The organism is Pseudoxanthomonas wuyuanensis (assembly GCF_900215535.1).
Taxonomy (GTDB): domain Bacteria; phylum Pseudomonadota; class Gammaproteobacteria; order Xanthomonadales; family Xanthomonadaceae; genus Pseudoxanthomonas_A; species Pseudoxanthomonas_A wuyuanensis.
On the sequence record NZ_OCND01000006.1, the window covers coordinates 112159 to 169829 of the forward strand.

Here is a 57671-nt window from a genome sequence, read left to right on the forward strand (position 1 = left end):
GGCAGCCGCGGCCGGTACACCGCCAGCACCACCGCCGGCGCCAGTTGCGCCAGCGCGGAAAACGACAGGATGCCGAAATCGCCCAGCGCCTTCACTCCGGACATCGCCTGGCTGTACAGCCAGGCCAGCACGAACACCAGGCCGATGCCGATGCGGCGATTGGCCAGCACCCATGGCCGCAGGTCGGAACCGGAACTGGCGCGCGCGGCATCGCGGACGAAATGCGGGCTGATCCAGTGGTTGGCCAGCATGATCGACAACGTCAGCGCCGACAGGATCGCCATGCCGGTGGCTGCGCTCATGCCGCCGAGGAACGTCAGCAGTGCCAGCCCTTTCTGCCCGGCCGCCAACGGCAGCGCCAGCACGTACAGGTCCGGCGAAACCCGGTCGCCGATATCGAGCTGGCCGGCCCATGCAATCGGCAGCACCGGCAATGCGATGGCCAGCAGGTACAGCGGAAACAGCCAGCGCGCCACGCGCAGATCGCCGCTGTTGCGCAGTTCGACAATGCCGACATGGAACTGGTGCGGCAGCGTGAACATGGCAATCGCACCGAGCCCCATCAGCGCATAGAAGCTGCCGTCATAGACGCCGGCCGGCAGCGACTGCGCCCGCTGCGCCAGGTCCGCATAGCCGGCATGGCTGCCCCATACCACGAACGCGCCCACCGCCAGCAACGCGGCCAGCTTGAGCAGCGACTCGAATCCCAGCGCCAGCACGATGCCGCGGTTGTGTTCGGTCGCCGATGCGCGGCGGGTGCCGAACAACATGGTGAAGGCCGCCATCACCAGCGCGATCCATAGCGACGCGTCCAGATAGGCCGGCTGCACATTCGGATCGCCGCCAATCAGCAGGGTGAAACTCAGCGCCACCGCTTTCAGCTGCAGGGCGATGTACGGCACCATGCCCAGCAGCGCCACCGCGGTGATCGCAATGCCCAGGCGGCGGTCCTTGCCGAAGCGCGAGGTCACCAGGTCGGCCAACGAAGCGCTGTTGTGCTCGTGGGTCAGCCGGCCCAGGCGCTGCAGAAAGCCGATGCCGAACACCAGCAGCAACACGATGCCCAGGTAGGTCGGCGGCGACGGAAACTGCCAGCGCACCGCCTGCGCGACCGCGCCGTAGTAGGTCCAGGCCGTGCAATGCACCGCCAACGACAACGTATACACCAGCGGCCAGATGCGCCCCAGCCGCGAGGTGTTGCGCTCGCCCCACAAGGCCACGCCAAAAAGCACCGCGGCCCAGGCCAGACTGGCGATGATGACGGTCAGCGGGCTGAGCATGGGCGGAGTCTAAACGCTGGCGTTCACCACTGTCTTGCGGCGCTCAGGCCAGCATCAGCAGGGTCAACTGCTCGGCCATCAGCGCAGGCCCCGCCTGCCCCTGCACCTCGATGGTCTTGATCTGCCGCAACAACCACTGGCCGGGACGTTTTTCGGTCAACGAGTCCAGCCGCGAGTGGACGCGGATACGCGCGCCGCTGGCAACCGGCGCCAGGAACCTGACCTTGTCCAGCCCATAGTTGAGTACGTGCACGATACCCGGCAGCCGGGTGATTTCCGCCACATCATCGCCGACGGTCAGCGACAGCAACAGGAAGCCATGGGCGATGGTGCCGCCGAACGGGCCTTCGCCAGCGGCGCGCTGCGGATCGGTATGCAGCCAGTAGCGGTCGCCGGTCGCCTCGGCGAAGGCGTCGATGCGCGATTGCTCGATCGTCAGCCAGTTTTCGCTGCAACGCGGCTGCTCGCACCAGTGGCGCAGCGCCTGCAACGCGTCATCTCCGAAGGCTGCGGTTCGGGTATCCATCGCCTATTCCACCCCATCAAGAAAATCGGCGATGGCCGCGCGCGCTTCCGGCTCGGACAGGCTGGGCGCATGCCCGACTTCCGGCACCTCGACCAGGCGGGTTCCCGGCGCCGCTGCGACCATCCGCTGCGCCAGATCCCGTCCCAGGATGTCCGAGGTTTCGCCGCGCACCAGCAGCGTCGGGCAGCCGCGCGCCAGCTTGCGATAGCTGCGCCACAGCAGCGGCCGCAACAGCCGCAGCACCCACGGATTGATGGTGCGTACGATGGCCGGATCGTAATCCAGCACCCAGCGGCCATCGGGCAGCATCCGGAACGTGCGTTCGACCATCGCCTCCCAGTCGGCCAGGCCATAGCGTGGATAGACCGCCTGTGCGATGCGCTGGATGTAGGCGGCCGCCTCGGCGCGGCTCATCGGCGCCAGTGGTTTGCCGGCGTAGGCGGCTATCCGTGCCAGCGCCTGGTCGGACACTTCCGGTCCGGCGTCGTTGAGCACCGCGGCCGCGACCGCATCGCGCCGCTTCGACGCCACGGTCATCGTCACCAGCACGCCCAGCGAGGTGCCGATGAACACGGCGCGCGGTATCGCCTGTTGCCGCATCAACGCCAGCACGTCGTCGGCGTAGACCGGCGGCCGGTAGCGGGAACGCTTGCCGTACTCGGATCCGGCGCGCCCGCGCAGATCCAGCGCCAGCACGCGACGTCCCTGCGCCGAGATCCGCTCCGCCAGTTCGCCGAAATCGGCCGAATTGCGGGTCAGTCCCGGGACGCATAGCACCGGTAGCTTGGCCGCACCCACGCCTGCGGCAGCATAGTCGCGTGCATGCAGGCGCAGGCCTTCGCTGCTGCGCCAGTACAGATCCTGATAGGCCATCGGACAGATCGATCCTTCGGGCGAGAAAAGGCTCGCCCCACGGGCACCGTAGCGGCGATGGCCGCCACTGGCACCTGTACCTTCGGACAATCCCCGGTCCGCGGGCAATGGCGAGAATGGTGGCGGCACCGCGTTCGCGGCGGCCGCCCTTCCTTTCGCATTCGCCGGAGACTGCGCATGGCGACCACCGGTTCGCTGCTGGGACATTGGGCGCGCTACCGCCCGCATAAGACCGCGCTGATCTGCGGCGGCCGCCGCATCAGCCATCCCGAGCACCATCAGCGCGTGCAGCGCTGCGCATCGGCGCTGGCCGGCATCGGATTGGGTCGTGGCGATGCGGTGGCGATCTTCATGGCCAACCGGGTGGAACTGCTGGAGCTCTACCGTGCCTGCGCGCTGTTGGGCATCGTCGCGGTACCTGTCAGTCCGTTGTTGCAGGCCGCCGGCCTGGCCGTGGTGCTGCGCGATTCGGGTGCTGCCGCGGTCTTCACCCAGGCCTCGCTGCAACCGGTGGCCGATGCGTTGCGGGCCAGTTGTCCGGATTTGCCGGTGCGCCAGTGGGTGACGGTCGATACCGCCAGCCACGCCTATGCCGGCTACGAAACATTGCTGGCGGCAGCTTCTGATCTGGCACCGGATGTCGAAGCCGATGAGGTCGATCCGGAAACCCCGTTCAACATCATGTACAGCAGCGGCACCACCGGTGCGCCCAAGGGCATCGTGCTGACCCACCGCATCCGCATGGCCTATGCGCTGCAACTCGCCGCGGCATTCGGAATAGGCCCGGAAAGCGTGGTCATGCATGCCGGTTCGCTGGTGTTCAACGGTGCGTTCACCACGCTGATGCCGGCGTGGCAGCAGGGTTGCGTCTACCTGCTGGAATCCGGCTTCGATGCGACAGGTTTCATCGACACGGTGCGCCGCGAGTCGGTGACCCATGTGATGATGGTTCCCTCGCAGATAGCCGCGGTTCTGGCCGCGCCGGGCTGCTGCGCCGAGGCGTTGGCATCGCTGAAGATGCTCTGTTCGGTCGGCGCGCCGCTGCCGCAGCAGCACCGCCAGCGCCTGCAGGAACTGCTGCCCGGCGCGGTATACGAGTTGTACGGGCTGACCGAAGGTTTCGCGACGGTACTGGACGGCGCCGACAGCGCCGCCCATCCGGGCAGTGTCGGCATTCCGCTGCCCTACCACGGCCTGCGAATCCTGCACGAAGACGGCAGCGAAGCCGATACCGGCGAAGTCGGCGAGATCGTCGGCCGCGGCCCGTTGCTGATGCCGGGCTACCATCGCCAGCCGCAACTCACCGCGGCGGCGATCGTCGATGGCTGGCTGCATACCGGCGATCTGGGTTTTGTCGATGGCGATGGATTCCTGCACCTGGTCGACCGCCGCAAGGACCTGATCATCTCCGGCGGCGTCAATGTCTATCCGCGCGATATCGAGGAGGTCGCCGCACGGCACCCGGCGGTACGCGAGGTCGCAGTGTTCGGCGTGCCCGATCCGCGCTGGGGCGAGTGCCCGGTGGCCGCGGTGGTGCTGAAGGCAGACGTTGTAGTCGACTCCGCAGAACTGCAGGACTGGATAAACGCCAACGTGTCGGCGCGTTTCCAGCGCCTCCGCGACGTGCAGATACTGCATGACTTGCCGCGCAACGTCGCCGGCAAGACCCTCAAGCGCGAACTGCGCGAGGCCTATCTGGCGGCGTTGGACTGATCAGACGCAGCGACGGGCTGAGCCCTAAGGAAAAGGTTCTTCTCCCAAGTGCGGGGAACGTCTAAGTGGAATCCGGTGGCCAGGGCAGTGCGGGACACGCCGTAAATGCGTCCATGCAGGCTCTTCCGCGGCATCCATGCCGCGGACGGTCCCGCACTGCCCTGGCCACCGGATTCTGGACCGCTGGTCGGCGCCCGAAAGGACCTGTCCGAAGTCGCGATCTGTCAACTGTCCAAAGGCGACGGCCGGCGGGCTGGGGGTGCGGAGAGCAGGCCATGGGTGAGCCAAGGCGGTTGGCGCGGCACTGCCGCGCGCCTTGGCGAACGCCCGGCGCGCTGCGCCGGGCCGGTTCGGGCCGCGAAGCGGAACGAGACTGCAGCCCGACGTAAAGACACGACGTCGTCAGGAGGGCGGAGCACCCCCAGCCTGACGGGCGGCGGCTCCTACCGAAGTCGAGCCCACCGAAGCCGACATCCCCGGAAACGGAAGAAGAACCTAAAAAAAAGCGGGACCGAAGTCCCGCCTCTTGCATTGCTTCCGATCGCAACCGGCCTCAGAAATCGAAACGCGCCGACAAGGTGTACTGACGCGGCGGGCCATAGAAGCCCAGCAGCGAACCCACCGCAGGAATGTTGTAGCCGGTGGTGCGGTATTCCTTGTCGGTCAGGTTGCTGCCCTGCAGCGAGAAGCTCCAGGCATCGCTGGCGCGCCAGATCACGCCGGCATTGAGCAGGCCGTAACCGTCCTGCATGATGGCCGGGCTCAGATCGGTGGTCGGCCACACTTCGCTCTGGTAGCTGTAGCCCACCCGCGCCGATAGATTGCCGCCGTTGGCCAGGTCCATGCGGTATTCGACATTCAGCGCTCCGGAGAATTCCGGCGCATTGGTGAACTCCTTGCTGTCGGCCACGTTGACGCCGGCATCGATGTATTCGTCGTACTTGGCATCCAGCCAGGCCAGGTTGCCGGAAATCAGCCAGTTGGCGGTCGGCAGCCACTGGTATTCGACTTCCAGGCCGTTGACCGTGCCCTTGCCTGCATTGGTGAAGTCGCCGAAGAACGAGTCCTCGGTGCCGTCGCCATTGCTGTCGAAACTGGTGAACACCGACAGCTGGATGTCCTTGTAGCGGTTGTGGAAGGCCGACAGATTCAGGAACAGGCGCTGATCCAGAAATGCCATCTTGGTGCCGATTTCGTAGCTGTCGACGGTCTCGTCATCGAACGGTTCGGCCGAACGCGGCACCGCCACCGCATTGGCGCGGATGTTGTAGCCACCGGACTTGAAGCCGCGCGTGGCCAGCCCGTACACCATGATGTCCGGGGTGATGGCGTAATCCAGCGACACCTTGGGCGAGACGTTCTTGAAGTTGGTGGTCTTGTCGAAGTCGGCCACCACTGCGGTCGGCGTGGTGAAGGTGGCGTCCGAATACGAACGGTTGAACACCACCGCGCGCTTGTCCTCGTCGGTGTAGCGCGCGCCGACATCCAGCTTGAGGCGGTCGGTCAGGTCGAAGGTCCAGTCGGCGTACAGCGCGATGCTCTCGGTGTACACGGTGCCGCGGGTATCGCCGAACAACAGATTGAAGAAGTTGTTGCGGATCTGGCCGCCGGCCTCGCCATCGAACTGGTACAGGCCGACCACGCCGCGCACGCGGCCACCGCCGTCGTAGTTGACCTGCAGCTCGTTGCTGACCTGCTCATCAAAGTAGATGCCCACCACGTCGGCAATCTTGGCCGGGGTGGTGTCGAAATCGATATTGCCTTCGGTGTCGGATTCGCGCTTGGCGATCACGTACTTGAACGTCCAGTCGTCGTTCGGGCGCCAGTTCACCGTTGCCGAGGCGCCCTTGGTTTCCACGTTGTTGTGGTTGGGCATGCCCGAACGCACGTCGTAGCGGTCGTCCATCGGCGGATAGGCGGGCGTGAACGGATTGGGCGCCAGCATCCTGGACCCGCGCATGCCGGACTTGTCGTCGATCCAGTCCAGCGCGAACTGGATATCCAGATCGTCGCCGGCATAGGCGCCCAGGTTGAAGCGCGCCGCGTTGATTTCCTTGTCGCTGATGGGCTCACCGGTGATGACGTTCTCACCGAAACCGTCGCGGTTGAGGCTGGCCACCGCCACGCGCGCGCGCAGGCCGCTGTCGACGCCGCCGATGGGGCCGCCGATGGCGGCCTTGGCATCGAGCTGGTTGTAGTTGCCCACGGTGATCTGGCCAAAGCCCTCGGTTTCCTTGGGCAAGCCGCGCGAAATGTACTTGATGGCGCCACCGATGGTGTTCTTGCCGTACAGCGTGCCCTGCGGCCCGCGCAGCACCTCGATGCGGCCGACGTCGAACACGTCCAGCAACGCGCCCTGCGGACGTGCGATATAGACATCGTCCAGATAGATGCCCACGCCCGGGTCGGCGCCCCAGGTGGGATCGGACTGGCCGACGCCGCGGATATAGGCGGTGACCGTGCTGCTGGCGCCGCGCGCGGCGTAGATGGTCAGGTTGGGCACCTGCGCATCCAGATCGCCGATGTCCTCGATGTTCAGTTTGTCCAGCGTTTCCGGCGTGAACGCGGTGACCGCCACCGGTACGTCCTGCAGGGTTTCCTCGCGCTTGCGCGCGGTGACGGTCACCGCATCCAGCGTGGTGGCCCTGCTGGCCGGCGCATCGCCGGCCTCGCCTGCGGTGTCCTGCGCCCACGCTGCTGGTGCCAGCAACACACAACCGATCGCCAAGCTAAGGTGCTTGCGCTTCATAAGGTCTCCCCTCCTCCCGGGTACGACATGACGGCGGCCAAGCTGGCCGATTCGCAGCCAAGGCTAGAGACTGCAGCCGTTGCGGGCACTTGTACCTTCGTACAGTGGGCCGGCACCGCCTGCGCTGCCGATACTCGCCGCAACTTGAGTCGGCGCGAGCCGGGGATCCGTTGATGTCCTTCCTGATTGTGCTGGCCGCGCTCAGCTTCCTGATGTTCGTGGCCTACCGCGGCTACAGCGTCATCCTGTTCGCGCCGATCGCCGCGCTGGGCGCGGTGCTGCTGACCGATCCGTCGCTGGTCGCGCCGATGTTCACCGGCCTGTTCATGGAAAAGATGGTCGGCTTTCTGAAGCTGTACTTCCCGGTATTCCTGCTGGGCGCGGTGTTCGGCAAGCTGATCGAGATCTCCGGCTTCTCCAAGTCCATCGTCGCCGCCGTCATCCGCCTGTTCGGCGCGCAGCGGGCGATGCTGTCGATAGCGGTGGTGTCGGGCCTGCTCACCTACGGCGGCGTGTCGCTGTTCGTGGTGGTGTTTGCGGTGTATCCGTTCGCAGCGGAATTGTTCCGCCAGAGCGACATCCCCAAGCGCCTGATCCCGGCCACGCTGGCGCTGGGCGGCTTCACCTTCACGATGGATGCGCTGCCCGGCACGCCGCAGATCCAGAACATCATTCCCACCGCGTTCTTCGGTACCGATACCTGGGCCGCACCGGTGCTGGGCACGCTGGGCGGCGTATTCATCCTGGTGGTCGGCATGAGCTACCTGGAGTGGCGCCGGCGCAAGGCGCTGGCCGCAGGCGAAGGCTATGGCGACCCCGCCGCGCTGATCAACGAACCCGCCCCCTTCGCCGGCAGCAAGCTGGCCAGCGCCTGGATCGCGATCCTGCCGCTGCTGCTGGTGACCGTGTGCAACAAGCTGTTCACCGTGCTGATCCCGCGCTACTACGGCGACAGCCATGAATTCGTCCCGGCGGTGATGGGCAGCGCCGCGCCGGTGGTGCAGGAAGTGTCGAAGGTGGCCGCGATCTGGGCGGTGCAAGGCGCGCTGCTGGTCGGCATTGTCAGCGTGCTGGTGCTGGCGTGGAAGCCGGTTTCGCGCAGCTTCGCCGAAGGCACCAAGTCGGCCATCGGCGGCTCGCTGCTGGCGGCCATGAATACCGCCTCCGAGTACGGTTTTGGCGCGGTCATCGCCGCGCTGCCGGGCTTCCTGGTGGTGGCCAATGCGCTCAGCAGCATCCCCGACCCGCTGGTCAACCAGGCCATCACCGTCACCTCGCTGGCCGGCATCACCGGTTCGGCCTCCGGCGGCATGAGCATCGCGCTGGCGGCGATGTCGGAAACCTTCATCGCCAACGGCCAGGCCGCCGGCATTCCGATGGAAGTGCTGCACCGGGTCGCGGCGATGGCTTCCGGCGGCATGGACAGCCTGCCGCACAACGGCGCGGTGATCACGCTGCTGGCGGTGACCGGCCTGACCCACCGCCAGTCCTACAAGGACATCTTCGCCATCACCGTCATCAAGACGCTGGCGGTGTTCGTGATCATCGGCATCTTCTACGCCACCGGCTGGGTGTAAGCCGGCCATTCTTCCCATTCCCCACGTCTGGAGCATCACCCCAACCAATCCTCAAGCGAGGGAATACGCATGAACACGTTCGCATGTCGTTTCTGCTGGGTACTGATCGCCACTCTGCTTTCCATGCCGGCCTTCGGCCAATCCAGCGCCGCTGCCAGCGGACATTGGGAATTCGGCCTGTACGGCAATCTCTACGGCGCCCGCGAATACCAGGTCTGGCTGCCCGCCGGCTATGCCGACGGCAACGATCAATTGCCGTTGCTGCTGGTGCTGCACGGTTGCGTGACCGGCCCCAACCTGATGGCCGAAGCCAGCCGCTTCAACGAGATCGCCGATGCCGAGCGCTTCGTGATCGTCTATCCGCGCCAGAACGTCAGCGCCAATCCCAGCCGCTGCTGGAACTGGCCGCTGGCCATCAACCAGTCGCGCGGCGCCGGCGAGCCCTCGATCCTGGCCGGCATCGTCGCGCAAGTGAAATCCCACTACCGCATCGACGAACGCCGGGTCCACGTCACCGGCATTTCCGCCGGCGGCGCGATGACCTCGATCATGCTGGCCTGCTATTCGGACGTGTTCGCCGCCGGCGCGGTGCACGCCGGCGGCATGTACAAAGCGGCCACCACGCTTTCCGGCGGCGCCTACGCCTTGCTCAACGGCAGCATCTATTCGCCGGATGAACGCGGCCGCCGCGCCTGGGAATGCGCCGGCTCGCCATCGCCGCGGCAGCTGCCGATGCTGGTCTTCCACGGCAGCGCCGATGCCACCGTCAATCCTGTCAACGGACGCCAGACCGTGCGCCAGTTCCTGCAGACCAGCGACCTGGGCGACGACCGCCAGGACAACGATTCGGTCGGCAGTGCCGCCACCAGCGTGGCGACCCATCAGATTCCCGGCGGCAGGAGCTACACCGTCGAGACCTACAGCTACGGCGGCAAGGTGCTGGCGCAGCACTACCTGGTTCACGGCATGGGCCACGCCTGGAGCGGCGGCGACGGCAATTATCCGTTCACCGATCCGGGCGGTCCCGACGCCAGCCTGATCACCTGGCTGTTCTTCAAGGACAGGATGCGCTGAGGCGTCTAGCCGCAGGGTGGATATCGCCCGGGAAAACCGGGACTCGAACGTCATGCGCCTGGCGCGGGGGTTGATAGGCCTGTGCGCCAGGTCGCATTCCGCGGCGGCGACATCCCTGATACTTTTGCCTATTGGGGAATCTTGAGCAAAGACCATGGCGCGACGTCCGTTGCACTTCCGGTTGTCCGGAATCCGTGAACGCAATCTGCTGGCCGGCGAAGGCTTCGATGAAACGCTGGGTACGCTGCAACCCATCGAAGGCAGTTCGTACTGGACCCGGCGCATCCAGGCCCGGGCCGCGCAGACGCCGGCTTCGCCTTCATCCCTCTGGCCAGCGCCTGCAAACGCGCCCGCCCGCCAGTCCGGATCCCCCGCGGTGTCGCCGCTGGCGCTGGAACGGCAAATCCGGCAGCGCCACCGCAACCTGTATGGCGGCCGCGCCAGCCAGCCCGCGCCGGCGCCCAAGCAGGAAACCACCGAAAGCCTAGCCGGGCCTGCAGCGGCCGGGCCAGTCGTTACCACCGCTGGCGCAGACACCAGCGGCCGTTCGATGGCCGGCCTGTCGGCGCCGCGGCTTCTGACCCTGCCCAGCCCGCCGTTCGCGGTGCGCATGCTCAACCGCCTGAGCTATGGCGCCACCCCGACCACGATCAGCGAGTTCAATGCGCTGGGCAGTACCGACAAGCAGCGGCTGGCCAACTACGTGGACTGGCAACTGGACTGGAACAGCATCAGCGATGCCGCGGTGGAAACCCGGCTGAGCCAGGCCGGCTACACCACGCTGGGCAAATCGCTGACTCAGCTGTGGAGCGATCACATACTGGCCGAACCCGAAAATGCCGTGCGCGTCCGCCCCGCCACCGAAGTGCAGCGCGCCGCCTACGTGCGCGCCGCCTACTCGCGCCGGCAGCTGCGCGAAGTGCTGGTCAATTTCTGGCACGACCATTTCAATGTGCAGGGCACCGAATTCAGCATCGCGCCGGTGTTCGTTCACTACGACCGCGACGTGATCCGCGCCAATGCAAAAGGCAATTTCCGCACCATGCTGGAACTGGTGGCCCAGAGCACGGCGATGCTCTACTACCTGGACAATGTCAGCAACTCGCGTTCCGGCCCCAACGAAAACTGGGCACGCGAACTGCTGGAGCTGCACACCCTGGGCGCCGAGAACTACCTGGGCTTCATGGATCCGTTCCAGGTGCCGCCGTGTCCGGAAGACCCGGCCTACCCCATCGGCTATACCGACATCGACGTCTACGAGACCTCGGCCGCATTCACCGGCTGGTCGGTCAAGAACGGCCACTGGCAGTTCCCCAGCGAGAACGATGGCACGTTCGTCTACCGCCAGTCCTGGCACGATGCCGGGCCGAAATTCCTGCTGGGCACGCTGATCTATCCCGAGCAGCCGGCGCTGAAGGACGGCCGCGACGTGATGGACCGGCTGGCCAGCCATCCGCGCGTGGCCAAGTTCATCTGCAAGAAGCTGATCCGCCGCTTCGTCAGCGATACCCCAAGCCAGAAACTGATCGACAGCGCCGCGGCGATCTTCCGCGCCAACTGGCAACACCCCAACCAGATCGAAATCACCCTGCGCCACATCCTCAATTCCGAAGACATGATCAACAGCTGGGGCATGAAGAACCGGCGTCCGTTCGAAGCCACGGTGGCGGCGATGCGTGCGCTCGGCCACGACTGGACCCCGCGGCCGGACCACGGCAAGAGCGATGAGTTCATGTGGCGGGTCGGCTTCACCGGCCACACGCCGTACAACTGGGCCGCGCCCAACGGCTACCCGGACACCGGCCTGGCGTGGTCGGGTTCCAACTCGTTCGCGATGACCTGGAAACTGCTGAACTGGCTGACCGAAACCAACGACGGCGAGGTGCCGTTGAGCCCCGTCCTGGCTGCCACCCGCAGCGGCGTGGCGTCGTGGACGGCCAACAACCTGGTGACGTTCTGGTGCAACCGCATCCTGGGCTACCAGCCGGAAGCCGCGCGCAAGCAGACGCTGGTGAATTTCATGGCCCAGAACGGCGACCCGGCCAGCTACGTCATTCCCGACAACGACGTCTGGGCGCAGAGCGATCTGAAACGCCATTACAACCATCAGCGCCTGCGCAGCCTGGTCTCGCTGATCCTGATGTCCCCCGAATTCATGAGCCGCTAGGGCCTGTTAACGCTATTGGGATAAGCCACGCCGCGATCCAGTGCGTACGGGGCAAGGAAGAATGAGGAAATGTATGTCGATACACGCCCGAATGATGACGCGGCCCCGTGCGCACTGGGTCGTGGCCCGCTGGGTTGCTTCCCCGCCTCGCCAGGAACTCGCGCGCGGCTTGAACAGGCGGCCAGCCTGCCGCTACGCCGCGCACAAGCCCCTGGCGAGGCGAGGAAGCAACGTGACTCATCCCAATAACGTTAACAGGCCCTAGGTCGACCCAATGAGCGATTTCAAACTGACCCGCCGGGAATTCTTCAAGGGCTGCTGCAGCGCCGCCGTGGTCGGCGCCGCCGGCACGTCGATGATGTTCGCCGACCGCGCCTTCGCCGCCGCCAACAGCTACGACACCGTCGTGCACCTGTTCCTGCGCGGCGGCATGGACGGCCTGAACCTGGTCGTGCCGATCAGCGGCCAGGACCGGGCCTTCTACGAGGAGGCGCGCCCCAGCCTGCAGATCGCCGCCAGCGGTGCCTATGGCGCGCTGCCGCTGACGCTGGCCAACGGCTCCGCCACCGGATTCGGCCTGCACCCGTCGGCCAGCGGCCTGCGCGATCTGTGGAACGACAGCAAGCTGGCCATCGTGCACGCCTGCGGCATGAGCACCGCGGTGACCCGCAGCCATTTCGATGCGCAGCTGTATATCGACCTGGGCACGCCCGGAAAATACGGTTCGCCGACCGGCTGGATGACCCGCGCCTGGGAAACCCGCGCCTCCGGTACGCCGGCCGCGACGCTGCCGGCGCTGGGCATCAGCGGCACCCAGCCGGCCGGACTGATGGGTGCGGTCGACGCGCTGACGATGAGCAGCCCGGCCGATTTCTCATTGAATTCGGGCGCCTGGCAGTGGCAGATGGCGCGTTCCGGCTCGCCGGCAGGCTTCCGCGGCGTCAACGAAACACTCGGCGACTTGTGGGGCGGCCAGACCGGCCTGCAGATCAACGGCCGCCGCGCCGATGGCGCGCTGAAGCTGATCGGTCAGCAGGGCTACGCCAGCCTGCCGGCCAGCTGGCCCACCGGCAACTTCGCCCAGCAACTGTGGACCATCGCCCAGAGCATCCGCTTCAACCTGGGCCTGCGCTACGCCACGCTGGATCTGGGCGGCTGGGACACCCACGAAGGCCAGGGCACCGCCGGCAGCGGCTACCACTACTACCAGAACAAGATCAACGAACTGTCGGCAGCGCTGTACGCCTTCTTCAACGAACTCAACAGCACCGGCCAGATGGCGCGCACCACCGTCATCGTGCAGTCCGAATTCGGCCGCCGCGTGCGCGCCAACGCCAACAACGGCACCGACCACGGCTACGGCAACCCGCTGCTGGTGCTCGGCGGCCCGGTCAACGGCCGCCGCTTCTTCGGCACCTGGCCCGGCCTGAACCCGGAAACGCTGTCGCCCACCTTCGGCGACGTACCGGTCACCACCGACTACCGCCGCGTGTTCTCCGAAATCATGATCCGGCGCATGGCCAACCCCAACCTCGGCCAGATCTTCCCCGGCTACAGCGGCTATGCGCCGCTGGGGATCGTGCAAGGGACCGATATTGCGGTGCAGGCATGACCCACCCCCGATAGAGCTGGCCCCACTCGTTTGAACAGCACAGCCGTGTTCGATAAGTGGATCGCCTGCGGGTTCAAGCTGCCTTCGGCCAAGGCAGCGGCTGGTTGAAGTAGACCTGATCGGGGGTGAGCCGATCAAGTGCGCTGTGCGGTCGGCGACGGTTGTAAAAGTCGAAGTAGCGGGCGAGTGCTGTTTTGGCGTTGCTGACGCTGTCGTAGGCGTGCCGGTAGACCTCCTCGTACTTGACCGATTTCCACAGCCGTTCGATGAACACGTTGTCGCGCCAGCAGCCCTTGCCGTCCATGCTGATGGCGATGCCGTGCTCCTTCAGCAGGCCGGTGAAGGCCTGGCTGGTGAACTGGCTGCCCTGGTCGGTGTTGAAGATCTCCGGCGTGCCGTGCCGGGCGATGGCGTCCTCGACCGCCTCGATGCAGAAGTCCGTGTCCATCGTGATCGAAACCCGCCAGGCCAGCACCCGGCGGCTGTACCAGTCGATCACCGCCGCCAGGTAGACGAAGCCGCGGGCCATCGGGATGTAGGTGATGTCCATGGCCCAGACCTGGTTCGTACGCTCGATCTTCAGCCCTCGCAACAGGTACGGGTAGACCTTGTGCCCGGGATGCTTCCGGCTGGTGTTGGGCTTGCGATACAGCGCCTCGATGCCCATGCGTCGCATCAGCGTGGCCACATGCTTGCGGCCCACGGCAATGCCTTCGGCGTTCAGCAGGTCGCGCAGCATCCGGCTGCCGGCGAACGGCAGCTCCAGGTGCAGTTCGTCGATCCGGCGCATCAGCGCCAGATCCTGCGCCGACACCGGACGCGGCAGGTAGTACACGCTGCCCCGGCTGATGGCCACCGCCTCGGCCTGCCTGCTCAAGGGCAGTGGATGGTCGCGGTCGATCATCGCCTTGCGCTCAGCAAACCCGCTTTGGTGAGCGCGCCTTCTAAAAAATCGTTCTCCAATGTCAGTTCGCCGATCTTGGCATGCAGGGCCTTCAGGTCCACCGGAGGCGGGCCTGAATCGGCCGCGGCGCCGAACACGCCGGCGGCATTCTCCAGCAGTTGGCTGCGCCACTGCGTGATCTGGTTGGGGTGGAGGTCGAACTGCTGGGCCAGCTCGGCCAGCGTCTTGTCGCCGCGTACGGCGGCCAGCGCCACCTTGGCCTTGAAGGCCGGCGAGTGGTTGCGGCGGGGTCGTCTTGCCATGGGTCTGCTCCTCGTATGGCGATCATCATCGCCTCAGTGAGCAGGAAATCCACCTATCGCGCTGTTCAAATTCTCGGGGCCGGCTCTCAGTTTTCTGGGGGTGGGTCAGATAAATCTCTTAGTCTCCTCCACTCAACACCTCAAAGCGTGGAGGAGCATCTCGCAAGAAAGAGAGCCTTATAACGTTATTATCAAATGCCTCAAAGCGTAGCTGCACAGTCCCAGCCGAAATCGTGATGATATGACCTTCGGAAATTGAAGCTATTTCGACCTTGCCGTTCTTAGGCACTTCAAATGGGACCTCGATAGCCCTTATACAGTCTTTATTTGAAAACTCATGGAACGGCTCATCAAAAATTTCTAGCGAACAAGTACCAGACTCAATCAAGACTTTAAACGAAACGCTCCCCGGTCGCCACGAAAAGCCCTGGCGCACCTGCTCATCCGTCCAAGAATTAAATGGGCTCTGCAGATCATGTCTAAAGACTGCGATCTGCGAATAGGATACAAATAGTTCAAAAATCGACTGCATCCGCGTTAATCCTCTACCACTATCCGTACCTTCGCTCCGTCTGGCAGGCCCCTGCACGCGTTTCCGATGCATGCCCCAGCACTCATATTGTCAGAGGGATTTATCGCTCGAACACTAGCACCTGAACCACCTTCTCTAAACATTGCCGGCGGATATTCATCAAGCTGCTTTCCTGGCACTTTAGGGATTCCACCAGTGGATGCCGCACGATTGGCGTCAGCACCGTCCCGTGCGATTGTCAGTACACTTGGTTTTCCAGCAGCAATTGCGTCCTTTGCATGTAGCGCGGCTTCGCCTTGAGCCTTTACGGATAGTCGAATTGTCTTCGCACCCGCATCTCCAACCAGCGGCACAAAACCGACTACAGCCGCTGAAATACTGGCAACGCTCGGATCTTGATACGCCTCAACAATTCCCTTCGCGTCCCCAACAATCGGCGTGAAGTCCAAAGCCAATTCCGCCGCCGGCCTAAGTTCACTCAATGAGGGCATTGTAACCGCGCCACCATTGCACGCCGAGCTCGCATTCGGGTTATCGCAAATGCGTCCGTCCGGATCGATATTGGTGTATGGATTGTTGTTGGCGTACCAGTAGCGGTTGAAGTTGTTTCCCGTTGCTCCATCGGCCGTTATCGGATCGACGCTCAAGAACCTTCCGAACTGCGGATCGTAATAGCGCTGCTGCATATACGTCAGCCCGGTCGCCGCATCCTGTACGTGACCGGTGAAGCCCACCCCACCATAGCTGGGCTTGCCGATGATGGCCCCGTACGGCTCGTAATCATTGCGTTCGATGACCTGCCCTGCCGCATTGGTCACCGCCACCACACTGCCCAATGCGTCGGTATGGATGTACTCCACCGTGGTCTGCGCCTGGGCGGTGGCGGCCAAAAAAACGGTGCCCAACCACAACAAACACTTCCCTAATCCGTTCATTCTCCTGCTCCTTCTGTCCGCATGATGATCACCGGATCACACGGTGCTGGACAGGGATCTTGAACCACCACTATTTGGACCGACGAGTACGGGCTACAGCCCGAACCATTGCAGGCGCGGACTCTATACCAATAGGAGCCAGAGCCACGGCCAGGCATATTCGCGCTTGTGCCGGTTCCGTTATATACCTGGTACCAGTGACTTCCACCGACAAAGGTTTCTTCCAACTGATAGTTACCAGCGCCGGCGACCGCTGTCCAACTCAGGTCATACGACCAATTCACGTCCACCAATCCCGGTGCATATAGCGTTGGAGCTGTACCAGGTGCCGGTGCCGGTGGAACCACGACCGTTGCGAGCGATGAGTAAGGACCGCAGCCGGCTACATTGCAGGCACGTACGCGGTAGTCGTAGCTGCCCACCGCGCGCCCCGTCAGTGCGACAGATGTTCCCGCTGCATCGTGAATCACGCCCCAAGCGCCGGTGTTGAAGCGTTGCTCCAATTGGTAGCTGGTCGCCGTGGCAATGGCATTCCAACTGACCGCGTAGCTTCCGGTGCTGCTGCTTGCCGGCGCGCTGAGCGTCGGTGCCGTCGCGGGTGCCCGGGTGACCTGGACTGTCGCCATCGACGAGTAAGGTCCGCACCCGGCCAGATTGCAGCCGCGTGCACGGTAGCGATAGGTCCCGGTTGCCCGCCCTGACATGGCCAGACTGGTCGCTGCCGCGTTATGAATCGTGCTCCAGTTGCCTCCATTGAACTGTTCATCCAGTTCGTGACGAACCGCAGCGCCTACCTGCCCCCAGCTCACCGTGTAACTGCCGGTCAGGTTCGTTGCTGGCGCGGAGAGTGTTGGTGCGCCCGTCGGTGACAACACCACCAGCACGCTCAGCGCGGACGAATACGCGCTACAGCCGGCCGCATTGCAGGCCCGCAAGCGGTATTCATACGTTCCGGCCGTCCGTCCTGTAAGCGTCTTGCTGGTCAAGGGACCGTTGTGGACGGTTACCCAGGCGCCGCCGGCCGGGCGCTCATCCAGTTCGTACCTGTCCGACGTAGCCACCGCACTCCACGTCACCGCGATGCTACCCGTCGTGTTGGGCGTGGATGCCACAGGCGTTGGGGATGTGGCTGGCGAATAGAATGCCTGCGTACTGGCCGCTGCCGAGGTCGGCCCGCAGCCAGCCGGGTTGCAGGCCTTGACCCGGTAGCTGTAGCTGCCGGCGGCCTTGCCGCTGTAGGCCCTGCTCTGGCTGGCGGTGTTCTGCACGCTGGCCCAGCTGCCACCATTGGCGCTCTCTTCCAGCGTATAGGTGGTCGCGCCCCCGACGGCCGTCCAGCTGACCGTGTAGGTGCCGTTGGGGGCGCTGGCCGGCACGCTCAGGCTCGGGGCGCTGGCCGGCGGCAGTTCCACCGTGGTGGTACCGGTGGCGCTCCAACCACTGCAACTGCTGGCCTGACAGGCGCGCACCCGGTAGCCGTAACTGCCGCTGCCTTTGCCGGTGTAGGCCTGGCTGGTAGCCGTCCCGCTGTAGGCCGCCGCCCAGCTGCCGCCATTGACCGCTTCCTGCAGTTCATAGCTGGTGGCTGTCGGTGTTGCCGTCCAGCTGACGGTGTAGCTGCCGTTGCCGCTGTAGCCGGGCGTGGTCAGGCTGGGCGTACCCGGCGCCACCACCGTGGTGACTTTGGCCACCAGGCTGCCGGCCAGGGTGACGTACTCGTAGTGCTTGCCGGTGCGGTGGTCTTCCTGCCGCCGCAGTGTGCCGTCCTGGCCGTACATCGACAGGATGGGCACCTGCGCAGGATTGTTGGCCTGCACCCGCCGGCCGTGGCCGTCGTAGCGGTAGGTTTCCTGGTTGGCCGCTTCGCGCAGCCGGTTGCCGTAGTCGAACGCATACTGCTGGCCGTTCTTGTTGGACAGATTGCCCTGCTCGTCGTACCACAGTCCCACAATCGCGGCATTGGCGCTGTTCTGGATGCTCAGCAATCGGTTGGTGTTGGGTTCGTAGTAATAGCTGGCGTAGTCCTTTACCCCGGCCAGCTTCCAGGATTTGAGGTTGTCCACCGCATCGTAGGTAAAGCGGTGCCAGTGGTCGCCGCCGAACATCGCCGAGCCGGCCGCCGTCAGCCGGTCCAGGCCGTCGTACTGCAAGGTGCGGCTGTAGTTGGTCCCGCGCACCAGGTCGTGAATCTGCGCCGGGTTGCCGTTGCGGTCGTAGGCGTACTCGTAGCCGGTGGCATTGCCCGACTGCACCCGCAGCGGCAGCTGGCGCGCGTTCTGGGTCATCGAATGCACGATGCCATTGCCGTAGGTGAACTGCTTCACCGCCCCGTTGGGGTAATAGCTCACGCCGGTGGCGTAGTTGCCCGCCTGAGTCGGTTGCCCCAGCGCATTGGGCGCGAAGGCAACCTGCAAGCCGCTGGGGTAGTTCAGTTGGGCCAGGGCGCCATTGCCGTCGTACTGGTAGCCCAGGCTCCAGGTATACCCCGGCTGGCTGATGCTCTCGCTGGTCAGCAGGCGCCGCTTGTTGTAGCTGTAGCTATTGACGACCGGTTGGCCGCCATTGCTGTTCCAGGTACTGATGGTGTCCGGCAAACCATCCAAGGTGTAGTCCCACACCTGGTTGCCGCGCCCGTCCGGGAAACTCAGCGTCTTGAGGCGGTTGCGGGCGTCGTACGTGCGGCTCACCTTGCGGGCGGCCACCGCCACGGCGGTACCGTTCGGCTCGCAGGCCGTCCCGGCCGCCAGCCCGGCCGACGACCAGGCCAGGTTGCCGGCCCCGTCATAGCCCATCAGCGTGGCGCCGGTCTCCGGCTCGACGCTGCGGCACAACTCCTGGTGGACGTTGTAGGCGTAGCTGCGCGTGACCAGCTGCGTATTGCCGGCATCGCGCCGGGTCAAGGCCGTCGGCTTGCCGAACACGTCGCGGGCAATGTCGGTGCGGGCGTTCTCCGGGTGCTGCACCCATACCGGGGCGTCGTAACTGGGCTGGCCGAAGACCTGGTAACCGGTCAGCGTCACCTGGTTGCGCGGGTTGGTCACCCGGGTCTGGTGGTTCGGCAGGTACTCGGTCAGCGTCGTCAGCGGGGTGTCTTCGCTGTCCTGCGAGACCGAGGTCACCCGGCCCAGCGCGTCGTACTCGGTCCAGGTGCCGGTGCTCAAGGCATCCGTGGTGCCCGGGTAGGACGCGAAGGTGGTGCGGCCTGCGTGGTCATAGGTGAAGCGACTGAAGCGCTGGGTACCCGCGACATTGGCGGTGTCGTACTCGCGTACCACCAGCGGCCGCCACAGCGCATCGAAGTAGCGTACCTGGCGCGCATTGCCGGTGCTCACCGTCTGCCGCCAGTGGCCGGCCGCAATGCCGTACTCGTTGGCCGCTACCGGCTCGAACACCTGGGTGGTGTTGTTCCACACCGTCGTGTCACCGGTTGGGTAAGCCGCGCTGGCCAGCCGACCCATCGCGTCATAGGTGTAGTTGCTCGCAAAGCCGTTCTCGTCGGTCACCTGGGTCACCCAGCCCGACGGGTTCACCACCGCCGACTGGGTGCGGGTGTCGGCATAGGTGATGCTGCGCGGAATGCCGCGGTACCAGTCGCTCAACGTGGTGGTGCGGTTGTTGCCGTCCTTGACCGTGGCCACCGTACCGTCGGCGTTGTAGGTCAGCGTCTGCACCAGCTTGCCAGAGGTTCCCGTCGTGCCCGGACCGTAGTAACGCAGCGGTAACGCCGTCGTCCCGTCATACTCGGCCCGCGACACCACCACGTTGGGCGAGGTATTGGTGTTGGTCACGCTCAGCGTCTGCCCCAGCACCCACTGGGACAGGTTGTCGTGGTAAGCCGTCACGTCCGTGCGGGTGTGCCAGGGACTCTGCCGCGTCACGCTCAACGGGCGGGCAAAGTTGTCGAAAGCGTTGACTTGATGAATGTAAGGCGCCGTACTGGATCCACTCGATGGCGTCGAGCCCCATTCCACCGGTCCCGCAATGTCACCGTCCTGCAGGACAGTTATTTTCTTTATTGGCCGGTTTTGAATACTGGAAATGTCATGACTTCCGGAGAGATAGCCAAACTCCTTCGGAAATGGCATTGAGGCTACTTCAGTCTCGCTGACATACTCGTTCAGCTCTGCCCTCAGAATATGGCCATCACTCCGACGCCGATACTTGCCCTGCAGTCGGCCATCGTTGTAATTGAACAATACCCCAAAGACGTACTCGTCTTTGCTACCGTCAGGCTGGTTGACTATGACGGACTTCTCTTGGTCGCAAGTAGTGCAGTACACCCCACTGTAGTTTGCGCGCCCTGTCAGCGGATCACCATACGCGTAAGTCCACTGCTGCGGTGACAAGCCTGGACCGGTGATGGTTTTTCTATCCAGCGAGAACAGGTAGTAGTAGTCAGGGATGGCGAGCGACCAATGCTGCTCACCGTTTATGACACCTTCCAGCACACAGGCAGTGGCGGGAGTGCCGCTGATGCCATGACGGAGATACTCGAATCGGAACTCGCCCACGGCACCGGCCGGATGGGTAACTGTCAGACCGAAGCTCGCGTGGTCAGGCAACGGTTCGATGCAACTAGGACCTCCAATGCTTCCGTCTTGGATCGATGGAACTATGCTGAGCCCGCCGTTGTACAGATACTGCCAGCGCGACTGGTCCGGCAAGGTCACCATGGTCAGCGCGCGCGCGCGCGGATGGATGCTGAAGTACAGACTGCTGTGATAGGTATAGTGCCAATCACGGCCATGAGCGCTCGCCTTAATAATGCGACCGTCGCTGTAGGTCAGCGTAATGATGCGCCCGTCACTGGCAACGATGCGGTTGAGCTGATCGCCCGAATATTCGTAATCGACGTAATTGCCGAACCGGTCCTGGACCCGCGTGGCCATCAGATAGATCTTAGTCCGGTTCAGCGCTACTTCGCCCCAACCGGAAGCGGGCTTGCGGGTCACCCCGCCAGCTCGCTCAATGGCGTAGTTGAAGACGTACTGCGTGCCCTGGCTGTCCACGGCGATGAAACCTTGGCCCGGGTAGTTGAGCATGCTGGTGCACTTGAAGCGCAACTGTTCGCGGGTGTTCCAGTAGTAAGCTTGCCCGTCCGTAGGCTGGACGTTGCCCGAGGTGGCATTCCAAAGTACCGTCTGGTCACCTTGGCCTGGCAAGTGCACTTTAGTCCCGGTCCATACCTCGTGCTGGGAAAACGGCGCATCGACACGGGGGTAGAAGGGCTGCGAACAGCGGTCAGTGGCTGTATTGCCGCCGGTGTTCCACTTGTAGTCGGAAGGGAAGACACCGTACATATACGGGACCTCCAAGTCCCATGCGCCAAAACCACCCAAACTATCGGCATCGTTGCGCAACTCGACCTTGAAGCTGCGCCCGAGCCGTACCGACAATGCATGATTGCCGGGAAGATCAATATCCGTGACCGAAAATTCGGTTGCTCCGTTGTAGAGGCTGACGTTGTCACCGAACAAGTCCGACTTGAGCGGCGCCACCATCTCCGCAGCCTTCACCAACTTGTCATATTCCTGGTACGGCGTGGTCTGCGCCAGTGCCATCGAACACGTCGCCATCGACACGGTGGCAAGCCACCCCAAGTGCCTTGTCTTCATTGTTTTCCCTATGTCCGCCTAGGACAAATTCCCCTGGGTCCCCACCCGTAACACACTTCTCGCGGCCCCAAGAGCACAACATAACGCCATGGTCCAGCGAAGAAAAGTGCAACCTGCAAGTAAATGTGTGAACCTGACAACTGGCGGCGTCATCGCAACAAAAAAGCGGGCCGAAGCCCGCTTTTTCGCAACGCTTGCGATGCCGTGCAGCGGCTTATTCGGCCGGCACGCCCTCGCCTTCTTCGACGGCCTTGATCGACAGGCGGATGCGGCCCTGCTTGTCGACTTCCAGCACCTTGACCTTGACCACGTCGCCTTCCTTCAGCTTGTCGCTGACCTTCTCCACGCGCTCGCTGGAAATCTGCGAAACGTGGACCAGGCCGTCCTTGCCCGGCAGGATGGTGACGAACGCGCCGAAGTCCATGATCTTGGCGACCTTGCCTTCGTAGATGCGGCCCGGCTCCACGTCGCTGGTGATCTGTTCGATGCGGGCCTTGGCGGCCTGGGCAGCGGCGGCATTGACCGAGGCGATGACGATGGTGCCGTCGTCCTGGATGTCGATCTGGGTGCCGGTTTCCTTGGTGATGCCCTGGATGGTGGCGCCGCCCTTGCCGATCACTTCGCGGATCTTGTCCGGGTGGATCTTGATGGTCAGCAGGCGCGGGGCATAGTCGCTCAGCTCCTCGCGCGGCGCGGTCAGCGCCTGGGCCATTTCGCCCAGGATGTGCAGACGCCCGGCCTTGGCCTGTTCCAGCGCCTTCTTCATGATCTCTTCGGTGATGCCTTCGATCTTGATGTCCATCTGCAGCGCGGACACGCCGTTGGAGGTACCGGCCACCTTGAAGTCCATGTCGCCCAGGTGATCTTCGTCACCCAGGATGTCGCTCAGCACGACGAAGTCGTCGCCTTCCTTGACCAGGCCCATCGCAATGCCGGCCACCGGTGCGGTGATCGGCACGCCGGCATCCATCAGCGCCAGCGAGCTGCCGCACACCGAAGCCATCGACGAGGAACCGTTGGATTCGGTGATTTCCGACACCACGCGGATGGTGTACGGGAAGGCTTCCAGGCTCGGCATCACCGCCAGCACGCCGCGCTTGGCCAGGCGGCCATGGCCGATTTCGCGGCGCTTGGGGCCCATCATGCGGCCGGCTTCGCCCACCGAGTACGGGGGGAAGTTGTAATGGAACAGGAAGTTGTCCTTGTACTCGCCCGACACGGCGTCGATGACCTGGCCGTCGCGCGCGGTGCCCAGCGTGGTGACCACGATGGCCTGGGTTTCGCCGCGGGTGAACAGCGCCGAGCCGTGGGTACGCGGCAGCACGCCCACCTTGGAGGTGATGGGACGCACGGTGTCCAGCGCACGGCCGTCGATGCGGACCTTGGTGGACAGCACCGAACCGCGCATGGTCTGGTATTCCAGCTCGCCGAATTCCTTGGACAGCTCGCCAGCGCTCCAGCCATCGGCTTCGGCGCGGCCTGCCAGCTGCTGCATCACATCCTTCTTGATGGCGGCGATGGCGTCGCGGCGCTGCAGCTTGTCGCGCACCTGGAAGGCGGTTTCCAGCTGGCTGCCCACGGCTTCCTTCAACGCCGAGATCAGCGCTTCGTTCTTGGCCGGGGCCGACCATTCCCAGTTCTTGGTGCCGGCTTCGACGGTCAGCTCGTTGATGATGTTGATGACCTTCTGCATTTCGCGGTGGCCGAACATCACCGCGCCCAGCATCACGTCTTCGGACAGCTCGGCGGCTTCGGATTCGACCATCAGCACGGCGTTGGAGGTGCCGGCGACGACCAGTTCCAGCTTGGAATCCTTCAGCTCGCTGACGGTCGGGTTGAGCACGTATTCGCCGTTGATGTAGCCGACCTTGGCCGCGCCGATCGGGCCGTTGAACGGCGCGCCGGTCAGGGCGACGGCGGCGGAGGCGCCGATCAGCGCCGGGATGTCGCCGTCGATTTCCGGGTTCAGCGACATCACCGTGGCGATGACCTGCACTTCATTGCGGAACTCTTCCGGGAACAACGGGCGCAGCGGACGATCGATCAGGCGCGAGATCAGCGTTTCCTTCTCGGTGGCGCGGCCTTCGCGCTTGAAGAAGCCGCCGGGGATGCGGCCGCCGGCGTAGAACTTCTCCTGGTAGTCGACCGTCAGCGGGAAGAAGTCCTGCCCTTCGCGGGCCGACTTCGCCGCCACGGCGGTGACCAGCAGTACGGTGTCATCGAACTTGACGATGACCGCACCGCCGGCCTGGCGGGCGATTTCGCCGGTTTCCAGGGTGACCTGGTGCTTGCCGTACTGGAAGGTTTTGGTGATTTTTGCCACGTTGATTCCTTAGCGATATAGCTTTTTCGGGTGAACCGCAGGCGACCCTTGCCGCAGGCGGCTGGCCGGGTTTTTCCGGCCGTTATTGCGATGGGTATTTCTTGGCCGTGTCGGCCGGGCGCAACGCATTCCATTCCCTGAAATGCAAACCGCGGCGCATTGCTGCGCCGCGGCGGGGGATTGCATCAGCGACGCAGGCCGAGTTTCTCGATCAGGGTCTTGTAGCGCTCGTTGTCTTTCTTCTTGAGGTAGTCAAGCAGGCTGCGGCGGCGGTTGACCAGCTGCAGCAGACCACGGCGGCTGTGGTGATCTTTCTTGTGGGTCTTGAAGTGGCCGCTCAGCTGTTCGATGCGGGCGGTGATCAGCGCGACCTGGACTTCCGGCGAGCCGGTGTCGTTGGCGCCGCGCTTGTTTTCTTCAATGACTTTCTGGGTATCGATGGACATGGGTTTTCTCTGAGATGCGTGGCCTGCAGGAACGCCGGGGATACCGGGGTAAACCGGAGCACCGCTGGGCTCGCCGTAAACGAAAGGAAGTTGCCGTGAAATCGGCCGCGGAATTGTAGCCGCGGAAGCCTTGTGAAACAAGGTTTTATTGCGCCGCGGGCGGTTCCGGGCCGGCATCGCCGCCGGCCCGGACGAACAGGCGCTGCGGCGACAGCAGGCCGCCTTCATCCACGCGGCCCAGTCCCAGCACCTGTCCCAGCGGGCCATAGACCGCCACGGTATCCGCCGCCGCCCAGGGTCCGCGCAGGCGTTGGCCCATGCCCAGCCGCCGGGCGCCTTCTTCATCCAGCCGCAGCTGCGGGTAACCGCTCAGGCCTGCCTCGATCGGCAGCAGGCAGGCATCCAGGGCCGCCTCGCCTTCCTGTTCAGCCAGCGTCTGCAGTTGCTCCAACGTGAACATGCGCGGCGAAACGAACGGTTCGACCCACAGCCGGCGCAGGGCGGCCACATGCGCACCGCAGCCCAGCGCTTCGCCCAGGTCCCGGACCAGGCTGCGCACATAGGTGCCGGAGCCGCATTCCACCCGCAGGGTCAGCCGGTCCTGCTGCCGTCCGGTCACGCTGATGGCATGCACCTCCACCTCCCGCTCCGGCGCCTCGATGGCCTCGCCGCGGCGGGCCTTGGCATACAGCGGCTCGCCGCCCTGTTTCAACGCCGAATAGATCGGCGCACGCTGGCGGATCCGGCCGCGCAACGGCGCCAGCGCCGCTTCCAGCGCGACATCGTCGATTTGCGGCACCGCGCGCTGGCGCAGCACGGCGCCGTCGGCATCGTCGGTATCGGTGGTCGCACCCAGCACGGCGACCGCGTCATAGGCCTTGCGCGAGCCCAGCAGCAGGCCGGCGATCTTGGTGGCCTCGCCGAAGCACAGCGGCAGCAGACCGGTCGCCAGCGGGTCCAGGCTGCCGGTATGCCCGCCCTTTTCGGCGCGAAACAGCCGCCGCGCCTGCTGCAGCGCCTGGTTGGAACTGATGCCCTGCGGCTTGTCCAGCAGCAGGATGCCATCGAGGCGGCGGAATTTGATTCGGCTCATGGGATGTAGAAAGCACCGCGTTCCTTCTCCCCTTGGGAGAAGGGCCTGCCCCGCACTTGATACGGGGTGCCCGAAGGGCGGATGAGGGAAAGCACCATCAGACCGCGAAAGTGCGTTGACGCTGGGAGTTGTTTCCCTCATCCGGTGCTGCGCGCTCCGGCCCTGCGCCTGGCGCAGGGCGTTCAGCCGTGCGCGAGCCAATGGCTGGCAACCGCACGCCGTCACCCCGGAGGGAGAAGGAAAGCAAGCATTTACTCGGAGTCGGGCTCGCCGGATGGCGGCAAGTCGCGCAGCAGATTGTCGATGCGCTCGCCGCGGTCCACCGAGTCGTCGTAGTGGAAATGCAGTTCGGGTACATGGCGCAGCTTCATCCGCCGCGCCAGTTCCATGCGCAAGCCCCAGGCCAGTTCCTTCAGGCCCTTGAGCGCTTCGACCGAGCGCTCAGGCATCAGCGCGGTGACGAACACCTTGGCATGGGCCAGATCGCGGGTGACCTCGACATCGGACACGCTGACCGACGGCAGCCCGTGTTCGCGCACGGCTTCATGCACCAGCGTGCCCAACTCGCGGCGGAGCTGGGCGGAAACGCGGTCGGTGCGGTGGAAGGTCTTGGCCATAGAGCTAGAAACCAGTGGAGAGAAACGAGGAACGAGGAGTGAGAAACGAGTGGGGGCCGATCCAGGAGAAGGAATGAGCCAACGCTTTTACTCGTTTCTCACTCCTCCCCACTCGTTCCTCGCTGTTACAGCGTGCGCTGCACTTCGATGCGCTCGAAGCATTCGATCTGGTCGCCCGGCTTGACGTCGTTGTACTGCTTCACGCCGATGCCGCACTCGGTGCCGTTGCGCACTTCGTCGACGTTCTCCTTGAAGCGGCGCAGCGATTCCAGTTCGCCTTCGAACACCACGGTGCTGTCGCGCAGCACGCGGATAGGCTTGTTGCGCTTGACCGTGCCCTCCACGACCATGCAGCCGGCCACCGCGCCGAACTTGGAGCTGCGGAACACATCGCGGACCTCGGCGATACCGATGATCTCCTCGCGGATTTCCACGCCCAGCATGCCCGACGCCACCTGCTTCACCTGATCGATCACGTCGTAGATGATCGAGAAGTAGCGCAGGTCCACGCCATTGGCTTCGACGATGCGGCGCGCAGCCGCGTCGGCGCGCACGTTGAAGCCGATCACCGTGGCCTTGGAAGTGACCGCCGAATTGGCGTCGGACTCGGTGATGCCGCCCACGCCCGCGTGGATGATGTTGATGCGGATCATCTCGTTGGACAGCGCCACCAGCGAATGCTTCAGCGCCTCCACCGAACCCTGCACGTCGGCCTTGATGACCAGGTTCAGCACCTGCTGGCCCTCGCCCTTGCCCAACTGCGACATGATGTCTTCCATGCGGCTGCCGGCCGACTGCACCAGGCGCGACTCGCGCCGCTTGGCATCGCGCTGCTGCGCCACATCCTTGGCCAGGCGTTCGTCGGCCACCACGACGAAGTCGTCGCCGGCATCGGGCACACCGGACAGGCCGAGCACCTGCACCGGAATCGACGGCCCCGCCGACACCGGCTGACCGCCGGTTTCGTCGAACAGCGCGCGCACGCGGCCGTACTGGACGCCGCACACCAGATAGTCGCCCTTCTTCAGCGTGCCCTGCTGCACCAGCACCGTGGCGACTGGGCCGCGGCCCTTGTCCAGCGAGGATTCGATGACCACGCCGGTGGCGCGGCCTTCGTACATCGCCTTCAGCTCCAGCACTTCGGCCTGCAGCGAGATCGCATCCAGCAAGGCATCGATGCCGGTGCCGACCTTGGCCGACACTTCGACGAACTGGGTATCGCCGCCGAATTCTTCCGCCACCACTTCCTGCGCCAGCAGTTCGTTCTTGACCCGCAGCGGGTCGGCGTCGGATTTGTCGACCTTGTTGACCGCCACGATCAACGGCACGCCGGCCGCCCGCGCATGCTGCACCGCTTCGATGGTCTGCGGCATCACGCCGTCGTCGGCGGCGACCACCAGCACGACGATGTCGGTGAGCTTGGCGCCGCGCGCGCGCATCGCGGTGAACGCGGCGTGGCCGGGGGTATCCAGGAAGCTGATGACGCCGCGCGGGGTTTCCACATGGTAGGCGCCGATGTGCTGGGTGATGCCGCCGGCTTCGCCGGTGGCGACCTTGGTGCGGCGGATGTAGTCCAGCAGCGAGGTCTTGCCGTGGTCGACGTGGCCCATGATGGTGACCACCGGCGGACGCGGCAGCTTGTCGCCCTGCACTTCCTCCGAATGCGCCAGCAGTTCGCTTTCGGCATCGTCGTTGCCGGCACGGACAACGTTGTGGCCGAGTTCTTCGGTCACCAGCGCCGCGGTGTCGTGGTCGATGGTCTGGGTGATGGTGGCCATCACGCCCATCTTGAACAGCGCCTTGACCACGTCGCCGCCCTTCAGCGCCATCTTCTGCGCCAGATCGGCCACGGTGATGGTGTCGCCGATGGCGACATCGCGCACCACCGGCGCGGTCGGACGCTCGAAACCGTGCGCGCCGCCGCCGCCGCGCGACTGCTCGTGGCGGCGCGGCTTGGGCTTGCCGCGCGAGGTGCTGCGGCGTGCGCGGTCGGCCGCGGACAGATGCAACTGGCCGGCAAAACGCTGGGTGCTGTCGTCGTCCTCGACGCCGGCGACCATCGCATGCGAGCCACGGGTCTTGTGCTTGTGGGCAGCGGTGCCCGGGCGCTCTTCCACGCGCGGCGGCTCCTTGCGCGCCGGCGGTTTGGGCACATGATGCCCGCCCGGCTTGGCCGGACGCGCGGCTTCGCCATCTTCGCCGGCCACAACGCCCGCCGCGGCAGCGGCGGCTTCGGCCTCGGCCTGCAGGCGCGCGGCCTCGGCCTCGGCACGGGCGGCTTCCTCTTCCTGCCGCTGCTGCGCCAGCTGTTCGGCGCGCCGTCTGTCTTCTTCGGCCAGCCGCTTCTGTTCTTCCAGATTGCGCTGCTTGGATTCTTCCAGCTTGCGCAGGATCTCGGCGCGCTCGGCATCCATCTCCTGGGCCGGGGTTTCGCCTTCGGCCGGCTTGACGTAGGTGCGCTTCTGCCGCACTTCCACATTCACCGTGGTCTTGGTGCGGCCGGCAGCGACCGTCACTTCCTGAACCTTGCGGCGATTGAGCGTGATCTTCTTCGGTACCGCCACGTCATCGGCCGGCTTTTCCGCCTTGCCATGGGTGCGGCGCAGGAAGCCGAGCAGCTTCATCTTCTCGGTACTGGTCACGACCTGGTCGGGGCCGCTGAAGCTCATGCCGGCCTCGGCCAGCTGCTCGAGCAGTTTCTCGACAGGCGTGTTGACCAGTTCGGCCAGCTTGCGGATGGTGGTTTGCTGCGACATTCGGATCCTAGGTTCTGTTTTGCGCCCCCACGCCGGTTGCGGAGGAAGCGCGGATTTTAAGCCCTGAAGGGGTCAGGGCGGCGTTCATCGACGGCTCATACGCCGCGCTCCAGGCGGGCCAGGGCGGCGCTCATTCGCCACGCTCCAAACGGGCAATCTCCTCGGCGCGGGCGGCCAGGATCAGCGCCGCGGCGCGTTCCTCGTCCAGCCCCTCGATGCCGAACTCGACCACTTCGTCTGCCGCCAGGTCGGACAGGTCCTCGCTGGTGCGGACACCATGCGAAGCCAGCGCGTAGGCGGTTTCCTCGTCCATGCCTTCCAATGCCAGCAGGTCTTCGGCCGGCTGATGCTCTTCCAGGCCCTCTTCCTCGGCCAGCGCTTCGTTCAACAGCGCGTCGCGGGCACGGGCGCGCAGCTCTTCCACGATGTCCTCGTCGAAGCCTTCCACCGCCAGCAGCTCGCCGACCGGCACATAGGCGATTTCCTCGACAGTGTTGAAGCCCTCGCTGACCAGGATGGCGGCGATTTCCTCGTCCACTTCCAGCTTGTCCATGAACAGCTGGCGGGCCACGGCCTGCTCGGCCTCGGACTTGGCGGCGACCTGGTCCTGGGTCATCACGTTCAGCTGCCAACCGGTCAGGCGGCTGGCCAGGCGCACGTTCTGGCCGCCCTTGCCGATGGCCTGGGCCAGGCGGTCTTCGGCCACGGCCAGATCCATCGAATGCTTTTCTTCATCGACGATGATCGACTGCACTTCCGCCGGCGCCATCGCGTTGATGACGAAGGTGGCCGGATTGTCGTTCCACAGCACGATGTCCACGCGCTCGCCGTTGAGCTCGTTGGACACCGCCTGCACGCGCGAACCGCGCATGCCGATGCAGGCGCCGATGGGGTCGGTACGGGTGTCGTGGGCCAGCACCGCGATCTTGGCGCGGTCGCCGGGGTCGCGCGCGCAGGCCTTGATCTCGACCAGGCCCTGGCCCACTTCCGGCACTTCCAGCTTGAACAGCTCGATCATGAATTCCGGTGCGGCGCGGCTGATGAACAGCTGCGGGCCGCGCGGTTCGGAGCGCACGTCGAACAGATAGCCGCGCACGCGGTCGCCGGCGCGCAGCACATCGCGCGGGATGCCCTTGTCCTTGGGGATAAAGGCTTCCGCGTTGCCGCCCAGGTCCACGTAGATGTTGCCGCGCTCGGCGCGCTTGACCACACCGGTGACCAGTTCGCCCACCCGGTCCTTCCAGGCATCCACCACCTGCGCGCGCTCGGCTTCGCGCACGCGCTGCACGATGACCTGCTTGGCGGCCTGGGCGGCGATGCGGCCGAAATCCGGGTTTTCGATCTGCTCTTCGATCCAGTCGCCGACTTCGGCGCCGTCGCTCTCGTCGACCGCGTCCATCAGGCGGATCTGGCGGTCGGGCGATTCCATCACCACGTCGTCGGCCACCACTTCCCAGCGGCGGAAGGTTTCGTAGGTGCCGTCCTTGTGGTCGATGGTGACGCGCACCTGCACGTCCTGCTCCGGGTAACGCTTCTTGGCGGCGGACGCCAGCGCGGCTTCGATCGCATCGAAGATCACTTCGCGCGGCACGCCTTTTTCATTGGCCACCGCGTCCACCACCAGCAACAATTCCTTACTCATCTATCACTCCGCGCGCGGCTTTGCGGCCGCCGGTTGGTTGGGTTTTTTCTTGCCTGTCTTTTTCGGAGCCGGCTTGCCTGCTCCGGATTTCTTGGAAGCGGCCTGCTTGCCGCCTCCGGATTTCGGTTTTTCCGGCGCCAGACCCAGCGCCGCCCAGTCCGGCACCAGCCGCGCCTTGTCGATGTTGTCGAAGGCGACGATCAATTCGGCGCCGTCGACCGTGAACGCCACGCGGTCGCCGTCGATACGGGTAATTTCGCCCTGCAAGCGGCGGCGCCCTTCCTGCGGCAGCTTCAGCGCGACCTTGGCGACCTGGCCCTGGTAGCGCGCCAACTGGTCCAGCGTGAACAGCGGCCTGTCGATGCCGGGAGAGGATACCTCCAACGTGTAGTTGCCGGAAATCGGATCCTCCACGTCCAGTTGCGCCGAGACCTCGCGGCTGACCGCCTCGCAATCGTCGATGCCGACCATGCGTTCAGGCTGCTCGTTCTCCGGCACGTCGATGTAAAGCCGCAGCGTGGCGCCGCCCGGCGCCGGCAGATATTCGGCGCCCAGCAGCTCAAGCCCGAGGGCCTGTACCGTCGGGGCCAGCAGGTTAGCGATTTGGATTGCCTTGTCGCTCACATGGTGACCTTTGGCCAGGAGATTGGAACTGGGGGTGCGGAAACGACAAAGGGCCCGATGGGCCCCTTGTCCGATACGCTGGATTCCGGTGCGAAGATGGGAACATTCATCTTCGCGTGCCCGAGTTTCAGTTTCCCGGCGGTTCCCGATAGAGAAACCGCCGGGCCTGAAAACTTGGTAGCGGGGGCAGGATTTGAACCTGCGACCTTCGGGTTATGAGCCCGACGAGCTGCCAGACTGCTCCACCCCGCAGCAGAAGCGGAATTATGACGATTCAGGGAGTTTATTGCAAGCCTGAATCGCATCGAAAACAAAATACGCCAACAACGCTGCAACCGATGGACGCCAAAGCCAGCGGCAAGCGCAGGTATCAGCCTTCAGTCGCCGGACGGTACCGGCGGCGGCACTCAGACGGCGAATGCCTGCTGGCACCAGGCCATGATCGGGTTCCAGGCGATGCCCAGCGCCAGCAATGCGAGCGCGTTGACGCCGAACACGATCGGCACCACCCGGTCCTTGCGCGGCGGCGGTGCCGGACCGACCGGTTCATCGAAGTACATCACCTTGATCACGCGCAGGTAATAGAACGCGCCTATCACCGCGCAGACCACGCCCAGGATGGCCAGCCACAGGAAGCCGCCCTCGAGCACGGCGCCCAGCACCACCAGCTTGGCCCAGAATCCCAGGAACGGCGGCACGCCGGCCAGCGAGGCCATCACGCACAGGACCAGGCCGGCCTGCCAGGGGTTACGCGAGCTCAGGCCCTTGAAATCGTCGATCTTGTCGGCTTCGAAGCCCTGCCGCGACAGCACGATGATGGCGCCGAACGAGGCCGCCGACATGATCGCGTAGCTGATCGCGTAGAACATCGCCGCCGAATAACCCTGGGTGCCGCCGCCGACGAAACCCAGCAGCAGGAAGCCGACATGCGACACGGTCGAATAGGCCAGCATGCGCTTCAGATTGCTCTGCGCAATGGCAATCACGTTGCCGATGATCAGCGACGCCGCCGCCAGCCCGGCCAGCAGCCACTGCCATTGCTCGGCGGTAGCGCCGACGCCGGTTTCCAGCAGCCGGTAGGCCATGCCGAATGCGGCCAGCTTGGGACCGGTGCTGATGAACAGCGTCACCGGGGTCGGCGCGCCGTGGTAGACGTCCGGCAACCACATATGGAACGGCGCGGCGCCCAGCTTGAAGGCGACGCCGGCGACCATGAACACCACCCCGGTCAGCAACAGGCTGCGGTCGGCAAGCCCGGCGATGGCGGCATTGATGCCGCCCAGGTCCAGCGTGCCGGTGGCGCCGTAGATCAGCGACATGCCGTACAGCAGCAGACCCGAGGCCAGCGAACCCAGCACGATGTACTTCATTGCCGCTTCCGAGGACAGGCCATCGTCGCGGTTCAGCGCGACCAGCGCGTACGAGCACAGCGCCAGCAGTTCCAGGCCCAGGTAGACCATCACCAGGTTGCCGGCCGAAACCAGCATCATCATGCCGGCAGTGGCCAGCAACACCAGTACCGGTACCTCGCCTGGATACAGATCGCGTTCGCGCAGGTAGGGCCAGCCGTAGATCAGCGACAGGCCGCTGACCAGCAGGATCGCCAGCTTGACGACATTGGCCATCACGTCGCGGACGAACATGCCGTTGAATACCGTGCCCTGCCCGCCCACGCCGGCATAGACCATGTACAGCACCGCCGCCAGCAACAGCAGCGACAGGCCATGGGTGATGATGCGCTGGCGCTTGTCCAGGAACAGGTCCAGCATCAGCAGCGCGAACGCCCCGGCGATCAGGGTCACTTCCGGCAGCAGCGGCCACAGGTCGGCGGCGGTGGGTAGCATCGGCGTCGTCATCGTTCTTCCTTACAGCTTGCTGTTGGCGAGCTGCATCGCCAGTTGCGCTATCGAGGGCTCCATCAGGTCGGTCAGCGGCTTGGGATACAGGCCGATGGCCAGCACGCCGGCCGCAAACACGCCCAGCACCAGCGCCTCGCGCGCATTGATGTCCTTCAGTTCGGCGACGTGGGCATTGGCCACTTCGCCGTACATGACCCGCTTGATCAGCCACAGCGTATAGGCCGCGCCGATGACCAGCGTGCTGGCGGCGGCCAGCGCAATCAGCGGATGCTTCTGGAAGCTGGCCACGATGACCATGAATTCGCCGACGAAGCCGCTGGTGCCCGGCAGGCCGGCGTTGGCCATGCCGAACAGCACGAAGAACACCGCGAACCACGGCATCACATTGGCCACGCCGCCGTAGTCCTTGATCATGCGGGTGTGCATGCGGTCGTACAGCACGCCGACGCAGGAGAACATGGCGCCGGAAACGAAGCCGTGCGAGATCATCTGCACCATCGCGCCCTGCAGGCCCAGCCGCGCGCCGTCCAGGTTGCCGTAGTCGCGCATCATGCCGAAGGCGATGAAGATGCCCAGCGTGACGAAGCCCATGTGCGAAACCGACGAATAGGCGATCAGCTTCTTCATGTCGTCCTGCACCAGCGCCACCAGGCCGACGTAGATCACGCCGATCAGCGACAGCACGATCAGCAGCGTGGCCCACTCGTAGCCGGCATCGGGCACGATCGGCAGGCTGAAGCGCAGGAAGCCGTAGCCGCCGATCTTCAGCATGATCGCCGCCAGGATCACCGAACCGGCGGTCGGCGCCTCGACGTGGGCATCCGGCAGCCAGGTGTGCACCGGGAACATCGGCACCTTGACCGCGAAGGCGATCAGGAAGGCGAAGAACAGCCAGGTCTGCTCCTTGGCGTTGAGCTGCAATGCGTACAGATCCGCCAGCTGGAAGCTGCCCCCCTTGTTGTACAGGTAGATCAGCCCGATCAGCATGAACACCGAGCCGAGGAAGGTGTACAGGAAGAACTTCAACGAGGCATAGATGCGGCGCGGACCGCCCCAGACGCCGATGATCAGGAACATCGGGATCAGCATGGCTTCGAAGAACACGTAGAACAGCATCGCGTCCATCGCGCAGAACACGCCGATCATCATGCCTTCCAGGAACAGGAACGCCGCCACGTACTGGCTGACCCGCTTCTCGACCGAGCCCCAGGCGCCCACCAGCGCCAGCACCGTGGTCAGCGTGGTCAGCACGATCAGCGCCACCGAAATGCCGTCGGCGCCCAGCGAATACCAGATCTTGAATGCCGGCACCCAGGCATGCTTCTCGGCGAACTGCATGCCCGGATCGGCGAAATCGAACCCGGTCAGCAACGGGATGCTGATGGCGAAGGTCGCCAATGACACGACCAGCGCCAGCCAGCGCGCTGCGCTGGCGCGGGCATTGCCCAGGGCAAGCACCAGCGCACCGCCGACAATCGGCAGCCAGATCAGAAGACTAAGCAAGGGCCAGTTCGACACGTGTGATATCCGTTAGTTCAGCGCCAGGGCGTTCATCGCCAGCGGTTTCATTGCCAGAACCGGATGAGCACGGCCAGCAGGGCAATCAGGCCGAGAATCATCGCGAAGGCGTAGTGGTAGAGGAAACCGGACTGGGTACGGCGCAGCAGGTTGGCGGCCAGATCGATCAGCCGCGCACTCCCGTTGACCGCAACCCCGTCGATCAGATGGGTATCGATAGCGCGCGAGACCTTGCCCAGCTTGACGCCGCCGGCGGCAAAACCGCCGATCCAAAGATGGTCTGCCCAGTACTTCTTGTCCAGGATGTTGGTCAGGAACGCGCCGATCGTGCTGCTGCGCAGCCTGGCCGGCCATTCGGTCTTCCACAGGTACAGCGCGGAGGCCAGCAGGAAGCCGGTCAGCGCCAGCCAGAACGGCGCGGCCTTGATGCCGTGCAGCGCGAATTCCCACGGACCATGGAAGGTCTGCTTCAGCTGCAGCACGGTGTCGCGGGCGGGGTTGGCGAAATCGATCGCGCCCAGGAAGAACGGCAACCGCTCGTGATGCCCGCTCCAGTCGGTGCCGAACAGCATCGGGCCGACCGTGAAATAGCCGATCAGGATCGACGGGATGGCCAGCAGGATCAGCGGCACCGTCACCACCCACGGCGATTCGTGCGGCTCATGTACGCCGTGATGGCCGTCATGCCCATGAGCGTCGTGGGCGTGATCGTCATGGCCATGAGCGCCATGGGTTTCGCGGAAACGTTCCTTGCCATGGAAGGTCAGGTACAGCAACCGGAAGCTGTAGAAACTGGTGACCAGCACGCCCAGCAACACCGCCCAGTAGCCGTAGTTGGCGATCCAGCTGCTCGGCCCGCTGATATCCGGCGCCATGGTGCCCATCTCGGCCATCTTGTGGGCGAACTCGCCGGCCTGCTCCTTGTGGTGCTTGGCCGCTTCGATGATGGTGTCCTTGGAGTAGAAGCCGGAGAAGAACGGCGTGCCGACCAGCGCCAGCGTGCCGATCAGGCTGGTGAAATAAGTAATCGGCATGTACTTGCGCAGACCGCCCATCTTGCGCATGTCCTGCTCATGGTGCATGCCGATGATCACCGAGCCGGCGGCCAGGAACAGCAGCGCCTTGAAGAACGCGTGGGTCATCAGGTGGAACACCGCCGCCGAATAGGCCGACACGCCCAGTGCGACGGTCATGTAGCCCAGCTGCGACAGCGTGGAATACGCCACCACGCGCTTGATGTCGTTCTGCACAATGCCGATAAGGCCGGTGAACAACGCAGTGGTTGCGCCGATGAACAGCACGAAATCCAGCGCGGTCTGCGACAGCTCGAACAGCGGCGACATCCGCGCCACCATGAAGATGCCCGCGGTGACCATGGTCGCGGCGTGGATCAGCGCCGAGATCGGGGTCGGGCCTTCCATCGAATCCGGCAGCCAGACGTGCAGCGGCACCTGCGCCGACTTGCCCATCGCACCGATGAACAGGCAGATGCAGATCGCGGTGGCCAGGAACCAGACCACCGGCTCATCCAGCACCTGCCAGCTCTGCCCGAACAGGTTGATGGCGCCGGACCAGACGGTGACGGCCTTGCCGGCCAGCATCGGCGCATTGGCGAATACGGTGGCGTAATCCAGCGTGCCGAACATGAACAGCACGCCGGCGATGCCCAGCAGGAAGCCGAAATCGCCGACCCGGTTGACCAGGAACGCCTTCATGTTGGCGAACACCGCGCTCGGGCGCTTGAACCAGAAACCGATCAGCAGGTAGGACACCAGGCCCACCGCTTCCCAGCCGAAGAACAGCTGCAGGAAGTTGTTGCTCATCACCAGCATCAGCATGCTGAAGGTGAACAGCGAGATGTAGCTGAAGAAGCGCTGGTAGCCGGGATCCTCGGCCATGTAGCCGATGGTGTAGATATGCACCAGCAGCGAGACGAAGGTGACCACCACCATCATCATCGCGGTCAGCTTGTCGATCATGAAGCCGATGTGGCCGCTGTAGTTGCCGATCTCGAAGAACGTGTAGACGTTCTGGTTGAACGGCGATGCGCCCTGCCCGACCAGCTGGTACAGCACCCAGCCCGACAACGCGCAGCTGATCGCCACGCTGAGGATGGTCGCCCAGTGCGCGCCCGCGCGCCCCACCTGGCGGCCGAACAGGCCGGCGATGATGCTGCCCAGCAACGGCGCCAGCACGATCGCCAGCAGTACGTTCTTTGAAATCGCCGGCAGTCCGCCGATATGTTCCAGACCAGTCATCAGTGCATCAGCCTTTGAGCGTATCGACTTCGGCGACGTTGATCGTGCGCCGGGTGCGGAACAGGGTGACCAGGATCGCCAGGCCGATGGCGGCCTCGGCCGCAGCCACGGTCAGGATGAAGAACACGAAGATCTGCCCGGCGGCATCGCCCAGTTCGCGCGAGAAGGCGATGAAGTTGATGTTGACCGACAGCAGCATCAGCTCTATCGACATCAGCAGCACGATGACGTTCTTGCGGTTCAAGAAAATGCCGGCCAGGCTGATGCAGAACAGCACCGCGCCCAGCGCCAGCAGGTGACCCAGCGTAATCATGGCTTGCCCTCCCCTTCGCTACCGGCATCGGCCGGAGGCGGATTGTCCCGCTGCGGCTTTTCGACCGCGACCTTGACCATGCGCAGGCGATCGCTGGCCTTGACCCGCGACTGCTCGGACGGATTCTGGCTCTTGATGCCTTCGCGCTTGCGCAGCGTCAGCATCACCGCCGCCACCACGGCGACGGTCAGGATGACCGCGGCGAATTCGAACGGCAGCAGGAATTCGGTGAACAGGCTGCGCGCCAGCCAGGCGGTATTGGAGACTTCCGCCGCCGCCGACGCTGCGTTGTCCGGGAATGGCGCGGCCATCTTCGCCTTGATGCCGATCAGCACCAGCATCTGCACCAGCATCACCACCGCCACCAGCAGGCCGGCCGGCAGAAAGCGCACCCAGCCCTCGCGGATCTTGACGATGTCGATGTCCAGCATCATCACCACGAACAGGAACAGCACCATCACCGCGCCCACGTAGACGAGAATCAGCGCCACGCCCAGGAACTCCGCGCCCACCAGCAACCAGGTGCAGGCCACCGAGAAGAACGTCAGGATCAGGCACAACACCGCATGCACCGGGTTGCGCACGCTGATCACCGCGCCGGCCGAGGCGACCGCGACGGCGGCAAAGGCGTAGAAACTGATCAATACCCAATCCATCACAGGACCTCAGCGGAAAGCGGCGTCGGCGGCGCGGCGCTCGGCGATTTCGGCTTCCAGCCGATCGCCAATCGCCAGCAGCTGCGGTTTGGTCACGATGTTCTGGCCACGCTTGTCGAAGTGGTACTCCAGCACATGCGTTTCCACGATCGAATCCACCGGGCAGCTTTCCTCGCAAAAGCCGCAGTAGATGCACTTGAACAGGTCGATGTCGTAGCGCGTGGTGCGGCGGGTGCCGTCCTCGCGCTTGGCCGAGTCGATGGTGATGGCCAGCGCCGGGCATACCGCCTCGCACAGCTTGCAGGCGATGCAGCGCTCCTCGCCGTTGGGGTAGCGGCGCAGCGCATGCAGGCCGCGGAAGCGCGGCGACTGCGGGAACTTCTCCATCGGGTACATCATTGTGTACTTCGGCTTGAAGGCGTACTTCAGCGTCAGCCACAGTCCGCCCAGCAGCTCGAGCAGCATCAGGCTCTTGAAGAAGTGGATGATCCTATTCATTTCAGCATGTCCTTAATCATGCGCCCTTCTCGAACACGCCAAAGAACACCATCACCGCGGTCACCGCTATCCAGGCAATGGCCAGCGGGATGAACACCTTCCAGCCCAGCCGCATGATCTGGTCGTAGCGGTAGCGCGGGAAGCTGGCGCGGAACCAGATGTAGGCGCTGGCGAAGAACAGCACCTTCAGCAGCAGCCACGGCCAGCCGCCAACCCAGATCCAGTCCACCCACGGCGAGATGTCGGCGCTGATCCAGCCCTGCAGCGGGCTCAGCCAGCCGCCGAGGAAGAACAGCGCCACCAGGAAGCTGATCAGGATCATGTTGGCGTATTCGGCCAGGAAGAACAGCGCGAACGCCGCGCCCGAATACTCCACCATGTGGCCGGCGACGATTTCCGACTCGCCTTCCACCACGTCGAACGGCGCGCGGTTGGTCTCGGCCACGCCGGACACCCAGTAGATGACGAACAGCGGGAACAGCGGCAGCCAGAACCACTCGAGGAAGCCGTTGTTGCCCGATTGCGCCATCACGATGTCGGTCAGGTTCATGCTGCCGGCGGCGATCAGCACGCCGACCAGCGCGAAACCCATCGCGATTTCGTAGCTGACCACCTGCGCGGCCGAGCGCATCGCGCCCAGGAACGCGTATTTGGAGTTGGAGGCCCAGCCGGCGATGATGATGCCGTACACGCCCAGCGAGGTCATCGCCAGCAGGTACAGCAGGCCGGCGTTGGCATTGGACAGCACCAGCCTGGCGTCGAACGGCACCACCGCCCAGGCGGCGAATGCCGGCGCCAGCGTGATCAGCGGCGCAATCACATACATCGCCTTCTGCGCGCTGCTGGGCTGGATGATTTCCTTGAACAGCAGCTTGAACACGTCGGCAAAGGCCTGGAAGATGCCCATGCCCACGTACATCGGCCCGTGGCGCACATGCATCCAGCCGATCAGCTTGCGTTCCCACACCACATAGAACGCCACCGCGATGATCACCGGCATGGCGATGGTGAGGATCTTCAGCACGATCCACAGGGCTACGCCGATATCGCCCAGCCCGAAGAACCATTCGCGCAACGGGCCAACCGCGTTGATCAACAACTCATTCATGCGCTCACCACCGTGACACGTCCGGCTCCCAGCGGCGAAGTCGCGCCGTGGCCGCTTTCAATCCAGGCCGTACCCGCCGCGACGCGTGCGTCGACCGCCAGCGGCAACGCTGCCGTGCCGTCGGCGCTGCCGATTTTGGCAACCTTGCCTTCGGCCAGGCCCAGCGCCTGCGCATCGGCCGGATTCAGCACGATGCGCGCCGGCACGTTGAGCGGGTGCGCCTGCAGCGCGGCTGCGCGACGGACCACGCTGTCGGTGCGGTAGATGCCCGCGCTGACCGCAAGTTCAAGCCCATCGGCATGGCCTGCCGTCGGAGCCGGGCTGGCGGCACCGCGGTTGATACCCGTCGGCTGCCGGTTGGCGGCGAGCGCACGCGCGCCGGCCAGGTCGGTGAAATCGAAGGCCGGCAGCTGCAGTTCGCCGCCCAGGGCGCGCAGCACCCGCCAGCCTTCACGGGCTTCGCCGGGAAGCTTGCCGCCCGGCTGCGTGCGCTGCTCGACACCATCCAGATTGGTCAGCGTGGCCTCCAGTTCCGGCAGCGCGCCAATCGGCAGGATCACGTCGGCGACATCGCGGGTCGACTGGCAGGCGAAATGGCTGAATGCGACGACCTTGGCCGCGTTCAACGCCTTCTGCACGGCGGCGCTGTCGGCAAAGTCCAGCCCCGGTTCGATGCCATAGAGCACATAGGCGCTGCGCGGCTCGGCAAACATGCCGACCACGTCGCGCTTGCCGGGCAGCACGCCGGTGCGGGCAAGACCGAGCGCGTTGGCGCCCTGCGGAATGCGGCACAGCGAGGCACCGGTGGCGGCAGCGAAATCGGCGGCCGCCGCACGGATCTTGGCGGCGGCAGGATGGTTTTCGGCCAGCCCGCCAACGATGACCGCCGCGCGGGTCGCATTACTGGCGGCCTCGCGCAGCGCGGCATCGCCCAACGCGCCGGCCAGCTGCGACGGCGCCACGATGGTCTTGCCGGCGATATCGAAAGCGAAATCGAAATCGACCGGGTTGACCGCATGCACGCGCGCGCCGCGGCGGGTGGCCTTGCGGATGCGCTGATGCAGCAGCGGCAACTCGTGGCGGATGTTGGTGCCGACCAGCACGATGACATCGGCCTGTTCGATTTCCGCCAGCGGCAGCGCGAACGGCTGCGCCACCGCGCCATCGGAGAAGTCGCGGTTGAAGATGCGATGGTCCAGGTTCTGCGAACCCAACCCGTCGGCCAGCGCTGCCAGCAGGCCGCCCTCCTCGTTGGAGGTGGCCGGATGCGCCAGTACGCCCAGTTCGTCGCCCGGGTGCGCACGCAGGATATCGGCGGCGGCGGCCAGGCCTTCGGCCCAGCTCACTTGCTGCCATCGACCGTCGATCTTGCGCAGCGGCCGGACCGCGCGGTCCTCGGCATGCAGCCCCTGGTGCGAATAACGATCGCGATCGGACAGCCAGCATTCGTTGACCGCCTCGTTGTCGCGCGGGACGGTACGCAGCACTTCGCCGCGGCGCACATGCAGGAACAGATTGGAACCCATGGCATCGTGGTAGCCGACGGATTCGCGCGCGATCAGCTCCCACGGACGCGCGCGGAACTGGAACACCTTGTTGGTCAGCGCGCCGACCGGACAGACATCGATCACGTTGCCCGACAGCTCGGTGGTCAGCGGCTTGCCGTCATAGGTGCCGATCTGCAGGTTCTCGCCGCGGTACATGCCGCCCAGCTCGTAGGTACCGGCGATGTCGGCGGTGAAACGGATGCAACGCGTGCACTGGATGCAACGGGTCATCTCGGTGGCCACCAGCGGACCGATGTCCTCGTCCGGCACCACTCGCTTGCGTTCCTGGAAGCGGCTGACCGACCGGCCATAGCCCAGCGACAGATCCTGCAGTTCGCATTCGCCGCCCTGATCGCAGATCGGGCAGTCCAGCGGATGGTTGATCAGCAGGAACTCCATCACGTTGCGCTGCGACTTCAACGCCTTCTCGCTGCGCGTGGCGATCTTCATGCCATCCATGACCGGCGTGGCGCAGGCCGGCGCCGGCTTGGGCATCTTTTCCACGTCGACCAGGCACATGCGGCAGTTGGCGGCGATGGCCAGCTTGTCGTGGTAGCAGAAGCGCGGGATAGGGATACCGGCCTTGTCGGCGGCCTGGATGATCATCGAGCCTTTCGGCACGACCAGCGACTGGCCATCGATTTCGATGGTCAGGTGATCCGGCGGGACGTTGGGGTTTACGGGCTGGGCGCTCATGCGATGGCTCCCGGGACCGGGGACCGGGGACCGGGGACCGGCTGAACACCCCCGTTGATCCCTGACGCGACCGCCAAACGTCCCGATGTTTCAGATTCTTTTGTCACTGTCTTGGGCAGGAAACCAAAAGCTCTTCCCGGTCCCTGGTCCCTGGTCCCCGGTCCCGATCGATGGAGAGTACTCATGCCGCCACTCCCAGCTTCTCATCGACAATGGATCGCCCATTGACGATGTAATACTCGAACTCGTGCCAGAAGTGGCGCAGCATGCCCTGCACCGGCCAGGCGGCGGCTTCGCCGAAGGCGCAGATGGTGTGGCCCTCGATCTGGCCGGCGGCGGCTTTGAGCGTCTGCAGGTCTTCCAGCGTCGCCTTGCCTTCCACCACGCGGGTGATCATGCGGTACATCCAGCCGGTGCCTTCGCGGCACGGCGTGCACTGGCCGCAGCTCTCCTTGAAGTAGAAGCGCGCGATGCGCTGGCAGGCGCGCACCATGCAGGTGGTTTCGTCCATCACGATGACCGCGCCCGAACCCAGGCCGGAACCGGCCTTCTGGATGCTGTCGTAGTCCATGGTCAGGCCCATCATGGTTTCGCCCGGCAGTACCGGCATCGACGAACCGCCCGGAATCACCGCCTTGATCTTGTGGCCGTTGCGGATGCCCCCGGCCATTTCCAGCAGTTCGGCGAACGGCGTGCCCAGGCGGATTTCATAGTTGCCGGGCTTGGCGACGTGGCCGGACACCGAGAAGATCTTCGGGCCGCCGTTGTTGGGCTTGCCCAGGTTGAGGAACCACTCGGCGCCGTTGCGGATGATCGCCGGCACCGAGGCATAGGTCTCGGTGTTGTTGATGGTGGTGGGCTTGCCGTACAGGCCGAAGTTGGCCGGGAACGGCGGCTTGAAGCGCGGCTGGCCCTTCTTGCCTTCCAGCGATTCCATCAGCGCGGTTTCTTCGCCGCAGATGTAGGCGCCCGCGCCCAGCGCGTTGTAGATGTCGATGTCGATGCCCGAACCGAGCACGTTCTTGCCCAGCCAGCCATGCTTGTAGGCTTCGGCGGTGGCCTCTTCCAGGTGTTCGAACGGTTCGTGGTGGAACTCGCCGCGCAGGTAGTTGTAGGCCACGCTGGAACCGGTGGCATAGCAGGCGATGGCCATGCCCTCGATCACCGCATGCGGGTTGAAGCGCAGGATGTCGCGGTCCTTGGCCGTACCCGGCTCGGATTCGTCCGAATTGCAGAGGATGTACTTCTGCATGTCGCCCTTGGGCATGAAGCTCCACTTCAGGCCGGTGGGAAAGCCTGCGCCGCCGCGGCCGCGCAGGCCGGACTGCTTGACCATCTCGACCACATCAGCCGGCGGCATCTTCTCTTCGATGATCCGGCGCAGCGCGCTGTAGCCGCCGGTCTTCAGGTAGTTCTCGTACGACCACGGCTTGTCGAAATGCAGCGTGGTGTAGACGACCTGGTGCTCCTTGGGAGCCGGGCCGACCGGGCCGTAGCCTTCGGACGGATGGGAATGATGTGCCATGTGCTTACTCCAGCCCGTCCAGCAGCTCGTCCACCTTCGCAGGCGTGAGCTTCTCGTGGTAGTGGCCGTTGATGACGACCACCGGCGCGCCGCAGCAGGCCGCCACGCATTCTTCTTCGCGCTTCAGGTAGACGCGGCCGTCGGCGGTGGACTGGCCCAGCTTGCAGCCGAGCTTCTTCTCGGCGTGGGCGACCAGATCCTCGGCGCCGTTGAGCCAGCAGCTGATGTTGGTGCAGAAGGCCACATTGTTGCGGCCGACCTTCTCGGTCTCGAACATCGAATAGAAGCTGGCGACCTCGTACGCCCATACCGGCGGCAGGTCCAGGTACTTGGCCACGGCGGCGATCAGCTCATCGCTGAGCCAGCCGTTGTTCTGTTCCTGCGCGGCATGCAGGCCCTGCAGCACCGCCGAACGCTTGCGGTCCGGCGGGAACTTGCCCAGCCAGTGGTCGATATGCGCGCGCGTCTTGTCGCTCAACGCCACCAGCGGATCGACGTGCTGCGCTTTTTCGAAGTTTCCTGTGGCTTTCATGCGTGGAACTCCGGGACTCGGGACTGGGGACTGGGGACTCGCAGGAGCCCGCGTCCGCCAGCGTCCGAACCATGAGAAAGAACAACCGCGTTTACAGAAAAGGACACCGCAGACCAGCCTTCGCCGAGTCCCGAGTCCCGAGTCCCGAGTCCTGGCGCGCTCACCGATCCACCTCGCCAAATACCAAGTCGTAAGTACCGATCATCGCAACCACGTCGGCAAGCATATGGCCCTGCACGATGGCGTCCATCGAGGACAGGTGCGCGAACCCGGGCGCGCGCAGATGCACGCGGAACGGCTTGTTGGCGCCGTCGGACACCAGATAGCAGCCGAATTCGCCCTTGGGCGCCTCGACTGCGGCGTAGGTTTCGCCGGCCGGCACGCAATAGCCTTCGCTGAACAGCTTGAAGTGATGGATCAGCGCTTCCATGTCGTCCTTCATCTCCTCGCGGGACGGCGGAGCGACCTTGTAGTTCTGCACCATCACCGGGCCAGGATTGGCCTTCAGCCACCGCACGCACTGCTGGATGATGCGGTTGGACTGGCGCATCTCGGCCACGCGGACCAGGTAGCGGTCGTAGCAATCGCCATTGGTGCCGACCGGGATGTCGAATTCGACCGTGTCGTACTTGGCGTAGGGCTGCTTCTTGCGCAGATCCCAGGCGATGCCCGAACCGCGCAGCATCGCGCCGGTCATGCCCCAGGCGCGCGCCTGCTCAGGCGTCACCACGCCGATGCCGACGGTGCGCTGCTTCCAGATGCGGTTGTCGGTCAGCAGCGTCTCGTATTCGTCGACGCGCTTGGGGAATTCGTTGGTGAAGTCTTCCAGAAAATCCAGCAGCGAGCCTTCGCGCGCGGCATTGAACAGTTTCAGCGCCTTGCCCTTGCGCCAGGGCGATTCCTTGTACTTGGGCATGCGATCCGGCAGGTCGCGGTAAACCCCGCCCGGACGGTAGTAGGTGGCGTGCATGCGCGCGCCGCTGACCGCCTCGTAGCAGTCCATCAATTCTTCGCGTTCGCGGAAGGCGTACAGCATCACCGCCATCGCGCCCAGGTCCAGCGCGTTGGAGCCGATCCACATCAGGTGGTTCAGGATGCGGGTGATCTCGTCGAACATCGTGCGGATGTACTGCGCGCGCTCGGGCGCTTCGATCCCCATCAGGGTTTCGATGGCGCGCACGTAGGCATGCTCGTTGCACATCATCGACACGTAGTCCAGCCGGTCCATGTAGCCGATCGACTGGTTGAACGGCTTGGATTCGGCGAGTTTCTCGGTGCCGCGGTGCAGCAGGCCGACATGCGGGTCGGCACGGACCACGGTTTCGCCGTCCATTTCCAGGATCAGGCGCAGCACGCCGTGCGCGGCCGGATGCTGCGGGCCGAAGTTCAGCGTGTAGTTGCGGATTTCCGGGCGGACTGCGGCGGGATTGGAAGCTTGCGTGCTCATGACTTGTTGCCCTCGCGCGCGGCCTGCTCGCCGGCGGCGGTCTGGTAGCGCGCATCGTCGCGGATCACGCGCGGCACGCCGACCCGCGGTTCGACCGAGGTCACCGGCTCGTAGATCACGCGCTTCTTCTCGTCGTCGTAGCGCACTTCGACGTTGCCGATCAGCGGGAAATCCTTGCGGAACGGATGGCCCACGAATCCATAGTCGGTCAGGATGCGGCGCAGGTCCGGATGCCCTTCGAAGATGATGCCGAAAAGGTCGTAGGTTTCACGCTCGAACCAGTTGGCGCCGGCCCAGATATCGGTGACCGAGGCCACGACCGGCAGGTCGTCGTTGGGCGCGTAGCAACGCACGCGCAGGCGGCGATTGTGCTGGAAGGAAAGCAGGTGCAGCACGACCGCGAAACGGCGCTCCGGGCCGGCTTCGCCCTGCGGGCGCTGTTCCCAGTTGAACCGTCCGGGACCGAACCCCTCCACGCCGCGGCTGAAACCCTCCGAGGAAACGTCGGAGGTGTCCCATTCGTCGCTGCCGTAGCCCAGGTAGTCCACGCCGCAAACGTCGATGGCCTGTTCGAAACCGAATTCGTCGCGCAACGCCAGGCACACCGCGTGCCAGGACGGCGACGGCACTTCCAGCGTGATCTCGCCACGCGGCTCGGCAACGGTGACCAGCGCGTCCGCGAATCGCGCGCGCAACCGGTCGGTGAGATTTAAAGCTTGCTCGGCCATGGGGCGTGGCGTGCTCTGGGTAAGGGGACGGATTTCGGGGAAGCCGGGGAAGAGTCAGCGCGCGATGGTCTGCGTGCGCCAGATCTTCTTCTGCAACTGCAGGATGCCGTAGACCAGCGCCTCGGCCGTCGGCGGGCAACCGGGCACGTACACGTCCACCGGCACGATGCGGTCGCAGCCGCGCACCACGGAGTACGAGTAGTGGTAGTAGCCGCCGCCGTTGGCGCAGCTGCCCATCGAGATCACCCACTTCGGGTCGGGCATCTGGTCATAGACCTTGCGCAGCGCCGGGGCCATCTTGTTGACCAGGGTGCCGGCCACGATCATCACGTCGGACTGGCGCGGCGACGGGCGGAACACCACGCCATAGCGGTCCAGGTCCAGCCGCGAGGTGCCGGCGTGCATCATTTCCACCGCGCAGCAGGCCAGGCCGAAGGTCATCGGCCACATCGAGCCGGTGCGCGCCCAGTTCATCAGCGCATCGACGCTGGTGGTCACGTAGCCTTTTTCCAGCAGCGGATTGTCGCCTTCCGGGCGCAGGATGTCGTCCACCCGCCCTTCCGGGATCGGGTTGGTCATCAGGCGGTCGATGGTTTGGATCACTCCCATTCGAGCGCTCCCTTCTTCCAGACGTAAATGAAACCGAGGAACAGCATGCCGACGAACAGGCCCATCGTGACCAGTGCGCGCGCGCCGAGTTCCTGGAAGACCAGGGTCCACGGGACGATGAAGATGATTTCCAGGTCGAACACGATGAACTGGATGGCGATCAGGTAGTAGCGCACGTCGAACTTCATGCGCGCGTCTTCGAACGGTTCGAAGCCGCATTCGTAAGGCGAGAGTTTCTGCGCGTCAGGGCGGCGCGGGCCGAGGAATCGACCGACCACCATCAGCGCAATGCCGATGCCGGTAGCGACGATCAAGAACAACAGGGTCGGCAGATAATTGGCCAGCACTCGCGATTCTCTTCTCTTGTCCTAACCCGCCCGCCGCAAAGTTTACACGCTGTCGCGCATCCACCTTGCAAAAGGCTCGCATTTCGCCATGGAAGCCGCGATGCCGGCGGCCTTGCGCGGGTGCGCTGGAAACCATCCCGTGCCTGCAGCGGCAGGCCAACCGACGGCTTCCCTCTGAATCCGAAGCCCGGCGTTGGCGGCAGCGGAAACGTTCCGTTGCCGCCCTTCCGCAACACGTACCGGGCCGGCAACGAATCGGCGGAATTGTAACGGTTAGTGAACTGACTAGTAAACGTTCCACGCGCCCGCAACGCGCCGCGCCACCCCACAACCTCGGCGCCAGAACGCTGCCGACAGGAACGGCAAAGCCCGCACTGCGGCGGGCTTTGCTGTCTGGCTCTGCGGGCTCGGCCTGGTCGCTGCGAACGGCGACTGCGAAACCCGCGCTGGATTGGTGCCCAAGAGGGGACTCGAACCCCTACGACTTTCGCCGCTACCACCTCAAGGTAGTGCGTCTACCAATTCCGCCACCTGGGCATTGTCAGTTCCGCAGCCGGCCTGGCCGCTGCGGGGAGCTATTGTAGCCGGCTCAGCCGCCCTGCGGCGGCGCAGCCGGCTGTTCGGCCGGGGTTGCAGACGGCGGCTGCGCCGTGTCCAGCTCCACCGGCGGAGTCGCGGCGGGCGCGGCCGGAACCGTCGAGGTATCGCCAGCCGGCGCCTGGACCGGGGCGCTGGGAACCGTGCTCGACGGCAGTTCGCCGGCAGCCGGGGCCGGCGCGGCCGGCAACTGCGACATCACGCCCAGGTTCTGCTGCTGCGCCGGGCGCGCGTTATGGGTCGCCTGCCAGGCCATGAACAGGCTGATGCCGAAAAACACGACCGCCAGCCACTTGGTGCTCTTGGACAGGAAGTTGGATGCGCCGCGCGAACCGAACACGGTGCCGGACGCACCGGCGCCAAAGCCGGAACCGGCGGCGGCACCCGAGCCGCGCTGCATCAGCACCATCGCAATGATCGCGATGGCGACCAGTACGTAGACCACGTTGAGGATCAACATCATTTCGAATTCGTCTCAATCGGTTGCGGAACCTGCCGCCATGGCCGGTTCCGGTGAAGCTTCAGCTTCGTTTCGCCGCCGCTTGCGCGATGGCGAGGAAATCACGGGCAACCAGCGACGCGCCGCCCACCAGCCCTCCATCGACATCCGGCTGCGCGAACAGTTCCGTGGCGTTGTCGGGCTTCACGCTGCCGCCGTACAGGATGGGCAACGAATCGGCAATTCTAGCATCGTGTGCGGCGACTTCGCCACGGATGAACGCGTGCACGGCCTGGGCCTGCTCCGGGCTGGCGGTGCGGCCGGTGCCGATGGCCCAGACCGGCTCGTAGGCGATGACGGCGTTCTCGAAGGCTTGCGGGCCGGCCGCTTCGAACACCGCCTGCAGTTGCCGTTCGATGCGGGCTTCGGTCTGGCCGGCCTCGCGCTGCTCCAGCGTCTCACCCACGCAGAGAATCGGCACCAGTCCGGCGTTGCGGGCGACGGCGAACTTGCAGGCCACCGTCTGGCTGCTTTCGTTGTGGTACTGGCGGCGTTCGGAATGCCCGACCAGCCCGTAGCGCGCGCCGACATCCAGCAGCATCGACGCCGACACCTCGCCGGTATAGGCGCCCTTTTCGTTGCAGCTGACGTCCTGGGAACCGAAGCCGATGCCGCGCGGCGCGTAGTCCTCGATCAGCTCGCCCAGGTACGGCAACGGCGGCAGGATCAGCACGTCCACGTTGTCCAGCGGCAAGCCGGCGGCGATTTCGTCCATCAGCGCGTAGGCGAACCGGCGGTCTCCATGCAGCTTCCAGTTCCCGGCAACGATTTTTCGGCGCATAAGACCAATTCCTGTCCAGTTGGGCGCGCAAGGATACCCTCCCGGCCAGCGGGTGACGAGCCGTGGCGGCAAATGCCAGCGGCTGCATCGCGGATGAGCGCGCTCAATCGGCTTCCAGTTTCTTCATCAGCGGCACGATCAGGTCCATCGGCAGCGGGAACACGATAGTCGAATTCTTCTCGCCGGCCACCTCGATCAGCGTCTGCAGGTAGCGCAGTTGCATCGCCTGCGGCTGCCTGGCCAGGATCTCCGCCGCCTCGCCCAGCTTTTCGGCCGCCTGCATCTCGCCCTGGGCATGGATGACCTTGGCGCGCCGCGAGCGTTCGGCCTCGGCCTGCTGGGCGATGGCGCGAATCATGCTTTCGTCCAGGTCGACGTGCTTGATCTCGACATTGGTGACCTTGACGCCCCACGGATCGGTCTGTTCGTCCAGGATCAGCTGGATGTCCTGGTTCAGCTTGTCGCGTTCGGTCAGCATTTCGTCCAGTTCATGCTGGCCCAGCACCGAGCGCAGCGTGGTCTGCGCGACCTGGCTGATGGCCTCGTAGTAATGCTCGACCTGCAGCACCGCCTTGGCCGGCTCGACCACGCGGAAATAGACCACGGCATTGACCTTGACCGAGACGTTGTCGCGCGAGATCACGTCCTGCGACGGTACGTCCATCACCACCGTGCGCAGATCCACGCGAATCATGCTCTGCACGCCGGGAATGACGATGATAAGGCCCGGTCCCTTGGTGCCGGTGTAGCGGCCCAGCGTCAGGATCACGCCACGCTGGTACTCCTTGAGGATCTTGATGGTTGCCGCGATCAACGCCAGCAGCAGGATCACGACGGCGCCGGTGAATCCGAACATGGCAGTCTCCTTTGCGCCGTTCCTGGCGCGGATCCGCGTTTCCGTCCGCGGGTCGGTTCGATGCGCATCCTTCGCATGGCCCCGCGCATCCCTGCGCGGAGATCGCACGTCAGTCGTGCGCCTTTTTCACCCGCAGGGTCAAGCCGTCGACGGCAGCCACCCGCACGCGATCGCCCGGCTGTAGCGGCTGGTCGGCCTGGATGCGCCAGCGCTCGCCTTTCAGGCGCGCCCATCCCCTGCCGTCGCCGAATTCGCTGACGACCAGTTCGGATTGCAGCAGCGCCTGCTCGCCGGTGACCACCGCGACCCGGCGCGAACGCGCCAGCAGGTAGACGGTGGCGGCCATCGCCAGCACCGCCACCGTGGCGATGCCGGCCACGATGCCCATGTTGGTCCGGTAGCCCGGCACGTCGATGTCGAGCAGCAGGATGGAACCGAACACGAACGCAGCGATGCCGCCGAAGCCCAGTACGCCAAAGCTGGGCAGCAGCGATTCGGCCACAATCAGCACGATGCCCAGCAGGATCAGCGCGAAGCCGACGTAGTTGACCGGCAGCAGCTGGAAGGCGAACAGGCCCAGCAGCAGGCAGATCGCGCCCATCACGCCAGGCAATATGGCGCCGGGGTTGTAGCCTTCCAGCAGCAACCCGTAGATGCCGGCCAGCAGCAGGAAATACGCCACCGCCGGGTTGGTCAGCACCGCCAGAAAACGCATCCGCCAGTCCGGCGCATAGTCGCGCATCCCGATTCCGGCCGTGGCCAGGGTTTGTTCGCCGCCAGCCATCAGTACCTTGCGGCCATCGACGTCCTTCAGCAGCGCCTGGCTGTCGGGACTGATCAGATCGATGACGCCCAGTTCCAGCGCCTCGCGCGAGGAAGCGCTGACGCCTTCGCGTACCGCCCGCTCGGCCCAGTCGGCATTGCGGCCGCGCCGCTCGGCCAGGCCGCGGATGTACGCCACCGCATCGCCAAGCAGTTTGTTCTGCATCGCATCGCCCGATCGCGCGGCATCCTTCTGGTCGGACGGATCGGCCCGGGGCCCGGGGCCATCGTCCTTGTCCGCCGCCGGTCCGTCGCCGCGGTCGCCGCCCGGGAACGGCCGCCCGCCGATGGGCACCGGCGTGGCCGAGCCCAGATGCGTGGCCGGCGCCATTGCCGCCACATGACAGGCGTAGAGGATGTAGGTACCGGCGCTGGCGGCGCGCGCGCCGCCCGGGGCCACGTAGCCGATCACCGGAATCGGCGAATTGAGGATGGTCCGCACGATGTCGCGGGTGGCGCCGTCCAGGCCGCCCGGCGTATCGATGCGCAGCACGATGACCGATGCGCCGTCGCTGACCGCCTGGCGGCTGGCCTTCTCGAAATATCCGGTCGTGGCCGGGCCGATCGCGCCGTCGATCTCGATCAGGGCGGCATGGCCGACCGCAGTCGGCCTTTCCTGGGCGCTTGCCAGCGCCAGAAACGTCACGCAAAGCAGCAGGGGCCACCAGCGTTTCGACATGGCGCGATTATAGCGCCGAGGCATGTTGGCATCAGGTTACGCCAGCCCGGGCCCGGAACCGCCGTCCGCTACTTGAGCTTGATCTCGCGCAGGCGCTCTTCCAGGTAGCCCTGGGCGGTGATCGGCTGCGGGTAGCGGCTGGGATTGCCGGCGCTGACGCAGTAAGGCAGCACATCGATCAGGAAGTCCGGATTGGGGTGCAGGAAGAACGGCACCGAATAGCGCGGCTTGCGCGCTTCTTCGCCCGGCGGGTTGGTCACCCGGTGGGTGGTGGAGGGATAGACGTGGTTGGTCAGCCGCTGCAGCATGTCGCCGATGTTGACCACGATGGTGTCGGCGTCGGACGTGAACGGCACCCATTCGCCCTTCTTCGACAGCACTTCCAGCCCGGCCGCGCTGGCGCCGACCAGCAGCGTGATGAGGTTGATGTCCTCGTGCGCACCGGCGCGCACATTGGGGACGTCGTCCGTCGTGATTGGCGGGTAATGGATCGGGCGCAGGATCGAATTGCCCGAATCGGTCTTGTCGGCGAACCAGTTTTCCGGCAGCCCGATATGCAGGGCCAGCGCCGACAGCATCCGCGAGCCCAGCTTGTCCAGCGCCTGGTACAGGCCGTAGCCGTGTTCGCGGAACCCCGGGACTTCATCCGGCCACAGGTTCGGCGGCATCACGTCGCGGTATTTCGAATCGTCGGGAATCTCGCGGCCGATATGCCAGAACTCCTTCAGGTCGAAATGCTTGGAATCCTTGGCCGTTTCCACCCCGAACGGGGTGTAGCCGCGCGCGCCGCCGCTGCCGGGCACGTGGTACTTGAGCTTGGTCTGCTCGGGCAGCGCGAAGAAATTCTGGAAGACGCCGTAGGCCGCGTCGATCTGCGACTGCGCGATGCCGTGGTTGCGGATGCCGGCAAAGCCCCATTCGCGGTAGGCCGCGCCCAGCTCGGCCACGAAGGCGTCGCGGTCGCTGTCGAAACGGGTGATGTCCAGCGTGGGAATACGGGAACTCATTCAGGTCAACTCCACTAGATGGTGCGCGGGCGCCATTCGGGCATGCCCGCCGTTTCCATGCCTTGATCTGCCTCAATGCGCCGCGGCAGCGCGGACCGCGTCGGCCAGCTTGTCCAGCGTCGCCTGCATCAGCGCATCGTCGTCGGCTTCCACCGTGACCCGCACCACCGGCTCGGTGCCGGAGGGGCGCAGGAAGGCGCGGCCGCGGCCGGAAACGGCGGTCTGCGCTTCGGCCAGCGCGGCCTGCACGCCGGCGGCCTCGGTGGGCCTGGCGCCATTGGCCAGGCGCACGTTGACGGTCTTCTGCGGCACCCGCACCAGGCCCGCCAACGCCTCGCGCAGCGATACGCCGGTGCGCTTGAGCACCTCCAGCACCTGCAGCGCGCTGACGATGCCATCGCCGGTGCTGGCGCGGTCCAGGCACAGCAAGTGGCCGGAGGCCTCGCCGCCCAGAATGCCCTTGCCTTCGACCAGCGCCTGGTGCACGTAGCGGTCGCCCACCTTGGCGCGCACGAAGGCGATCCCGGCGTCGGCGAAGGCGCGCTCCAGCCCGTAGTTGGTCATCAGCGTGCCGACCACCGGGCCGCGCAGGCGCCCGCTCTTCTGCCAGTCGCGGGCCAGGATGTAGATCAGGCCATCGCCGTCGACGATGTCGCCGCCGGCATCGACGAACAGCACCCGGTCGCCGTCGCCGTCGAAGGCGATGCCGAGCTCGGCGCCGCTTTCGCGCACGCGCGCGGCCAGCGCTTCGGGGTGGGTGGAGCCCACGCCGTCATTGATGTTGAGTCCGTTGGGTTCGGTACCGATGGCCTCGACCCGGGCGCCCAGTTCGCGCAGCACCATCGGCCCGACCTGGTAGGTCGCGCCATTGGCGCAGTCCACGACGATGCGCATGCCGTCCAGATCGAACTGCCGCGACACCGAATTCTTGCAGGCTTCGACATAACGGCCGATCGCATCGCGGGTGCGCACGGCCTTGCCCAGTTGCTCCGAAGCCACGGTACGGAACGGATGCTCCAGCGCGGCCTCGATCGCCAGTTCGGTGCCATCGTCCAGCTTTTCGCCTTCGGCCGAGAAGAACTTGATGCCGTTGTCGTGGTGCGGGTTGTGCGAAGCGGAGATCACAATGCCGCCGTCGGCGCGCAGCGAACGGGTCATGTGCGACACCGCCGGGGTCGGCATCGGCCCCATCAGCTCCACGTCCACGCCGGCGGCGACCAGCCCGGCTTCCAGCGCAGCCTCGAACATGTAGTTGGAGATGCGCGTGTCCTTGCCGATGATCACCATCGGCTTGCGCCAGTCGCCCTCGCTCTTGACCGACGCGCGCAGCGCATGGCCGTAGGCATTGCCCAGGCGCAGCATGAAATCGGCCGAAATCGGGCCCTCGCCGACCCGGCCGCGAATGCCGTCGGTGCCGAAGTATTTGCGCGTGCTCATGGTGTCGGGACCGGGGACCGGGGACCGGGGACCGGGCAGGTGCGCATGTCCGCGAGTGCCAGCATGCGGACGCGGCGCCCGACGCTTTTCCCGGGTCCCGACTTCACCTTCACCATCACCATCGTCATGCCACCACCTCCACGCTCTCCTGCGGCTTGGGCTGTTTCATCATCAACGCCAACAGATCCGCCAGCCGGTCACGCAGTTCGCGGCGGTCGCAGATCTGATCGATGGCGCCATGCTCAAGCAGGAACTCCGAACGCTGGAAGCCTTCCGGCAGCGTTTCGCGCACGGTCTGCTCGATCACGCGCGGGCCGGCGAAACCGATCAGCGCTTCGGGCTCGGCGATGTTCAGATCGCCCAGCATCGCGAACGAGGCCGACACGCCGCCGGTGGTCGGATGGGTCATCACCGAGATGTACGGCAGCCCGGCCTCGCGCAGCTTGCCCAGCGCGGCCGAGGTCTTGGCCATCTGCATCAGCGAGAACAGGCTTTCCTGCATGCGCGCGCCGCCGCTGGCGGAAAAGCACACGAACGGCGAGCCGATCTCCAGCGCCTTTTCCGCGCCCAGCGAAAACCGTTCGCCCACCACCGAACCCATCGAACCGCCCATGTAGGCGAAATCGAAGGCGCTGGCGACCAGCGCCCTGCCCTTCAGCAAGCCCTGCAGGGTGATCAGCGCGTCGCGCTCGCCGGTGCTTTTCTGCGCGGCCTTGATGCGGTCGGCGTACTTCTTCTGATCCTTGAACTTCAGCACGTCGGTCGGGCCGAGTTCGGCGCCGATCTCGCGGGTGCTGCCCGGATCGAACAGCGCCGCCAGCCGCGCGCGCGCGCGGATGGCCATATGGAAGTTGCACTTGGGGCAGACCTCCAGGTTTTCTTCCAGTTCCGGGCGGTACAGGACGGCGCCGCAACGGTCGCATTTTTCCCACAGTCCTTCCGGGACGCTGCGTTTGCTTTGTTTTCCGCCTTCGGTGCGGATGCCCGAAGGCATTAGTTTGCTGAGCCAGCTCATGCGTTGTCTTTGGTCCCGTTCAGGTTGGGCCGTAGCTAAGCATGCCAGTTTAGCTCAGTCATCGCTGAGTGAGGTCAGGCGTCCAGCGCTTGCCTCAGCGGGGCCAGGAATGCTGCGGCGCGGGAAACGGCATCGGCGGCATCCGTTGCACCGCCCAGCAATGCCACCAGCGCGCTGCCGACCACCACGCCATCGGCGTCGACCGCCATGGCGCGGGCGCTGTCGGCGTCCTTGATGCCGAAACCGGCCGCTACCGGCACCGGCGACAGCTTGCGGATCTCGCGCAGGCGGTCGCTCGCGGCCGCCGTGTCCAGGCGCTCGGAAGCGCCGGTCACCCCGGCGAAGCTGACGTAGTAAAGATAACCCTGCGCGGTTTCGCACAGCATGCGCATGCGCTCGGGCGAGGTGGTCGGCGAGGCCAATGCAATCAGATCCAGACCATGGCGGCTGAAGATGGCGCGGGTTTCGGCCGCTTCCTCCGGCGGCAGGTCCACCAGCAGGACACCATCGACACCCGCCGCCACCGCCTCGGCGGCGAAGCGTTCGCAGCCGTGGATCTCGACCGGGTTCAGATAGCCCATCAGCACAATGGGCGTTTCATCATCCTGCTGGCGGAACACCTCCACCGCCTCCAGCACGTAGCGCAGCCCGGCGCCCCGCGCCAACGCACGCTCGGAACTGCGCTGGATGGTCGGGCCGTCGGCCATCGGGTCGGAGAACGGGACCCCCAGTTCGATCACATCGGCACCGGCATCCACCAGCGCATGCATCACCGGCACGGTCGATTCCAGCGATGGATCGCCGGCGGTGATAAACGGAATCAGGGCCCTGCGGTTGGCGGCCTTGAGGTCGGCGAATTTCTGCTGGAGGCGGGTCATGGGGTGAGGAGTGAGTTGGGGCGAGGAGTGAGTGATGAGAAGTGAGTGATGAGAAGTGAGTGATGAGAAGTGAGTGAGTGAAGAGGAGTGAGAAGTGAGTGGAGCCGAGTACGGGAGCGGAAGTGGAAACGGGAAGCCAGGCCTCCACTCGTTTCTCACTTCTCTTCACTCACTCCTGCTTCATATCGCCATCCCCTCGCGCGCAGCGATCGTATGCACGTCCTTGTCGCCGCGGCCGGACAGGTTGCACAGCACCAGCGCATCCTTGGGCAGTTCGCGCGCCAGCTTCATCGCCTGCGCCAGCGCATGGCTGGATTCCAGCGCCGGCAGGATGCCCTCGGTGCGCGCCAGCGTATGGAACGCATGCAGCGCTTCGTCGTCGGTAATGCCGAGGTATTCGGCGCGGCCGGTTTCTTTCAGGAACGCGTGCTCGGGGCCGACGCCGGGATAGTCCAGGCCGGCGGAGATGGAATGGGTTTCGGTGATCTGGCCGTCGTCGTCGCAGATCACATAGGTGCGGTTGCCGTGCAGTACGCCGGGGCGGCCGGCGGCCAGCGATGCGGCGTGGCGGCCGGTTTCGATGCCGTCGCCGGCCGCTTCGGCGCCGACGATGCGCACGGACGGATCGTTGAGGAAGGCATGGAACAGGCCGATGGCGTTGCTGCCGCCGCCGACGCAGGCGGTGATGGCATCGGGCAGGCGGCCGTAGTCTTGCAGCATCTGCGCCCTCGCCTCGCGACCGACGATGGCGTTGAAGTCGCGCACCATGCGTGGGTACGGATCCGGACCGGCCACGGTGCCGATGATGTAGAAGGTGTCCTGCACGTTGGTGACCCAGTCGCGCATCGCCTCGTTCAGCGCGTCCTTCAGCGTGGCCGAACCGCTGGTCACCGGGACCACGCGCGCGCCGAGCAGGTTCATCCGGTAGACGTTGATCTTCTGCCGCTCGATGTCGGTGGCGCCCATGTAGACCACGCATTCCAGGCCCAGCCGCGCGGCCACGGTGGCGCTGGCCACGCCGTGCTGGCCGGCGCCGGTCTCGGCAATGATGCGGGTCTTGCCCATGCGGCTGGCCAGCAGCGCCTGGCCGATGGTGTTGTTGATCTTGTGCGCGCCGGTGTGGTTCAGGTCCTCGCGCTTGAGCAGGATGCGCGCCCCGCCCACCTCGCGGCTCAAACGCTCGGCTTCGTAGATCGGACTGGGCCGGCCGACGTAATGCTTCAGGTCCTTGTCGTAGGCGGCGATGAAGGCCGGATCCGCACGCGCCTGGTCGTAGGCGGCGGCCAGTTCCTGCAGCGGGCCGATCAGGGTTTCGGCGACGAAGCGGCCACCAAAACGGCCGAAGTGGCCGCTGGCGTCGGGATAGGCGTGGAAATCGGCGGGGGTCGATAGGGTCATGGCGGGTACGGCGGCTGGCCGGGGGTTCGGCCGGAAGATCAGCACTCTAGCGCACAGGTCGCAGTCAAAAAAGCGATAAGATTTGACACAACCTGTCAGGAAATATCACAGATGACTGCCCCCGCCCTGCCCCCGCTCAATGCCCTGCGCGCCTTCGAAGCCGCCGCCCGGCTCGGCAGCCTCAGCCGGGCCGCCATCGAACTGCATGTCACCCATGGCGCGATCAGCCGCCAGATCAAGCTGCTCGAGGACGATCTGGGGTTGGCGCTGTTCGCCCGCGCCGGTCGCGGCCTGCGCCTGACCCGGGCCGGCGAACAGTTGCAGGAGGCCGCGGGCGCCGCGTTTGCGCGCATCCACAGCGCGGCGGCCGAACTGCGCCGCGGCGCGGCACCGGCAGCATTGGTACTGGGCTGCCCCGGCAGCGTGCTGGCACGCTGGATGATTCCGCGGCTGGACCGGCTGGCGCGCGATCTGCCGCAGCTGACCCTGCACCTGTCCGCGCAGGAAGGCGGATTCGACCCGCAGTTGCCGGGACTGGACGCTGCGCTGCTGCTGGGCAAGCGCCCCTGGCCGGCCGACTGGCAGGTGCACGAACTGGCCGGCGAACGGATCGGCCCGGTCGTCAGTCCGCGCTATGCCGGGCTGGCATCGCTGCAACAGGGTCGACCAGCCGCGTTGCTGGACGAAGCGCTGCTGCATAC

At 65.1% G+C, this 57671-nt stretch carries 44 protein-coding genes and 2 tRNA genes (2 of these 46 only partly in view); 6 read left to right on the forward strand and 40 right to left on the reverse strand.

What is annotated here, in order from left to right; all coding sequences use genetic code 11:
- The 3 genes in view from CRO39_RS13155 to CRO39_RS13165 are tightly spaced (at most 43 nt apart) and all read right to left on the reverse strand, a layout consistent with a single transcriptional unit that may run on beyond the window.
- Positions 1 to 1280 carry the start of a hybrid sensor histidine kinase/response regulator gene (locus CRO39_RS13155; RefSeq protein WP_097122408.1) on the reverse strand. 2059 nt of this gene lie to the left of the window's left edge, so the window shows 1280 of its 3339 coding nt (coding positions 1–1280); its start codon is at positions 1278 to 1280; its stop codon lies beyond the left edge, outside the window.
- 43 nt (positions 1281 to 1323) lie between these two features.
- On the reverse strand, positions 1324 to 1806 hold the full coding sequence (locus CRO39_RS13160) for a MaoC family dehydratase (protein ID WP_097122409.1): 483 nt from the start codon (positions 1804 to 1806) through the stop codon (positions 1324 to 1326).
- A 3-nt stretch (positions 1807 to 1809) separates the two neighbouring features.
- Positions 1810 to 2679, reverse strand: a complete 870-nt coding sequence (locus CRO39_RS13165; protein ID WP_097122410.1) for an alpha/beta fold hydrolase — start codon at positions 2677 to 2679, stop codon at positions 1810 to 1812.
- Between the two features lie 177 nt (positions 2680 to 2856).
- Between CRO39_RS13165 and CRO39_RS13170 the strand changes: the two genes are divergently transcribed.
- Positions 2857 to 4392: a class I adenylate-forming enzyme family protein gene (locus tag CRO39_RS13170; RefSeq protein WP_097122411.1), complete on the forward strand. Its 1536-nt coding sequence runs from the start codon at positions 2857 to 2859 to the stop codon at positions 4390 to 4392.
- Between the two features lie 553 nt (positions 4393 to 4945).
- Here the strand turns inward: CRO39_RS13170 and CRO39_RS13175 are convergent.
- The gene (locus CRO39_RS13175) at positions 4946 to 7141 is read right to left on the reverse strand and encodes a TonB-dependent receptor (protein ID WP_097122412.1); all 2196 of its coding nucleotides are present in this window, start codon (positions 7139 to 7141) and stop codon (positions 4946 to 4948) included.
- 173 nt (positions 7142 to 7314) lie between these two features.
- Here CRO39_RS13175 and CRO39_RS13180 point away from each other — a divergent pair, with 173 nt between their 5' ends.
- The 4 genes from CRO39_RS13180 to CRO39_RS13195 all read left to right on the forward strand — a co-directional run bounded on the left by CRO39_RS13180 (position 7315) and on the right by CRO39_RS13195 (position 13571).
- A complete protein-coding gene (locus tag CRO39_RS13180; protein WP_097122413.1) occupies positions 7315 to 8718 on the forward strand; it encodes a GntP family permease in 1404 nt (467 codons plus the stop codon).
- 69 nt (positions 8719 to 8787) lie between these two features.
- Entirely contained in the window at positions 8788 to 9792 is a 1005-nt protein-coding gene (locus CRO39_RS13185; RefSeq protein ID WP_097122414.1) for an extracellular catalytic domain type 1 short-chain-length polyhydroxyalkanoate depolymerase, read from the forward strand.
- A gap of 154 nt (positions 9793 to 9946) precedes the next feature.
- Positions 9947 to 11959: a DUF1800 domain-containing protein gene (locus CRO39_RS13190; protein WP_097122415.1), complete on the forward strand. Its 2013-nt coding sequence runs from the start codon at positions 9947 to 9949 to the stop codon at positions 11957 to 11959.
- 274 nt (positions 11960 to 12233) lie between these two features.
- Positions 12234 to 13571, forward strand: coding sequence for a DUF1501 domain-containing protein (locus tag CRO39_RS13195; RefSeq protein ID WP_097122416.1), 1338 nt, complete (start codon positions 12234 to 12236; stop codon positions 13569 to 13571).
- Positions 13572 to 13644: 73 nt separating this feature from the next.
- Here the strand turns inward: CRO39_RS13195 and CRO39_RS13200 are convergent.
- From CRO39_RS13200 to trpB, 36 genes are all read right to left on the reverse strand, one after another.
- Positions 13645 to 14777, reverse strand: a protein-coding gene (locus tag CRO39_RS13200; RefSeq protein ID WP_097122417.1) for an IS3 family transposase whose coding sequence is annotated in 2 segments (ribosomal slippage) — positions 13645 to 14516 and positions 14516 to 14777 — 1134 coding nt in all. Because the reading frame shifts where the segments join, the coding sequence is not laid out codon by codon here.
- 118 nt (positions 14778 to 14895) lie between these two features.
- Complete coding sequence (gene comJ / locus CRO39_RS13205; RefSeq protein ID WP_162125711.1) at positions 14896 to 15309, reverse strand: competence protein ComJ; 414 nt, start codon at positions 15307 to 15309, stop codon at positions 14896 to 14898.
- 5 nt (positions 15310 to 15314) lie between these two features.
- Complete coding sequence (locus CRO39_RS13210; protein WP_097122419.1) at positions 15315 to 16244, reverse strand: RHS repeat-associated core domain-containing protein; 930 nt, start codon at positions 16242 to 16244, stop codon at positions 15315 to 15317.
- Positions 16241 to 21805 carry an RHS repeat protein gene (locus CRO39_RS13215; protein WP_238394554.1) on the reverse strand — a complete coding sequence of 1855 codons (5565 nt, stop codon included), beginning with the start codon at positions 21803 to 21805 and terminating at the stop codon, positions 16241 to 16243. The genes CRO39_RS13210 and CRO39_RS13215 overlap by 4 nt, the downstream gene beginning before the upstream one ends.
- A gap of 268 nt (positions 21806 to 22073) precedes the next feature.
- The gene (gene pnp, locus CRO39_RS13220; RefSeq protein ID WP_097122421.1) at positions 22074 to 24182 is read right to left on the reverse strand and encodes a polyribonucleotide nucleotidyltransferase; all 2109 of its coding nucleotides are present in this window, start codon (positions 24180 to 24182) and stop codon (positions 22074 to 22076) included.
- Positions 24183 to 24367: 185 nt separating this feature from the next.
- On the reverse strand, positions 24368 to 24628 hold the full coding sequence (rpsO, locus tag CRO39_RS13225; RefSeq protein ID WP_097122422.1) for a 30S ribosomal protein S15: 261 nt from the start codon (positions 24626 to 24628) through the stop codon (positions 24368 to 24370).
- 145 nt (positions 24629 to 24773) lie between these two features.
- Entirely contained in the window at positions 24774 to 25721 is a 948-nt protein-coding gene (gene truB / locus CRO39_RS13230; protein WP_097122423.1) for a tRNA pseudouridine(55) synthase TruB, read from the reverse strand.
- Between the two features lie 251 nt (positions 25722 to 25972).
- On the reverse strand, positions 25973 to 26338 hold the full coding sequence (gene rbfA / locus CRO39_RS13235; protein ID WP_097122424.1) for a 30S ribosome-binding factor RbfA: 366 nt from the start codon (positions 26336 to 26338) through the stop codon (positions 25973 to 25975).
- Between the two features lie 125 nt (positions 26339 to 26463).
- Positions 26464 to 29094 carry a translation initiation factor IF-2 gene (gene infB / locus CRO39_RS13240; protein WP_097122425.1) on the reverse strand — a complete coding sequence of 877 codons (2631 nt, stop codon included), beginning with the start codon at positions 29092 to 29094 and terminating at the stop codon, positions 26464 to 26466.
- Positions 29095 to 29224: 130 nt separating this feature from the next.
- On the reverse strand, positions 29225 to 30736 hold the full coding sequence (nusA, locus tag CRO39_RS13245; protein ID WP_097122426.1) for a transcription termination factor NusA: 1512 nt from the start codon (positions 30734 to 30736) through the stop codon (positions 29225 to 29227).
- Positions 30737 to 30739: 3 nt separating this feature from the next.
- A complete protein-coding gene (gene rimP / locus CRO39_RS13250) occupies positions 30740 to 31360 on the reverse strand; it encodes a ribosome maturation factor RimP (RefSeq protein ID WP_097122427.1) in 621 nt (206 codons plus the stop codon).
- A gap of 175 nt (positions 31361 to 31535) precedes the next feature.
- Positions 31536 to 31612 (reverse strand) — tRNA-Met (locus tag CRO39_RS13255).
- Positions 31613 to 31767: 155 nt separating this feature from the next.
- Positions 31768 to 33216 (reverse strand): NADH-quinone oxidoreductase subunit NuoN, encoded by a 1449-nt coding sequence (nuoN, locus tag CRO39_RS13260; protein WP_097122428.1) that lies wholly within the window; start codon positions 33214 to 33216, stop codon positions 31768 to 31770.
- A gap of 9 nt (positions 33217 to 33225) precedes the next feature.
- Entirely contained in the window at positions 33226 to 34737 is a 1512-nt protein-coding gene (locus CRO39_RS13265; protein WP_097122429.1) for an NADH-quinone oxidoreductase subunit M, read from the reverse strand.
- 47 nt (positions 34738 to 34784) lie between these two features.
- Positions 34785 to 36995 (reverse strand): NADH-quinone oxidoreductase subunit L, encoded by a 2211-nt coding sequence (gene nuoL / locus CRO39_RS13270; RefSeq protein WP_097122430.1) that lies wholly within the window; start codon positions 36993 to 36995, stop codon positions 34785 to 34787.
- A 7-nt stretch (positions 36996 to 37002) separates the two neighbouring features.
- Entirely contained in the window at positions 37003 to 37308 is a 306-nt protein-coding gene (gene nuoK / locus CRO39_RS13275; protein ID WP_097122431.1) for an NADH-quinone oxidoreductase subunit NuoK, read from the reverse strand.
- Positions 37305 to 37967 (reverse strand): NADH-quinone oxidoreductase subunit J, encoded by a 663-nt coding sequence (locus tag CRO39_RS13280; protein ID WP_176520206.1) that lies wholly within the window; start codon positions 37965 to 37967, stop codon positions 37305 to 37307. The genes nuoK and CRO39_RS13280 overlap by 4 nt, the downstream gene beginning before the upstream one ends.
- Positions 37968 to 37973: 6 nt before the next feature.
- Positions 37974 to 38462, reverse strand: a complete 489-nt coding sequence (gene nuoI, locus CRO39_RS13285; protein ID WP_097122433.1) for an NADH-quinone oxidoreductase subunit NuoI — start codon at positions 38460 to 38462, stop codon at positions 37974 to 37976.
- Between the two features lie 16 nt (positions 38463 to 38478).
- Entirely contained in the window at positions 38479 to 39570 is a 1092-nt protein-coding gene (nuoH, locus tag CRO39_RS13290) for an NADH-quinone oxidoreductase subunit NuoH (RefSeq protein WP_097122434.1), read from the reverse strand.
- Positions 39567 to 41813 (reverse strand): NADH-quinone oxidoreductase subunit NuoG, encoded by a 2247-nt coding sequence (gene nuoG, locus CRO39_RS13295; RefSeq protein WP_097122435.1) that lies wholly within the window; start codon positions 41811 to 41813, stop codon positions 39567 to 39569. Before nuoG ends, nuoH begins: the two co-directional genes overlap by 4 nt.
- Positions 41814 to 41994: 181 nt before the next feature.
- Positions 41995 to 43338 (reverse strand): NADH-quinone oxidoreductase subunit NuoF, encoded by a 1344-nt coding sequence (gene nuoF / locus CRO39_RS13300; RefSeq protein ID WP_097122436.1) that lies wholly within the window; start codon positions 43336 to 43338, stop codon positions 41995 to 41997.
- 4 nt (positions 43339 to 43342) lie between these two features.
- Positions 43343 to 43870 (reverse strand): NADH-quinone oxidoreductase subunit NuoE, encoded by a 528-nt coding sequence (gene nuoE, locus CRO39_RS13305; RefSeq protein WP_097122437.1) that lies wholly within the window; start codon positions 43868 to 43870, stop codon positions 43343 to 43345.
- A 160-nt stretch (positions 43871 to 44030) separates the two neighbouring features.
- Positions 44031 to 45317, reverse strand: a complete 1287-nt coding sequence (locus tag CRO39_RS13310) for an NADH-quinone oxidoreductase subunit D (RefSeq protein ID WP_097122438.1) — start codon at positions 45315 to 45317, stop codon at positions 44031 to 44033.
- A complete protein-coding gene (locus CRO39_RS13315) occupies positions 45314 to 46045 on the reverse strand; it encodes an NADH-quinone oxidoreductase subunit C (protein ID WP_097122439.1) in 732 nt (243 codons plus the stop codon). The genes CRO39_RS13310 and CRO39_RS13315 overlap by 4 nt, the downstream gene beginning before the upstream one ends.
- Positions 46046 to 46099: 54 nt before the next feature.
- Positions 46100 to 46654 (reverse strand): NuoB/complex I 20 kDa subunit family protein, encoded by a 555-nt coding sequence (locus tag CRO39_RS13320; RefSeq protein WP_097122440.1) that lies wholly within the window; start codon positions 46652 to 46654, stop codon positions 46100 to 46102.
- A complete protein-coding gene (locus tag CRO39_RS13325; RefSeq protein ID WP_097122441.1) occupies positions 46645 to 47001 on the reverse strand; it encodes an NADH-quinone oxidoreductase subunit A in 357 nt (118 codons plus the stop codon). The genes CRO39_RS13320 and CRO39_RS13325 overlap by 10 nt, the downstream gene beginning before the upstream one ends.
- A gap of 452 nt (positions 47002 to 47453) precedes the next feature.
- Positions 47454 to 47538, reverse strand: a tRNA-Leu gene (locus CRO39_RS13330).
- A gap of 52 nt (positions 47539 to 47590) precedes the next feature.
- Positions 47591 to 48061: a preprotein translocase subunit SecG gene (gene secG, locus CRO39_RS13335; RefSeq protein WP_097122442.1), complete on the reverse strand. Its 471-nt coding sequence runs from the start codon at positions 48059 to 48061 to the stop codon at positions 47591 to 47593.
- A 58-nt stretch (positions 48062 to 48119) separates the two neighbouring features.
- A complete protein-coding gene (tpiA, locus tag CRO39_RS13340; RefSeq protein WP_097122443.1) occupies positions 48120 to 48878 on the reverse strand; it encodes a triose-phosphate isomerase in 759 nt (252 codons plus the stop codon).
- Positions 48879 to 48981: 103 nt separating this feature from the next.
- Entirely contained in the window at positions 48982 to 49734 is a 753-nt protein-coding gene (locus CRO39_RS13345; protein WP_097122444.1) for a slipin family protein, read from the reverse strand.
- A gap of 109 nt (positions 49735 to 49843) precedes the next feature.
- Entirely contained in the window at positions 49844 to 51235 is a 1392-nt protein-coding gene (locus tag CRO39_RS13350) for an NfeD family protein (RefSeq protein ID WP_097122445.1), read from the reverse strand.
- 68 nt (positions 51236 to 51303) lie between these two features.
- The gene (locus CRO39_RS13355; protein ID WP_097122446.1) at positions 51304 to 52242 is read right to left on the reverse strand and encodes an isopenicillin N synthase family dioxygenase; all 939 of its coding nucleotides are present in this window, start codon (positions 52240 to 52242) and stop codon (positions 51304 to 51306) included.
- A gap of 72 nt (positions 52243 to 52314) precedes the next feature.
- Positions 52315 to 53679: a phosphoglucosamine mutase gene (gene glmM / locus CRO39_RS13360; RefSeq protein WP_097122447.1), complete on the reverse strand. Its 1365-nt coding sequence runs from the start codon at positions 53677 to 53679 to the stop codon at positions 52315 to 52317.
- A gap of 124 nt (positions 53680 to 53803) precedes the next feature.
- Complete coding sequence (gene accD / locus CRO39_RS13365; protein ID WP_097122448.1) at positions 53804 to 54694, reverse strand: acetyl-CoA carboxylase, carboxyltransferase subunit beta; 891 nt, start codon at positions 54692 to 54694, stop codon at positions 53804 to 53806.
- A gap of 74 nt (positions 54695 to 54768) precedes the next feature.
- Positions 54769 to 55572 (reverse strand): tryptophan synthase subunit alpha, encoded by an 804-nt coding sequence (gene trpA, locus CRO39_RS13370; protein ID WP_097122449.1) that lies wholly within the window; start codon positions 55570 to 55572, stop codon positions 54769 to 54771.
- Between the two features lie 180 nt (positions 55573 to 55752).
- Positions 55753 to 56970, reverse strand: a complete 1218-nt coding sequence (trpB, locus tag CRO39_RS13375) for a tryptophan synthase subunit beta (protein WP_097122450.1) — start codon at positions 56968 to 56970, stop codon at positions 55753 to 55755.
- 111 nt (positions 56971 to 57081) lie between these two features.
- On the opposite strand from trpB, the gene CRO39_RS13380 reads away from it, so the two are divergent.
- Positions 57082 to 57671: the 5' portion of a LysR family transcriptional regulator gene (locus tag CRO39_RS13380; RefSeq protein ID WP_097122451.1), read on the forward strand. It continues 307 nt past the right edge of the window; only the first 590 of its 897 coding nucleotides appear in the window; the start codon lies at positions 57082 to 57084; its stop codon lies beyond the right edge, outside the window.

Coding starts and splice junctions, on each gene's coding strand:
- CRO39_RS13160 (WP_097122409.1), bottom strand. CDS start 1,806: ATGGATACCCGAACCGCAGCCTTCGGAGATGACGCGTTGCAGGCGCTG.
- CRO39_RS13165 (WP_097122410.1), bottom strand. CDS start 2,679: ATGGCCTATCAGGATCTGTACTGGCGCAGCAGCGAAGGCCTGCGCCTG.
- CRO39_RS13170 (WP_097122411.1), top strand. CDS start 2,857: ATGGCGACCACCGGTTCGCTGCTGGGACATTGGGCGCGCTACCGCCCG.
- CRO39_RS13175 (WP_097122412.1), bottom strand. CDS start 7,141: ATGAAGCGCAAGCACCTTAGCTTGGCGATCGGTTGTGTGTTGCTGGCA.
- CRO39_RS13180 (WP_097122413.1), top strand. CDS start 7,315: ATGTCCTTCCTGATTGTGCTGGCCGCGCTCAGCTTCCTGATGTTCGTG.
- CRO39_RS13185 (WP_097122414.1), top strand. CDS start 8,788: ATGAACACGTTCGCATGTCGTTTCTGCTGGGTACTGATCGCCACTCTG.
- CRO39_RS13190 (WP_097122415.1), top strand. CDS start 9,947: ATGGCGCGACGTCCGTTGCACTTCCGGTTGTCCGGAATCCGTGAACGC.
- CRO39_RS13195 (WP_097122416.1), top strand. CDS start 12,234: ATGAGCGATTTCAAACTGACCCGCCGGGAATTCTTCAAGGGCTGCTGC.
- comJ (WP_162125711.1), bottom strand. CDS start 15,309: ATGCAGTCGATTTTTGAACTATTTGTATCCTATTCGCAGATCGCAGTC.
- CRO39_RS13210 (WP_097122419.1), bottom strand. CDS start 16,244: ATGAACGGATTAGGGAAGTGTTTGTTGTGGTTGGGCACCGTTTTTTTG.
- CRO39_RS13215 (WP_238394554.1), bottom strand. CDS start 21,805: ATGGCACTGGCGCAGACCACGCCGTACCAGGAATATGACAAGTTGGTG.
- rpsO (WP_097122422.1), bottom strand. CDS start 24,628: ATGTCCATCGATACCCAGAAAGTCATTGAAGAAAACAAGCGCGGCGCC.
- truB (WP_097122423.1), bottom strand. CDS start 25,721: ATGAGCCGAATCAAATTCCGCCGCCTCGATGGCATCCTGCTGCTGGAC.
- rbfA (WP_097122424.1), bottom strand. CDS start 26,338: ATGGCCAAGACCTTCCACCGCACCGACCGCGTTTCCGCCCAGCTCCGC.
- infB (WP_097122425.1), bottom strand. CDS start 29,094: ATGTCGCAGCAAACCACCATCCGCAAGCTGGCCGAACTGGTCAACACG.
- nusA (WP_097122426.1), bottom strand. CDS start 30,736: ATGAGTAAGGAATTGTTGCTGGTGGTGGACGCGGTGGCCAATGAAAAA.
- nuoN (WP_097122428.1), bottom strand. CDS start 33,216: ATGACGACGCCGATGCTACCCACCGCCGCCGACCTGTGGCCGCTGCTG.
- nuoL (WP_097122430.1), bottom strand. CDS start 36,995: ATGACTGGTCTGGAACATATCGGCGGACTGCCGGCGATTTCAAAGAAC.
- nuoK (WP_097122431.1), bottom strand. CDS start 37,308: ATGATTACGCTGGGTCACCTGCTGGCGCTGGGCGCGGTGCTGTTCTGC.
- nuoI (WP_097122433.1), bottom strand. CDS start 38,462: ATGAATAGGATCATCCACTTCTTCAAGAGCCTGATGCTGCTCGAGCTG.
- nuoH (WP_097122434.1), bottom strand. CDS start 39,570: ATGAATGAGTTGTTGATCAACGCGGTTGGCCCGTTGCGCGAATGGTTC.
- nuoG (WP_097122435.1), bottom strand. CDS start 41,813: ATGAGCGCCCAGCCCGTAAACCCCAACGTCCCGCCGGATCACCTGACC.
- nuoF (WP_097122436.1), bottom strand. CDS start 43,338: ATGGCACATCATTCCCATCCGTCCGAAGGCTACGGCCCGGTCGGCCCG.
- nuoE (WP_097122437.1), bottom strand. CDS start 43,870: ATGAAAGCCACAGGAAACTTCGAAAAAGCGCAGCACGTCGATCCGCTG.
- CRO39_RS13310 (WP_097122438.1), bottom strand. CDS start 45,317: ATGAGCACGCAAGCTTCCAATCCCGCCGCAGTCCGCCCGGAAATCCGC.
- CRO39_RS13315 (WP_097122439.1), bottom strand. CDS start 46,045: ATGGCCGAGCAAGCTTTAAATCTCACCGACCGGTTGCGCGCGCGATTC.
- CRO39_RS13320 (WP_097122440.1), bottom strand. CDS start 46,654: ATGGGAGTGATCCAAACCATCGACCGCCTGATGACCAACCCGATCCCG.
- secG (WP_097122442.1), bottom strand. CDS start 48,061: ATGATGTTGATCCTCAACGTGGTCTACGTACTGGTCGCCATCGCGATC.
- tpiA (WP_097122443.1), bottom strand. CDS start 48,878: ATGCGCCGAAAAATCGTTGCCGGGAACTGGAAGCTGCATGGAGACCGC.
- CRO39_RS13345 (WP_097122444.1), bottom strand. CDS start 49,734: ATGTTCGGATTCACCGGCGCCGTCGTGATCCTGCTGCTGGCGTTGATC.
- CRO39_RS13350 (WP_097122445.1), bottom strand. CDS start 51,235: ATGTCGAAACGCTGGTGGCCCCTGCTGCTTTGCGTGACGTTTCTGGCG.
- CRO39_RS13355 (WP_097122446.1), bottom strand. CDS start 52,242: ATGAGTTCCCGTATTCCCACGCTGGACATCACCCGTTTCGACAGCGAC.
- glmM (WP_097122447.1), bottom strand. CDS start 53,679: ATGAGCACGCGCAAATACTTCGGCACCGACGGCATTCGCGGCCGGGTC.
- accD (WP_097122448.1), bottom strand. CDS start 54,694: ATGAGCTGGCTCAGCAAACTAATGCCTTCGGGCATCCGCACCGAAGGC.
- trpA (WP_097122449.1), bottom strand. CDS start 55,572: ATGACCCGCCTCCAGCAGAAATTCGCCGACCTCAAGGCCGCCAACCGC.
- trpB (WP_097122450.1), bottom strand. CDS start 56,970: ATGACCCTATCGACCCCCGCCGATTTCCACGCCTATCCCGACGCCAGC.